A 45,999-nucleotide genomic window follows, 5' to 3' on the forward strand; every position below is an offset into this window, starting at 1 on the left:
AGCGCCGGCAGGATCACGTGGCGGAACACTTGCCAGCGGCGCGCGCCCAGGCAGGCGGCGGCTTCTTCCAGTTCGGTCTCCAGGTCTTCCAGCACCGGCTGCACGGTGCGCACCACGAAGGGCAGGCCGATGAAGACCAGCGCCACCAGCACGCCCAGCGGGCCGAAGGCCACCTTGACGCCCAGCGGCTCCAGGTATTGCCCCAGCCAGCCGTTGCCGGCGTACAGCGCGGTCAGCGCGATGCCGGCCACTGCGGTGGGCAGCGCGAACGGCAAGTCCACCAGCGCGTCGACCAGCCGCTTGCCGGGAAAGCGGTAGCGCGCCAGCGACCAGGCCAGCAGCAGGCCGAACACGCTGTTGACGGCGGCGGCCAGCAAGGCCATGCCGAAGCTCAGCCGGTAGGACGCCAGCACCCGGGGGGCGGTGGCCGCCTGCCAGAAGCTGTCCCAGGGCTGGCTGCCGGCGCGCAGGATGACGGCGGAAAGCGGAATCAGCACCAGCAGCGACAGGTAGCTCAACGTGAAGCCCAGCGACAGGCCGAAGCCGGGCAAAACGCGCGGCGGCCGGGCGGCGGGAAGAAGGGCGGGACTGGCTGGCATGGCGGATTCCGGTTCATATAACCGGATGAACGATATCTTCGCCAGTCTTATTCTGAAAATAAGTATTTATTCAATGCTTATTCAATATTATGCAAAGAGGAGCGGCGGCCAAACAAAACCGCCCGGCGCGGGCGGCGGGCGGTTGCGGAAGAGCGCGCGGTTTCAGCGGGCGATGATCTGGTCGAACACGCCGCCGTCGGCGAAGTGGACCTTCTGCGCCTTCTGCCAGCCGCCGAAGGTCTGGTCTATGGTGAACAGCTTCACCTTGCTGAACTGGCCGGCGTACTTGGCCGCCACCTGCGGGTCGCGGGGGCGGTAGTAGTGTTTGGCGGCCAGGTTCTGGCCTTCCGGGCTGTACAGGTATTTCAGGTAGGCTTCCGCCGCCTTGCGGGTGCCGCGCTTGTCCACCACCTTGTCCACCACGCTGACCGGCGGCTCGGCCAGGATGGAGAGGGATGGGGTGACGATGTCGAATTTGTCCGGGCCAAGCTCGCGGGTGGCGAGATAGGCCTCGTTTTCCCACGACAGCAGCACGTCGCCGATGCCGCGCTGGGTGAAGGTGATCAGCGAGCCGCGCGCGCCGGAGTCCAGCACCTTGACGTTGCCGTACAGTTTCTTGACGAAGTCCTTGGCCTTGGCGTCGTTGCCGCCCGGTTGCTTCAGCGCGTAGCCCCAGGCCGCCAGGTAGTTCCAGCGCGCGCCGCCGCCGGTTTTCGGGTTCGGCGTCACCACTTCCACGCCGGGCTTCACCAAGTCGTTCCAGTCCTTGATGCGCTTGGGATTGCCCTTGCGCACCAGGAACACGATGGTGGACGAATACGGCGACGCGTTGTTGGGCAGCCGCTGCTGCCAGTTGGGGGCGATGGACTTGGCCTGGCTGGAGATTTCGTCGATGTCGTAGGCCAGCGCCAGCGTCACCACGTCCGCGTCCAGCCCGTCTATCACCGAGCGCGCCTGCTTGCCGGAGCCGCCGTGCGACTGCTTGATGGTGACGGTTTCGCCGGTCTTGGCCTTCCAGTACTTGGCGAACGAGGCGTTGAATTCCTGGTACAGCTCGCGCGTCGGATCGTAGGAGACGTTGAGCAGGGTGACGTCGGCAAAAGCGGAGGCGCTGCCGGCGAACAGCAGGGCAAGGGCGAGTTGGTGCAAGGGGCGCAGGCGCATGGCGGTTCCTGTATGGACTTTTTGAATGATCGCCACACTGTGGGGCCGGGCCGGGCGGGCGGGAACCAAGAAAATCTGCAATGGATATGAGAATTCCAGAAAAGGCGGGCATTTCTGTAAAGCTGATAGCCTTATCAGGAAACAATATATTCCAGCGTCAAGTCCGGGCCTATATTAGCGCCAGTCCAACTCATCCGGGTCCGGCCATGAAACGATTCAAGCCCGCCAAGCAGCTTCCCCCAGGTTTTTCCCCCGCCGTCCTCGCTGCCTGCCAGCAGTTCTTGCAGCAGGAGGGGGTGGAGGCCAGGCTGCAGTGGAACGAGCAGGAAGTGTTCGCCAGCTTCGACGGCTGGTGGTTGAGCAGCAGTTTCTTTCCTCAGGCGCGCCTGCGCGACGATCGCTGTCAATTGCTGCAATATGCCGCCAGGCTGCGTATTTTCGGCCAGTTTGGCCAGGCTTTGCCGGCCAATTGGCTGTTTGCGATGAATTACGCGGAAAGCAAGGCGGTGGCCTTGCTCAAGCTGATCCGCACCCTGCACCTGGTCAACCATCTGGGCCGCAACGGCCGCCACCTGCCGCTGCGCATAGACGTGGACCCGCGCATCTGCCACGCCTACAGCGACCGCATCGTCGATTTCACCGCGCGCCTGCTGGAGGTGCTGGAGTTTCCCGCCCGCCAGGCGCCGCTGCTGCTGTTTCTCAATGACAAGACCAGCGAGTTGGGCTTGTCCTTGCTGCGGCGCTACCGCCAGCTGGGCCATCGGGTGGGCCTGGGCGATTTCGGCGAATGCGGCGAGGACCTGCTGCGGTTGTGGCGGCTGGAGCCGGATTTCCTGTCGCTGGCGCCGCGCTTCATGAGCCGGGCCATCATGTATCCGCAAGTGCGCGACCGCCTGCTGCAACTAGTGCCGCAGCTGGTGGAGCAGGGCTACGCGCTGGCGGTGGAGGACATCGTCTGTCAGAACATGCTGGGCCTGGCGCAGCAGATGGGCGCCGAGCATCTGTCCGGCCCGCTGCTGTCGGAACGGCTGCGGCGGCAGAAAGCCGCGCAGCTGATGGATTTGAATGTCATTAACGCTTAGACTGTCGCGATTCCAAACCAATTTCACGGCGCCCTGGCTGGGCGGCGTGAACCTAGGGGGCAATCGTGGGGAAGTCATTGGCAGGTTTTTTTGCCGCGGCGTGCTTGTCCGGCTGCGTGATCGGCAACACCGACGGCTACCGCGACGCGGCGCAATTGCAAAAAACGGCAGATCAGGCGTTGAAGACGTGCGGCGCGGGCAAGGTCAAGTCGGTCAGCGCTGGCAGCTTCGCCTGCGTGGCCGCTGGCGAGCAGAACTAGCATGGCGGGCGCGACTGACAGCCGCGTGGCGGTGCGTTTGTTGAACGCCGCCGATGCCGAAGCCTACCGCGCGGTGCGCATCGCGGCGGCCACTCACGATCCGGCGGCCATCCATGCCGACGCGGCTGAAATCGCCGCTTTGTCCGATAGCGAGATCGCCGGCCAGATCACGGCTGGCGACACGCAGCGGGCGGTGGGCGCTTTCATCGGCGGCGAGCTGGCCGGCGTCGCCGCCCTGCGGCGCGACGGCCGCGCCAAGATCCGCCACCGCGCCACGGTGCAGGGCGTGTTCACCCTGCCGGCGCATCGCGGCCAGGGCGTCGCGCGCGCGTTGCTGCAGGCGTTGCTGGACGAGGCGGCGACGCTGCCGGGGCTGCTGTCGCTGGAGCTGGCGGTGCATGCGGAAAACGCGCCGGCCAAGGCCTTGTACCAGGCGTTCGGCTTCCGCCGCGTGGGCCTGATTCCCGGCGCGGTCATGCTCGATGGCCGCTGTCTGGACGAAGTGCTGATGCAGCGTCCGCTGGTTTTCTCATCGTCCGCCGCCGCGCCGGCTTCCATTCCGAACCGCGATGATTACGCCTTGATCGAGGCCGCGCCGGATGTCGACACCTATCGCCGCCTGCGCGCCGAGTCCGGCCTCAGCCCCAAGACCGAGGAAGCCGCCCGGCTCGGCCTGGCCGGCACCGCGTATGCGGTGCAAGTGCGGTGTGGCGAGGAGGTGGTTGGCATGGGCCGGCTGATAGGCGACGGCGGCAGCTTCTACCAAGTGGTGGACATCGCGGTGCTGCCGGCGCATCAGGGGCGGGGGCTGGGCAAGCGCATCATGGCGGCCATCCGCGGCCACATCGACCGCGAATTGCCGGTCAGCGCCTACATCAGCCTGATCGCCGACGGCGACGCCAAGCATTTGTATGCGCAGTTCGGGTTTGAGCCGACCGCGCCGCGTTCGGAAGGCATGGCGCTGTTCAAGCGCTGACCCCGCCGCCTGCGGGCGGCATTGTTCTTTGGGAAAGGCCGATTCGATGACGCAATCGAAGTGACGCCGGCGATGTTCGACGCGATGGAGGCGCAGTTCGAGCCGGCCACCGCAGACGAGTTGAACCAGGCTGCGGCGGTCGCCACCTCTTAGTCGGCAGACCGCATGCCCTGGTAGCCCAGGCGCGCCGCCGCTCGGATCCAGCCTTGCAGCGCCGCGTCGACGCCGGGCGCGGCCAGTCCCAGCACTCTTTGCCGCAGCGGCTCGGCAATGGCCATCGCCAGCAGCAGCTCGGCGCAGCTCGCCGGATGATCCACGCGCAGCTGGCCGCGGCGCTGGCGTTCGGCCAGCCAGTCGGCCAGCAGCGCCGCGCTGCGGCGGATGCCGTGTTGAGCGTACGATTCCAGCGCCTGCTCGCGGCCGGGGAAGTCGTTGCTCAGCAGTTTGAACATGCCTACCGCCTCCGCCGACAGCACCCGTTCGGCGATGGCCAGCAGCAGCGCTTCCAGCGCATGCGGCAAATCCTTTCCCTCGTCCTCCGGCGTTTCCACCGCGCGGGCCAGTCCGGCAGTCCAGTCGTCGACGATGGCCGCCAGCAGTTGTTCCCGATTGTCGGCGAAACGGTACACCGTCTTTTTGGCCACCCCGGCGCGTTTGGCCACCGCCTCTATGCTCAATGCCGGATAGCCATCGTTCAGCAGCAGCGCGGTCGCGGCCTGCAATACCTGATGGCGCAGCGTCTCTGCGGACAAGGCGGGGCGGCCGCGCGGACGGGCGGGGGCGCGGGGGGGGGAATCAAGCGGACTTGACATGGGTTCTCATGTTGTTTGAATATGGAAACGTTAACCGTTTCTTAATTGATCGCGCATTCGCGCGGCCAGAACGGTCAAACAGCGAGGAGTGTACTGTGAACGCCCAGAATCGGATATCCAGTCATGACGAACTACTGTCATCGCGGCCGCTGCCTTTGGAAACCGGCATCCGCCGGCTGGACGACGGCCGGCTGCTGGTGGCGGTGAGAACCGAGCTGCCGGGCTGCGCCGGCAGGATGCTGGAGTGGTGGTTCAAGTTTTTCGAGACCACCCAGCATATTCGCTGGTGGCATCCGCACGACCATCTCCGGATGCATGGCTGGGACGGGCGCTGGAAACGAGGCGAGTCCTACATCGGCGCCTGCGTGCGCGCGGAAGAGTCGCTGGGCGACTTTCCGCCGGTCACGGCGACGCTGAAGTTTCACGAGTCGGAAGATTTTTTCTCGCCCGACGCGCTGGCGCAGGCCAGGCGCGAGCAGAGGGTGTCCGGAGTGGTGTGCGCCCGCATCGCCTTCGGCGACGAGCCCCGTTTGGCGGCCGATGGCGACCCGCTGGACGGCGAGATGATCCACCTGGCGCGCGACAAGCCGCAGGGCGCGGTGCTGCGCAGCCGCTTCGTGCTGGGCGGAGAAGCGCCGGTGCCGGACGAGTTGGGCCTGGGGCTGATGCAGCATTGCTACAACGAGTTCAGCAGCCTGGCGCGTTTCCTGCCTTCGCTGTACTACGGCGAGCACGCCAACGGCGAGAAGGGGCCGCTGGCGTGGTGAAGAGGCGTTCTGCCTTGCCGCTGCGGCTCGCTAATCCAAGTGCGATATGGGCGTGGCTGGTTTTTTCTATTCTTGTGGCCATCCGGCATGCCACGGCGTAACCGTGTTTAGGGTGACGGGTGTTGCTCAGATGCCGGCAAGTGGTTTTTTTTTGGATGGTTTGCTCTGGCGGCAGAACATAGAATATCCCCAGGCGATTTTATAGCCGGTTTTTGAATAAAGAGAAGAAACCGAATGGCCGTCGCATGCAGGAATGCCGATGGCCATTTTTATTTGGATAGGCGTGAAATGGAATCGAAAAAATTAGTGTGCGGCGTGATGGCGCTGGTTATCGCGGCGTCCTCGATGAGCGGCTGCTCAAGCGCGAAGAAACCGCGCAAAAATAAATACCTTGCGCAAGCCAGCAGCGCGGCTGCAATCAAGAATATCGACATCTACTACCATAAAGCGGATTACGGCGTAATGGACCTGGGCGGTTCGAGTGGATTGCAAGTGGGAGGTTTGTTCGGCGTAGTAGGCTTGCTGGCGTCTTTGGGAGCCGAGGCAGCCAGCAGGGCGACGGCGAAGGACAGAACCGTCGCGCGCAGCGAGGAGTTTTCCAAACTGATGAACAGTTTGGATGGCGATAACGATATCGATTTGGCGCAGGCGAAAAAACTGGCGGACATGCTCACAGCCTCCGGGCGCACCGTGAGGCTGGTGGAGATCAAGCGGCCGCAGGCCGAAAGATTGTTGCTCGACCAAACGCCGAATCTGCCGGATAGCGATGAGAACGCCGTGTTGGTGTTGCGGACGACTTTGGGCTATGGAGCGGAGTCCGCCACCGCCTCATACAAGTCGATAGTGGTGACCGAGTATGTGTTGCAGAAGATAAACGGCGAAGTGGTGCATCGTGGGAAGCAAACGATTCACGACGATGGCCAGACTTATATGACGTTTTCGGGTTTGAAGGAGGCCTACGTGGAAACCCATCAGGCGCTGGGAAAAGATGCGCAGGCGATCGCCGACAGAATCTTTGCCGCGGTGGTGAAGTAAAGCGTGAAGAAGCCGGCCCGCGGCCGGCTTCCATCCCTGGGTTCTAGCATTGGCTCACGATGATGGCGGGGCGCCGAGGCGGGCTAGGCATGGCCGCCATGCCGGATTTGCGCATGCCTCAGCCATGTGAGGGATCAGAATACTCTTAGGCCGCCGTTCCACACCTTTCGCACCAGCGGCACGTCGCCGCGCACGGTCATCGCCACCAGGTCGGCGCGCTGGCCGACGGCGATGTCGCCGCGATCGTTCAAACCTACCGAGCGCGCCGGGTTGAGGCTGACGGTGGCGACGGCGCGCGGCAGGCCCCAGCCTGCTTGCGAGTGCAGCAGCCAGGCGCCGTGCAGCAGGCTGGTCGGCACGTAGTCGGACGACAGGATATCCAGCAGGCCGGCCCGCGCCAGCTCCAACGCCGCCACATTGCCGGAGTGGGAGCCGCCGCGCACCACATTGGGCGCGCCCATCACCGTTTGCAGTCCATGCGCGCGGGCGGCTTGGGCCGCTTCCAATGTGGTGGGAAATTCCGAGATCGCCACGCCGTCGCGCAGCGCTTCGTCTATGTGGGCGGCGTCGGTGTCGTCATGGCTGGCCAGCGCGATGCCGCGCGCCTTTGCCATTTCCACCACCGCCTGCTTGTGGCGGCTGGCGAACTCGGCCTGCTTGGCCTTGCGCTCTTCCACGGCGGCGAGGAAGGTGTCCTCGTTCCAGCCTACTTTTTTCTTGCCGTAGTACTTCTTGTATTGTTCCAGGTCGCGGTACTGGCGCTGGCCCGGCGTGTGGTCCATCACCGACACCAGCTTCACCGCCGGATGGGCGATCAGCGGTTCCAGTTCGGCCAGCAGGCCCGGATAGGCCAGCTCGCAGCGCAAGTGGAAGAAGTGCTCGGCCCGCAGCGCGCCTTCGTCCATGCCCTGGTTGATGGCGGCGAAGGCGCTGTGCAGCGTGTCCAGCCGCACGCTGTCGCCTTCCAGATCGCCCACCGACAGCGCGTCCAGCACCGTGGTGATGCCGGCGGCCACGCATTGGGCGTCGTGGGTGATGACGGCTGGCAGGGTAGGCCACAGCACGCCGTTGCGCGGCATCAGGTGTTTTTCCAGATTGTCGGTGTGGATCTCCACCAAGCCAGGCAGCAGCAGCGCGCCGGCCAGGTCTTCGCCTTCGGGCAGCGGTTGTTCGTGGATGGCGGCGATCAAACCGTTCTCGATCTCCAGCGCTCCGTTTTCGATCACGCGGTCGGCCAGCACGATGCGGGCGTGGTTCAGTACTTGTTTCATGCTGCGGTTTCCGTTTGTTGCGCCAGCGGTACCTGGAACACGCGGCTGGCGATGGCGTCGCGGGTGGGGGCGTCGTGGAAGATGCCGACCAAGGCCGCGCCGCGGGCCAGCGCCTCGCGCATCAATTGTACGACCACGTCGCGGTTGGCGGCGTCGAGGGATGCCGTCGGCTCGTCCAGCAGCAGTATCGGCCGCGGCGCGATCATGCCGCGCGCGATGTTGACGCGCTGCTGCTCGCCGCCGGAGAAGGTGGCTGGCGGCAGGCTCCACAAGCGCTCTGCGATGTTCAGCCGCGCCAGCCATTCGCCGGCCGCCAGCCGCGCCTCGGCGTCGGCGGCGCCCCATTCGCGCAGCGGCTCGGCGACGATGTCCAGCGCCGATACCCGCGGGATCACCCGCAAAAACTGGCTGACATAGCCCAAGGTGTGGTGGCGCACGGCGGCGATCTCATGTGGCAGCGCGCGGGCCATGTCGACCCATGCGCCCTGGTGGAACACGCCGATGCGGCCGCCATCGACCAGATAGTTGGCGTACAGCGCCTTCAAGAGCGTGCTTTTGCCGGCGCCGGACGGGCCGGCAAGCGCCACGCATTCGCCGGCGGCCGCTTGCAGCGAAACGTCGGTCAGCACCGGCAGCCGCAGCCCGCCTTGCTGGTGCAGCGTGAAGGTCTTGCTCAGGTTTTGCGCGTCTATCAATAGATTCATGATTTCAGGCCTGCAGGATGGAAGACACCAGCAACTGGCTGTACGGGTGCTGCGGGTCGTCGAGTATCTGGTCGGTCAGGCCGGCTTCCACCACGCGCCCCTTTTGCATCACCAGCGTGCGCTGGGCCAAGAGGCGCGCCACGCCCAGATCGTGCGTCACCATGATCACGGCGATGCCGGCATCGCGCACCAGGCGGCGGGTCAGGTCGAGGAAGCGCGCCTGCACCGACACGTCCAGGCCGCCGGTGGGCTCGTCCATGAACACCAGCCGCGGCTGGGTCACCAGATTGCGGGCGATCTGCAGCCGCTGCTGCATGCCGCCGGAGAAGGCCGACGGCTTGTCATCCAGCCGCGCGCGGTCTATCTCCACTTTTTCCAGCCAGTCGCCGGCGGTTTGCCGCAGCCGGCCGTAGTGGCGCTGGCCCAGCGCCATCAGCCGCTCGCTGACATTGGCGCCGGCGGAGACGCCCATGCGCAGGCCGTCGCGGGCGTGCTGGGTGACGAAGCCCCATTCGCTGCGCGCCAGGCGGCGGCGCTCGGCCTCGGGCAGGCAGACCAGTTCGTGTTGGGCGCCGTCGCGGTCGGCGAAGCGCACGCTGCCGGCGTCGGCGGCCAGGCGGCCGGCCAACGTGGACAGCAGCGTCGATTTGCCGGAGCCGGATTCGCCGACGATGCACAGCACCTCGCCCGGATACAGCTCGAAATTGACATCGAAGCAGCCCTGGCCGTTGCCGTAGTCCTTGCTCAGCCCGCTCACGGTAAGAATGGGCGCCATCATGCTTGTGTCTCCCGCTGGCAGTAGTCGGTATCGGAGCAGACGAATAGCCGGCTGCCGGCATCGTCGGTGACGATTTCGTCCAAGTAGCTGTCATGCGAACCGCACAGCGCGCAGCCTTGCTGCCAGCTTTGGGCCGTAAACGGATGGTCGTCGAAGGCCAGGCTTTCCACCTTGGTGTAGGGCGGAATCGCGTACAGGCGCTTTTCGCGGCCGGCGCCGAATAGCAGCAGCGCCGGGCTCCTGTCCAGCTTGGGGTTGTCGAACTTCGGGATCGGCGACGGCGAGGCCAGGTAGCGGCCATTCACCATCACCGGGTAGTCGTAGCTGGTGGCGATGTGGCCGAAGCGGGCGATGTCCTCGTACAGCTTGACGTGCATCAGGCCGTATTCCTGGTGCGCGTGCAGCTTGCGGGTTTCCACCTCGCTGGCCTCCAGCGTGCGCAGCGGCTCCGGCTCCGGTACCTGGAAGATCATGATCTGGCCGGGCTTAAGCGGCGTTTCCGGGATGCGGTGGCGGGTCTGGATCAGCGTCGCGTCGCGAGTGGCCGTAGTGGTGGCCACGCCGGCCACGCGGCCGAAGAAGCGGCGGATGTTGACCGCGTTGGTGGTGTCGTCGGCGCCCTGGTCTATCACCTTGAGCACGTCGTCGCGGCCGATCACGCTGGCCGTCACCTGGATGCCGCCGGTGCCCCAGCCGTAGGGCAGCGGCATTTCGCGGCTGCCGAACGGCACCTGGTAGCCGGGTATCGCCACCGCCTTGAGCAGGCCGCGGCGCAGCATACGCTTGGTGTTCTCGTCGAGGAAGCCGAAGTTGTAGCGGTCGTTGCGGGCGTCAGTCATCGGCCTTCTCCTGATCGGCGGCGGCGCGCAGCTGGCGGATCAGCGCCAGCTCGGCCTGGAAGTCCACGTAATGCGGCAGCTTCAGGTGCTGGACGAAGCCGGAGGCTTCGACATTGTCGCTGTGATACAGCACGAACTCCGGCTGCTGGGCTGGCGCGTGGGCGGTTTCGCCCAACTCTTCCGCGCGCAGGCTGCGGTCTACCAGCGCCATCGCCATCGCCTTGCGTTCGGCCTCGCCGAAGCTCAAGCCGTAGCCGCGAGTGAATTGCGGCGGCGCGCTCTTGCTGCCGGCGAACTGGTTGATCATCTGGCATTCGGTCAGCGTGATTTCGCCGATGTCGATCTCGAAGCCCAGCTCCTCCGGGCAAACCATCACGCTGACTTCGCCCATGCGGATTTCGCCGGCGAAGGGGTGGCTCTCGGCGTAGCCGCGTTGGGTGGAGTAGGCGAGGCCCAATAGCCAGCCTTCGTCGCCGCGGGCCAGGTTCTGCAGCCGCGCCGGACGGCCGGCGGGGAACATCAGCGGCTCGCGGGTCAGGTCCACCGGCTCCGGGTCGCCGTCGGCCGGCAGGTCGGTTTCGATCAGGCCCTCGCTGTCCAGCAGCTGCAGCACGCTGGGCAGCGCGTCCGGCAGCGGCGTGGCGGCCTGTTCCAGTTCGACTTTTTGCGAGGTTTCCATCAGGCCGAAGTCCAGCAGGCGCTGGGTGTAGTCGGCGGTGGGGCCGAGGATCTGCCCGCCCGGCACGTCCTTGAAGGTGCCGGACACGCGGCGGCGCACCCGCATCGCGGCGGTGTTGAGCGGCAGCGTCTGGCCGAAGCGCGGCAGCGTGGTGCGGAAGGCGCGCAGCAGGAACACCGCCTCGATGCTGTCGCCGCTGGCCTGCTTCAACGCCAACGCGGCCAATTCCTCATCGTACAACGAGCCTTCCTGCATCACGCGGGCCACGGCCAGGCGCAGCTGTTGGCGGATTTGGGCGATGCTCAGCTCCGGCGCGGCCTCGTCGCCGCGGCGCGCGGCGGCCAGCAAGTCCCAAGAGCGGGCGATGGCGGTTTCCCCGCCTTTTACGGCTACGTACATCGTGTCAACCCTCGCGGATGCGGGCGCTGCGCGGCAGGCCGGCGATGTGGGTGTCGGAAATCAGCATGGCGTCCACGCCCAGCGGGAAGCGGGCATGGTTGCGTTGCCATTCGGCCCAGAAGCCGGATGGCAAACCGGCGGCGCCGAAACGGCGCGGCATGGCGAAGCCGGGGCCGCTGCCTTCCACCTGATCCTCAGCGAAGCTGGCCACCTCGATCAGCAGCGTGGCGGAGCGGTCCGGGTATTCGGCGCTGCCGGCCTTCAGGCTCATCAGATCCGGCAGCGGCATGCCGGCGGCGATGACGATGAAGTCCGCCTGTTCCGGCAGATCGGTCATGCGCATGCCGGTGTGAAAGCGCAGGCTGGAGACGGTTTCGTCCGGCAGCGCCGGCAGCCAGACGCTCACGTCCTGGTCTGCCAGCGTATAAAGCAAAGCGGCGATGCCGGCCTGGAGACCGGGCAGGGCCGGCGGCAACACCGGCAGCGCGCGCGGTAGCAGCGGCTCCGCCATCGCGCTAAGCAATATGCGGAAAGTTTGCTGGGCGTCATCCACCGGCTGGGCAAAAGCGGTCAACATTTTCATTCCCCCCGCACCATGGTGAAAAACTCCACCTTGCTGGCGGCGGCCTCGCGCGAACGGGCGGCGCGGCGTTCGGCCAGCTCGGCCTCCAGCGGGGCGATCCAGGCTGCCATCAGTTCCGCGTGGCGGGCCGGATTCTGCAGCAGCGCGTCGGCCTGGGCGATCAGCTCGGCATGGCGGCCGTCGCCGCCGCGCACCCAGCCGTGGCCGATATGGCCGTCTATCTCGCAGCTGGCGCGGCTGACGCTGATCTCGCCGAGGTTGAAGCGGGCGCCGCTGCCGCCGCTGCGGCCTTGCAGCATCATCAGGCCGGTTTCGGCGCGGCGCAGCCAGCGCGGCGCGGCGGGCAGGGCCGGCGGCAGCAGGGCCTGCAGCCGTTCCATCGGGCTGTTGGCCAGCGCGCCCAGCCAGCGCTGTCGGGTGGAGGTGTCCATCGTGTGCCTCATGGTTCAATAAAGATTCATATAAACGTATAGACGTATGCATGATAATGGCGAGCAGCGATGGATTAACAGCATGCGGCGATGAAGGTTTTGTGACGTTTTTACGGCGCGACTAGACCTTTGCCGTGGCGAGACAAAGAGGAGCGTGGCAATGATAGAGAGAGGTTCCGGCGTCGCCGTCTGGCGGCAGATAGAAGACAGCCTGGCGGCGCAGATCGCCAGCGGCGCCTTGCAGGCGGGCGCGCAGCTGCCGACCGAGCTGCAATTGGCCGAGCGTTTCGCCGTCAACCGCCACACCATACGCCGCGCGGTGGCTACCTTGGTGGAGCGCGGCCTGCTGCGGGTGGAGCAGGGGCGCGGCACTTTCGTGCAGGATAATGCGATCGACTACGCCATCAGCAAGCGCACCCGCTTCACGCAGAACATGGCGCGGCAGAACCTCAGTTCCGACATCGACATCCTGCTAAGCGACACTGTACCGGCCAATGCCGAGCTGGCCGGCCTGCTGGAAGTCGCGGTCGGCGACGAGGTGTTCCGCATCAAGACCCTCAGCCGGGTGGAGGCGAGGGTGGTGGACTGCGCGACGCTGTTTTTCCCCGCCGCCCGTTTCGCCGGCCTGCCGCAGGTGTACCAGCGCCAGCGCTCGGTGACGCGTGCGTTGCGGGAGTTCGGCATAGACGACTACACCCGCCGCTTCACCCGCGTCACCGCGCGGCTGCCGGACGCGGAGACGGTGGATTATCTGGGCATTCCCAAGAACCGCCCGGTGCTGCATGTGAAGTCGCTGAACGTGGACCTGGACGGCAGGCCGGTGCAATACGGCATCACCTGCTTCAATGGCGACCTGGTGCAACTGGTGATGGAGGACGACTGATGCGTTGCGCGCTGTATTACGCGCCCAGGCCGGACAGCGGCTTGTGGCGAGCCGGCAGCCTCTGGCTGGGCCGGGACGCGGCCAGCGGCCAGAGCCTGGCGCAGCCGGCGCTGGATGGGGTTGACCCGGCCACGCTGGCCGACCTTACCGCGGCAGCCGCCCGCTACGGCTGGCACGCCACCTTGAAGGCGCCGTTCGAGCTGGCGCCCAGCATGGATGCGGCCGGCCTGCTGGCGGCCGCCGCGCGGCTGGCTTCTGGTTTCGAGCCTTTCGCGCTGACGCTGCGGGTGGAGTGGCTGGACGATTTTCTGGCCTTGCGCCCCGCGGCGGCGTCGGCCGAGCTGGAAGAGCTGGCCGCGGCATGCACGACGGCGATGGCGCCCTGGGCCGACCCAGGCCAGGCCCTGAAGCCCCGTCCCGGGCTGGACGCCCGCCAGCAAAGCCTGTATCGGCGCTGGGGCTATCCTTTCGTGTTCGAGCAGTTTCGTTTCCACATGACCCTCAGCGCCGGGCTGGCGCGGGAATCGGCGCTGGCCGCCAGCCTGGAGCGGGGCGCGCGCCGGCATTTCGCCGGGCTGGGGCCGGTGGAGGTGGACGGCATCGCGCTGTTCGCGGAGATGACGGCCGGCGGCCCGTTCCGCTATCTGGCCCACTGCGGCTTCGACGGAAAGGTGGCGCGCTATGGCGGCTGAGACGGGCGCGCTGTGGTATGTGATCGGCCCTTCCGGCGCCGGCAAGGACAGCCTGCTGGCCTATGTGCGGCAGCGGGTGCCGGCCGATGGCGGCTTGATGTTCGCGCATCGCTACATCACCCGGCCGGCCGACGCCGGCGGGGAAAACCATGTCGCGCTCAGCCCGGAAGAGTTCGACCAGCGCGAGCGCGCCGGCTGTTTCGCGCTGGCCTGGCGGCGCAATGGCCTGGCTTACGGCTTGGGGGCGGAGGTGGGTCTATGGCTTGCGCAGGGGCTGGACGTGGTGGTCAACGGCTCGCGCTCGTCGCTGCCGCTGGCCGTCCGGCGTTTTCCCGGCCTGCGGCCGCTGTGGATCACCGCCAGCCCGGAGGTGCTGGCGGCGCGGCTGAGGGCGCGGGGGCGGGAAGGCGAGGAGGCGATTGCGCGCCGGTTGGCGGAGGCTGCGTCCTTCGTGCCTCCCGCCGGCTGCGCGGTGCTGGTCAACGACGGCGCGCTGGAGCTGGCCGGGGAGACCTTGCTGGGCTGGCTGCGGGCGCAGCGGCGCGTTCTATAGGCCAAAAAGGGTGGCGACGCCGGAGTTTGTCGCCTGGCCTGATCCAAAGAATGGGTTTGCCGGCATGGAGCAGCAGCCTTTCAGCGATTCTCTACAGTGGTAGAGGCCGTCCGCGCTGCGGCGCGGCTGACGCGCCAAAGTTGACTCCCTCTGCATAAGGAACCTGTTCATGGCTGAAATCATCTTGTATCAGAACTCGAATTTTGGCGGGCGCAGCATCGATTTGACCAGCAACTCCGCCAATTTGGGGACGGATTACAATTTCAATGATCAGACCTCATCGATTCGCGTCGTCAGCGGCACCTGGCTGCTGTACAAAGATGCCGGTTTTGCCAGCACCTGCTGGATTCTGACGCAGGGCGAATATCCCAGCCCGGGCACCTGGGGCGGCAGCAACGATTCCATTTCCTCGGTGCGCGCCTTGCCGGGCAATTACGGCGACCACTACGCGATTCTGTTCCGCGACAGCGATTACGGCGGCCAGATGGTGTCGTTCACTCAATCCCAGGCCAATTTCAACGATATCGGCTTCAACGATGCGGCATCTTCCGCGATCGTCCTGGGCGGCAGCTGGTCCATGTACAAGGACATCAATTTTTCCGGACAGAGCTGGATCATCGCCTCCAATAAAGGCCCCGGCAACGATGGCCGTTATCCCAGCTACTCCGGCTTCTGGGACAACGACGCCGTGTCTTCGATCCAGCCCCTGTAAGCCGCTTCCCGCGGCGCGGACCTGAGCCGCAAGCAGGGCGGAAGCCATTCGGTTTCCGCCCTGCGTCGTTTCCGCTATGGCGGATATCTGCTGGGGGCGGTTCAGCTGTCCAGCACGAAGCGCCGCATCTGCTCCTGCAGCGCGCCGCTCACGGTCAGCAGCCGGGCGCTGTTCTGTCTGGCGCTGTGGGTGGCATGCAGGCTTTCGTCGGCGGACTGGGCGATGGCGGCGACGCTGCGCGCGATGGATTGGCTTTCGCGCACCTGCTCGGCGATATTGACGGCCAACCGGTCCAGTTCGCTGGAGGTGGCGGTGGCGCCGTCTTTCAGCTCGGTCAGCGGGTCGACGATGCCGCGGATCATGTCGACGCCGCGGGCCATTTCCGTCTGCCCCTGTTCGATCTGCCGCATCGCCTGGGTGGTCTGGTCGTCTATCGCCGAGATCACTTCGCTGATTTCGCGGGTGGCCTGGGCGGTGCGGTCGGCCAGCCGGCGCACCTCGTCGGCCACCACCGCGAAGCCGCGGCCCATTTCGCCGGCGCGCGCCGCCTCGATCGCGGCGTTGAGCGCCAGCATATTGGTTTGCTCGGCGATGTCGGTGACGGACTCTATCATGCCGCGCATCGAATTGGCGCGCTGGCGCAGCGCGTCCACCGCCGCCGCGCTGCCCTGGATCTGCCCGGCGATCAGCGTGATTTCGCCGGAGGCGGTCTGGATCAGGCTCTGGCCGCGCAGCGCCAGCGCGGCCGCGCTTTTGGCGCGCTCCTGCGCCTGGGAGGCGGTTTGCGCCGCGCTGCGCAGCTTGCCGGCGAAGTCCTCCACCACCGCGTTGATCTGGTGAATTTCCGCCTGCTGGCGCTCGACGCCGCCGGCGACTTCGGCCGCGCCGGACTGGGTGGAGGCGGCGGTGGCGGCGACGATGTCGGCGGAGCCGCGCAATTCCCGCACCAGCGTCGCCAGGTGCGACTGCATCTGCGCCATCCGGCCCAGCATCAGCGCGGTTTCATCGCTGCCGACTATCTGCACCTCGCCGCGCAGATCCCCCTGGGCCATCGCACCCATCCGCGCCACGCTGTGCTCCAGCGGACGGGTGATGCTGCGGGTGACGCGCCAGGACAGCAGCACTCCGGCCACAGCAGCGGCGGCGCTGAAAGCCAGCAATAACAGCCGGGTATTGCCCATCAGCGCCAGCACGTCGGCCAGTTCCCGGTTCATGTCGTTTTGCTGGGCGGAGGCGAGGGCGGTGGTGGCGGCGAGCAGTTGCTGCAGCGCCGGCTGGGTCTGGCCGGCGTACTGGCGCGCCAGCGCCGCCGGGTCGTCCGATTCCACAAGGTCGACCGTGTTGCTGAAGGCGGCGGTGTAGCGGGCGCGCAATTCGGATAGCTGGCGCAGGACGTCGGACTGTTCCGGCGTCCAGGGCAAGTCTTTCAGGCGTTGGAAAGTCTGGTTGGCGCGGCGGTTGGCCTCGTCCATCGCGGCATATAGGGGGACGCGCTGCGGTCGGTCGGGGGTGGAGATGATCTGCAGCAGCAGCAGGGCGGCGTTTTGCGAATGGCGGTCCAGCTCCGCCGCCAATTGCAGCTTGCCGGCGTCGTCGCCGACGATGCGATGAGTGCTGGTTTCTATGCTGGAGAGGCCGTTCCAGACGCTGGCGCTGACCGCCAGCAGAATGGCCAGCAACAGCATGAAGGATGCGGCCAGGCGCGGGCCGACTTTGATGTTTTGCAACAAGCTCATGGCGGCAGGGTCCTGCGAAGGCGAAACCGGTTGGTCGGAGCAGCGCTGCGGATATGTCAGCATAGCTCGCCGCGGCCGGCCTGTCCGCTTGCTGCCGCGTTAGTCATTCATCCAGCGCTTGTCCATTCCATTCGATATCGGCGGTGGAGGCCGCGAGCAAGCCGCGGCCCCGGAGCAGCCCGCGGCCGGCGATTTCCAGCAGGCCCAGGCACTGCGCCGGCAGCAGCCAGGGTTCGTCCCGCCGGGCCAGCACATCGTCGGCGCGGCCGAAGTCGGTCCAGAATTCGCGGCGCCAGCCATGGCGCCGCGCGGCGAACAGCAGCATCGCCGCGGCCACCATCTTGGGGCTGGCGGCCGGACGCAGCACTTCTCCGGGCGGAATGTCGTCCAGCAGGGCGGCGACCAGTTGTTGCGGCTGGTCGCTGAACAGATGGACGCCGCTGGTGGCGCGGGGATTGCACTCCAGTACGTGACAGGCGCCGTCGGCGGTTTCGATGAAGTCGAAGCCTACCTGGCCGCTGTAGCCGGTTTCGGCGCCGAATCGTTCGATGAACGCCCGGATGGGTGCCGGGTCGGTGGGTTCGAACCAGACACCCGCGGCTTTGCCTGCCCGGTAGCGCGGGTGGTAGCAGGCATGAGCGGTCACGCGTCCCGCCGCCAGCACGCTATAACTGCAGTGCTCGCGGCCCGGCATGTAGCGCTGGGCAACCCAAGGCCGGCTGGCGCTGGGCCGCGCGCGCGCCAGTTGGGCGGGAGAGGGGCGCAGCAGCGCGCGGCTGGCAAAGCGGGAATAGGCAGGCTTGAACACCCAGCCCGGCGCGGCGTGGCGCATGCGCATGACGGCGTCCGGCGATTCCAACAGCCGGGTTTCCGGCGCCTGGGCCGTCCAGCCGCGGGTCATCAGAGCGAAACGGTGCTTGTGGTGCAACTGGCGCATCAGGTCGAAGCGCTCAGTCAGAACCCGGCAAGGCAGGGTGTCGCGGCCGCTGGACAGGTAGAAGGTTTCTTCACAGGTGGGCAGCACCAGGTCCACCCCATGGCGCGTGATCGCCTGGCGCAGCGCGTCCAGCCAGCGCGCCGGATTGGCGCGCGGCGATGGAAGGCGATGGTAGGCATCGACCGCGCGGCTGAAGCGGCTTATCGGCCAGTGCAGCGAATCCGCCGCGCTCACCCGCCAGCCGGCGGCGCGAAAGGCGCGAGCCCATTCCAGGCAGGCGGGAGAGCGCGCGCCCAGTATCAGGATGTGTCGCGGTTTTTCGGGGAAAGCAGGGGAGGGGCCGGCTTGAGTCGGTAAAGGCATGGACGAGCGTGGATTTTATTTTGGCGATTATTTTATCAGCGACAATTCTAATTGAATTTCCCGGCCGGCGTCCGATTATTCGCCGCAGGCGTTTGCGCCGGATTCGGCGCGGATCGCGCGGCGGATGATGTTTCTTCAGGGGCGAATGTCCCGCCGCGTCATATCCGTATGGTTTCGCTGCCGCTGCGGCCGGTTTTCTTGACGAGGTACATGGCCTGGTCGGCCGCCTGCAACAGGCTGTCCGAGGTGCTCAGGCCGTCTCCCAGCGCGATGCCGATCGAAATGCCCAGCTTGCAGGAGGCGCCGGCGGTCTGGAACGGGGCGTCGAACGCCTCTATGCATTTCTGCGCCACCGTGTTGGCGATGCCTTCCGCGCCGTCGTCCAGATCGCTGAGCAGCAGCACGAACTCATCGCCGCCTATCCGCGCCAGCGTGTCGGTCTGGCGGACGATGTTGGACAGGCGCTGCGCCACCTGCCACAGCACCTTGTCGCCGGCCTTGTGGCCTAGCGTATCGTTGATCAGCTTGAAGCCGTCCAGGTCCATGAACAGCAGCGCCACCGCGCTGCGTTTGCGCTGCGCCTGCGCCAGCGCCATGTGCAGGCGATCGGACAGCAGCGAGCGGTTGGGCAGGCCGGTCAGCGAGTCGTGATGGGCCATGCGGGCCAGTTCGGCTTTCTGGTCGTTCAGTTTGTGCAGCAGGCGGTTGAACGCCGCGATCAGGTGGCCGACTTCATCGTTGCGGCGGATCGGCATCGGCTCCAGCGGCAGCTCGCCGCGCGTCATGCGGTCGGCGTGGCGCGCGGCCTGGAACAGCGGCCGCAGCACGATGTACAGGCCGCCGCAGCAGATCAGCGCGAAAACGACCATCGCGGCGATGGTGTTGCGCAGCGTGAAGCCCTTTACCCTCTCCACGGTGGCGAAGGCCTCGCTGCTGGGCAGCCGGGCCACCACGAACCAGCCGGCGCGCGGGACCGACGCGATGGCGCTGACTTCTTCCACCCCTTTGGCGTTGACGGTGATGCCGGCGCCGCGAAAGCCCGCCATCGCCCTGTCGTGCAGCGGGTTGACGCCGGGGCGGGGCAGCGGCTTCAGTACCATGTCCGGTTGCGAGGAGGAGACGAACTGCTTGTCGCGCGGCGAGACTAGCAGAAAACTGTCGATGTGGCCGCCGATATGGGTGTGTTGCAGCAGATCGAGAAAGTTTGGCGCGTCCAGCGCGGTGACGCCAACCAGAACCGCCTTCACTTTGCGATCGGCGCCGTATATCGGCGCGCCCATCGGCAGCACCGGTATTTTCGAAGTGAGGCCGACTACGGCGCGGCCGATGTAGGGGTCCCCTTGCAGCGCTGCCCGGATATAGTCGCGGTCGCGGTAATTGACTGTCATCCGTCTGGGATTGAGAGGATAGTCGGCGATGGCGCTGCCATCCGGCCTCACTACGAACAAGCCGATGGAAAACAGCGGCTGGTACTGGTAGTGCTCCTTGAGCCAGTCCCGCAGCTGGGGCGGGCGCTTCAGCAGCTGCGGCGGCAGCACCGCGGCCAGGTGGATGAGCAGGTCTTCCCTTTGCGCGACTTTGCCGTTGATGTCGTGCGCGACATAGGTGGCCAGCGTCAACTGCTGGTTTTCCACCACCTTGCTCAGGTCTTCATATAGAAAATTGCTCAGCGTGTAATAACGCGATATGGAGCCGGTGAGCACGATCAGCAGCGCCAGCGCCAGCAGGCGGGTAACTATGCTGTCAAAGAGGTACCGCAGGCCCTTTGAATACAGGATGTATTGAGACGGATCGCCTTGGTGGCTTTTCCGCTCAGCCATGGCTTAACTCGTGCGGTGCGCGGCGCTTCGTCAGCCATTGCTCCACCTCCAGGCAGGCGGCTTCCAGTTGCAGTACCAACCTGGGGATCGTCTCTTTCTGCTCGGCCTCTGCGGCTTGCTCTAGGTGTCTGGCTGCCTCGGCGATATTGTGCGCACCTATTGGGGTCGCGTCGGTCTGGATGTCCCGCGTGGTGAGGGCGATTAGCGGCAGGTTGTCGCTGATTATGGCGTTGCGGATGTATGAGGTGTGTCGGCGGGTGTTCTTCAGGAACTCGCCCAGCAGTTGACTTTCGGATTTTCCGCTCTCGCCGCAGCGTGTTCGCAGCATTAACAGGTCGAGCGGCGCGGGGCCTTCCGGTTGAGCCCCCGCTGCCGGGGGGCTAACGCTAGGAGGTGCGCCCTGCAACCATTTTTCCAGCGCCGCGGACAGGGTTTCCAGCGCGAAGGGCTTGATGAGGTAGTCATTCATGCCGGCATCACGGGTCTTTTGCAGCTCTTCTGGCGCGGCATTGGCTGTGCAAGCGATGATGGCGGAACGGGGGCGGACGGGGTGTTCCGCCTCGTAGCTTCGGATCAGCCTGGCGAGTTCGAAGCCTCCGATATTGGGCATCAGGCAGTCGGTCATCACCAGATGGTAATGATCGCGCCGCCATTTTTCAAAAGCCTGCGCGCCATCCTCCGCTGTATCGGGCCGATAACCGAGCTTTTCCAGCTGCTTGGTGGCTAGCTTCAGATTGGTGGGGTTGTCCTCCACGAGCAATATGCGCTTTTCCGCATTGGGCGCTGCGGAGGGCAGAAGTGCGAGGGGGGGAGGAGCTTTGCGTTCAGCCACTTCCACGCACAGATGCAGTGAAACCCGTGTGCCATGCCCCAGTTCGCTGTCTATTGCCACCTCGCCGCCCATGAGCTCTGCCAGGCGGCGGCTGATAGCCAAGCCCAGTCCGGTGCCGCCATAGCGGCGGGAGGTGGCGGAATCGCCTTGGCTGAATGGCTGGAACAGCGTTTGCAATTGTTCGGGCGGGATGCCGATACCGGTATCGATGACGTCGAAAATCAGGTTTTGCCAGCCGGTGGCCTCTTTTTCCACTTGGACGCGCAAGGTGATGGCGCCGGTGGCGGTGAACTTTATCGCGTTGCTGAGAAAGTTTTGTAAGATCTGCCGCAGCCGCAGCGGGTCAAGCAGCAGGGTGGGGGCGAGCAGAGGATCGATCTGCAGGTCGAAATTCAGATCCTTTTGCTCGGCGGTATGGGCGTAGCGGCTTAGCACTCTTTGTAGCAGTGGCCAGATATCGGTGGGTGTCTTAACCAGCTCCAGCTGGTTGGCCTCGATTTTGGTGAAGTCCAACACATCGTCGATCAGCAGCAGCAAGGTGTGCGCGGAGTCGCGCGCAGTGTCCACCATGTCTTGCTGCCCAGAGTCCAATTGGCTCAACTTCAGCAACTCCAGCATCCCGAGCACCCCGTTCAGCGGGGTGCGGATTTCGTGGCTGATGGTGGCCAAGAAGGAGCTCTTGGCCTGGTTGGCCGCATCGGCCTTATCCTTGGCGCGCCGCAACTCACTCTCTGCTGTCTTTAGCTCCGTGATGTCGCGGATGTTCAGGTTGTAGTAATCTTTGCCTGTGTCCGGCATGTGGGTGATCGCCAGCTCTATCGGAAACGGCGTACCGTCGGCGCGTTTGGCGGTGAGTTGCAGCAAACTGCTCAATTTGATGTCGTCGCCGAGCAGTAGCGGCTGCAGCGCGCGCCGGCTGGACGGTTCCAGGCAGTCCAGCAAGGCGGTGCCGATCAGGCTGCCGCGCGGTAGGCCGAACATGTATTCGGTCACCTTGTTGGCGCTGGTGAACAGGCCTAGCCTGTCTAAGGTGGCGATGCCGTCTATCGAGGTGTCGATGACAGCGGATAACAGTATTTGTTGCCGCGAAAGTTGAAGCTGTGTTTGTTCTAGCTTGCGTTGGGCCTGGCTTGCCTGCATCAGTTGTCCCAATGTTTTCATCAATGGCGCCGGGAGCTTGTTGCCATGGTCCGGGTCGACCGGGCGAGGGAAGAACAGGGTAAACGAGCCAATTACGCTGGAGGCCAGAATGATGGGGATGCTCAGGAAATAGTAGCCTTGGGATAAGGCGCCGGACGAACTCTGTTGCAGGCCCAGCAGCTGTTCCTGTTCTTGATAGAGACAGCATTGCAACAGCTCGTCTGTGTCCATCTGCGGCGGGGGGCTCAGAGCAGGCGTGATGGGGAGAAACTGGGGCTGGCTTGCCTGGTTGTTCAATTCGCATATAAAGCCGTGTTCGGCATTGAACCACAGCAGTAGGATGTCGCGGGCGTAGCTGAACAATGTTTCGGGATGCACCTTGCCAATGAACAGGCTTTGCATGTAATTGATTGCATCCAGCAGATCTTCTTGCCGCTGTAAATCCTTTCGGCTTTCTTCAGCGCGGTTCAGCGCGGTTTCCAGCTGGCTGCGGTCCAAGGCCAGCTGGGTCGACATCCGGTTGAACATCTCTGCCGTGCGCGCCAGCTCATCTTTGCCTTGCACTTCCACTTGGTAGCCCAGCTCGCCGGCAGCCATTTTTTGGGAGGCCTGTTGCAGCGACTCGAGCTGGCGGGTCAGATAGGTACCCAGTAGCAGAGAGAACAGCGCGGATAAGGCGAGTTCGGACAGGGCGAGCATAAGGCCATTTTGTAGGGCTTTCTGCATCAATTGCCGGTGGTTAGCCACCGAGGTGCCGAGTTCCACTCGACCGTAATGGATGCCGCCGATCTCGATGTTTCGGGTGATGGTGAGCGGTTGGTCGGGCGAGAGCTGGTCTATGTTCTGCGTGGCTGAGTCCTGTTTGGCTGAGTCATGCAGGGCCAAGCTTCGAGGATCGCCGGCCTCGGCGAGAAGCCTGTCATGGCCGTCGAACACGCGAGCATAGAGGATGTCGGAAGATTTCACCATCTGCTCCGCTGCGCTCTGCAGCGTTGCCAGGTCGGTGCTTAGCACAGCGTTTTGATTGGCTTGGGCGAACTGCTCGGCTATGATCTGCCGCCGTTTGATCATTTCTCGAACGCTGGTATCGCGCAGCAGGCCCAAACCAAAATACAGCAGGATACACAGCATCATCAATTCGATCAGCGCTATGCCGAGTATGGTCTTAAGCCGGAACGACATGTGCTATTGCTCTCCCGGCGCTTGGTAATGTATGCCCAGGCGGCGGATATCGTCCCAGTCTTCATCCCGAGCCGCCGTCAGCGGTTTCAGTTGCACTTGCTGTAGCAAGGCGAGTCCCTCCGGTGTGTCTTGCAGATGGGTCAATGTCCGAAGCAGGCATTGGCGCTGCGTCGAAGGCAAGCCGGGCCGCGTGGCGAACGGGTGCGGCGTGTGCGGCGGCGTTTGCCACAAGATGCGCAGCGCATTGCGCACAGCATCAGGTTGCTGGCTCCAGGTGCGGTTGATACCGCCGCCTGCCGAATAAAGACCTTGCCTGACGGCGAGATAGACCGAGTCGTGTGAGCCGACATAACTGACATTGACATGTACGCCCATGGACTCCAGCTCCGCTTGGGGCAGTACGCTCGCGGCGAACGACTCTGGCGCGGGAAGGGCCAGGGTTTTGCCTTCCAGTTGACGAACGTTCTGGATGGGGCTGTCTTTGCGCACCACAATCAGCCCAACCAACCGGGTATCTTTTTCCCTCGCCAGCGCCTGATAGCCCGCGCTGTCGTGAAAGACCACGTAGTGCAGCGGGTTGAAGTACACGATGTCGTACTGGCCCTTGGCCACCCGACGCTCAAAAGTGGGAATGTCCGGGGCCGTTTCAAATTGCAGATCCAGTGTGCATGATTTGCCCAGATATTGCAGTAAGCTCCCCCAGTTCCGCGCTAGGTGGAGAGCGGATTGCTGCGGAACAATGCCGAAGTGGAGGATAGGCGCTCCAGCATTTGCCGTGGATGCCAATAGCGCGGCAGGTAGCAGCAGATTGGCGAGGATGAGGTGGGTCTTGCCCGATCGGGGGGGGCGTAATGCCTTCATGCTTTCGTCTCTCCTGCGCGAAACAATGTGGCGAGATGGTGCCTGTCTTTAGCGTCAATATAGATAAAACTCAGTAGATCGCTTGCGTTGCGGATGGCGTGCGGGCAGTGGTCTAGAGGGGCAAAACAAGCTTCATGTTCTTTTCACTGGCTTGTCATCGCCTAGCGGCATAGTGGCAGCAGTTTTCCAGATGGGTCGGTTTGTGGATGAATTTGTCTATACGTCTAAACAAAGGAGCATCGTCGATGAAGAAGCAGCTAGCTGTCGCAATCGGTCTGGCCGTGTCCGGACTTTTGTCCCCGCTGGCATACGCCAAAACCACGCTGACGGTGTACACCGCGCTGGAGGCCGATCAGGTCAAGGATTACAAGGAGGCTTTCGAGAAAGCCAATCCGGATATCGATATCCGCTGGGTGCGCGAATCCACCGGCATCATCACCGCCAAGCTGCTGTCGGAGAAGAATCATCCGCAAGCCGACGCGGTGTGGGGCTTGGCCGCCACCAGTCTGATGATCCTGGACCAGCAAGGCATGCTGCAGGCTTACGCGCCCAAGGGCGTGGACAAGCTCAGCCCGCAATTCGTCGACAAGGCCAAGCCGCCCAAGTGGACCGGCATGGACGTGTGGGCCGCCACCATCTGCTTCAACACCGTGGAAGCCGCCAAGAAGAACCTGCCCAAGCCGGAAAGCTGGGCCGATTTGACCAAGCCGGTCTACAAGGGCCAGATCGTGATGCCGCATCCGGCCTCGTCCGGCACCGGCTACCTCGATGTGTCCGCCTGGCTGCAGATGATGGGCGAGAAGCCGGGTTGGGACTATATGGACAAGCTGCACCTCAATATGGCGCAGTACGTCCACTCCGGCTCCAAGCCGTGAAAGATGGCCGCCACCGGCGAATTCCCGATCGGCATTTCGTTTGAATACCGCGGCGCGGAACTGAAGGCGCAGGGCGCGCCGATAGACCTGATCTACCCGAAAGAAGGCCTTGGCTGGGATTTGGAAGCCACCGCCATCGTCAAAGGCACCAAGAATCTGGAAGCCGCCAAGAAACTGGCGGACTTCTCCGCCAGCCTGCCGGCGATGCGGCTGTACGAAAAGAACTACGCGGTGCTGGCGATGCCCGGCGTGGCCAAGCAGAATCCGTACATCCCGGCGGATTACGCCAAGCGCCTGTCGAAAAATAATTTCGCCTGGGCGGCGAAAAACCGCGACGCCATCCTGCAGGAATGGTCGCGCCGCTATGAAAGCAAGGCCGCGGCCAAGAACTGAGGCCGGAGCCGGCGCTAGCCGCCCGCTTGCGGGCGGCTTTTCGAGATTCAAGCAAGATGGAGTTGCCGATGAAACCGGTCGATAGCCTGCAGGGCTTGTCCGAACACCTGTCCGTCCACGGCCTGAGCCGCCGCTTCGGCGGCTTCGCCGCGCTGGACGCGGTGTCCCTGTCCATACGCAAGGGCGAGTTCGTCTGCCTGCTGGGGCCGTCCGGCTGCGGCAAGACCACGCTGCTCAGATTGATCGCCGGCCTGGACGCGCCCGACGACGGCCGCATTCTGCTGTCCGGCCGCGACATCACCGATGCCGCGCCGGCCAAGCGCGATTACGGCATCGTGTTCCAGAGCTACGCGCTGTTTCCCAATCTGACCGTCGCCGACAATATCGCCTACGGCCTGACCCCGCGGCGCGACAAGGCGCGGCATGAACCGCGGGTGCGCGAGCTGCTGGATGTGGTCGGTCTGCCGGGCGCTGAGCGCAAATATCCGTCGCAGCTGTCCGGCGGCCAGCAGCAGCGGGTGGCGCTGGCGCGGGCGCTGGCCACCGCGCCGGGCCTGCTGCTGCTGGACGAGCCCTTGTCGGCGCTGGACGCGCGGGTGCGCGAGCGGCTGCGCGACGAATTGAAAAGTCTGCAGAAGCGGCTGGGCGTCACCACGCTGATGGTGACGCATGATCAGGAAGAGGCGCTGGCCATCGCCGACCGGGTGGTGGTGATGAACGCCGGCCGCGTCGAGCAGGTGGGCACGCCGGCGCAAATCTACCGCCAGCCGGCCAGCCGTTTCGTCGCCCAGTTCGTCGGCGCGGCCAACTGGCTGCCGGCGCAGCGCCAGGGCAGCCGCGAGGCCAGGGTGGGCGCATGCGCGCTGCGGCTGGAGACGCCATTGCCGGAAGGCGGGCCGCTGACCCTGTTTCTGCGGCCGGAGGACATCCTCGTCAAGGACCGCTGGGAGCCGCGGCCCAATACCCTGCTGGCGCGGGTGGAGGATGTCAGCTTCGGCGGCGCGATGACCCGCGTCCGGCTGCGCCCGGAGGGCATGCCGGGTCAGACGCTGCTCGCCGAGCTGTGCCCTTCCATGCTGCGGCGCCAGCCGCTGGCGCCGGGCGAGATCGTGCCGGTGGAGCTGCCGGCCGCGCTGCTGCGCGCCTATGCCGGGGAGGCCGCATGCTGAGCCTGGCGCTGCGATCGGTCCGCCTGGCCGCTGGCCGCGCCGACGGCGAAAAACTGGCGGCGGCTGCGCTGGTGTGGACGCTGGCGGCGTTGCTGGCGTTGGCGCTGGGTTTGCCGCTGCTGTTCATCCTGGGCAAGGCCTTCGTCACCGTGGATGGCGTCTTCGCCGGCCTGGCCAACTTCGCCCAGGTGCTGGACTCTCCCGGCCTGATGCGCGCCGCCTGGCATAGCCTGCTGCTGGCGCTGACGGTGAGCGCGCTGACCTTGCCGCCGGCCTTCGCCTTCGGCTGGTGCCTGAGCCGCAGCCGGGCCTGGGGGCGCGGTCTGTTCCGCCAGATCGCGCTGGCGCCGCTGCTGGCGCCGTCGTTGATGCCGGCCATTTCGCTGGTATACCTGTTCGGCAACCAGGGCTTGCTCAAGGGTTGGCTGGGCGGCGCCGGCATCTACGGTTTTTGGGGCGTGGCGCTGGGCGAGGTGTTCTACACCTTTCCCTACGCGCTGATGATCATCGCCACCGCGCTGGCCGCGGCGGACGCGCGGCTGTACGAGGCGGCTAGGACGCTGGGCGCCGGGCCGTGGCGGCAGTTCTTCACCATTACCCTGCCCGGCGCGCGCTATGGCCTGGTATCGGCGGCGCTGGTGGTGTTCACGCTGGTGGTCACCGATTTCGGCGTGCCCAAGGTGGTGGGCGGCGACTACAACGTGCTGGCGGTGGAGGCGTTCAAGCAAGTGGTCGGCCAGCAGAACTTCCCGCGCGGCGCGGTGGTGGGGCTGATGCTGCTGCTGCCGGCAGTGTTGTCCTTCTTCATCGAGCGCGCGCTGGCGCGGCGGCAACAGGCGGCGCTGACCGCGCGGGCGGTGCTGCTCGTTCCCGCGCCCTCGCTGCCCAGGGATGCCGCGGCGACGGCGCTGCTGGCCGTGGTGTCGGCGTTTTTGCTGGCCTTGCTGGGCGTGGGGGTGGCGGCGTCTTTTCTCAAATACTGGCCGTACGATTTGTCGTTCACGCTGGCGCATTACCGTTTCGACCATGTCGACGGCGGCGGCTGGGACGCCTATTTCAACAGCCTGAAGCTGGGCGGCGCGGTGGCGCTGCTGGGCAGCGCGCTGGTGTTTCTGGGTGCCTACGTCTGCGAGAAACAGCAGGCGGCGCCGCTGGGCCGCGGCCTGCTGCGCTTCTTCGCCATGCTGCCGATGGCGGTGCCAGGCCTGGTGCTGGGCCTGGGTTACGTATTCTTTTTCAACCATCCGGCCAACCCGCTGAACGCGCTGTACGGCGGCATGGCGCTGATGGCGGTTTGCACCATCGCCCACTTCTACACCACCGCGCATCTCACCGTCGCCACCGCGCTGAAGCAGCTGGACGGCGAATTCGAAGCGGTGGCGGCCTCGCTCAAGGTGCCGTTCTGGACCACCTTGCGGCGGGTCACGCTGCCGGTGGCGCTGCCGGCGCTGCTGGACGTGGCGCGTTTCCTGTTCGTATCGGCGATGACCACGCTGTCGGCGCTGGTGTTCATCATCAGTCCGGAAAACAGCCTGGCGGCGGTATCCATCATCACCATGGACGACGCCGGCGACACCGCGGCTGCGGCGGCGATGGCCACCTTGATCGTGCTGACCTCCGGCAGCGTGTCGCTGTTGTCGCTGGGGCTGGAAAAGGCGTTGGCCAGACGCAGCCGGCGCTGGCGCGAGCCGGGTTGAGGCGGCGGCGGGCTTGCCAGATTGGCATGACGGGCTATATCTCAATCTGGATCGTCAATTCTTTCGGCATTGCCGATCGGAATTGCGGCGGGCCGCGCCCGCCGCCCGTCATTTCCGTCCAGCCGGGGAGGTGCCATGACCCGCCCGCTTTCTTGCCTTGTCCGCGCCGCCGCGCTGGCCCTGCCGCTGGCGCTTGCCGCCTGCGCCAGCCTGGACAGCGCCAAGTTCGCCGCGCTGAGCGAGGCGGCGCGCCAGATGGACGACGGCGCCGCGTCCAGCTTCGCCGCGCTGGAGCAATCGGCCCGCGACAGCGCGGTGCTGACCGCGCCCGATCGCAAGGTCGGCCTGCAAGGCTTTCCGCTGCTGAATGCCCAGGGGCAGCCGTATGACCTGTCCGGCCAACTGGACAAAGTGAAGGCGTCGCTGGACCTGCTGGCCTGCTATTCGGCGGCGTTGGCGCAGCTGGCCGCCGCCGGCAACCCCGCCGACATCGACAAATCGTCGCAGGACCTGGCGGCCAGCCTGCGACAGTTGCAGGGCAGCGGCCTGAGCGGGGCGGCGGCCAATGGATTGGCGACCGCGATCGACGCCTTCGGCCAGGCCAAGCTCGCGTCGCAGCGCAAGGACAGTCTGCGCGCGGTGATGGACCGGGCGCAGCCGGGGCTGGAGGCGCTGGCGCAGGAAATGGGCCGCGTGCAGCAGGATTTGCAGCTGTATCTGACCGACATCAGCCTGCGCTACCTAAGCTTTGTCGACCGCGACGGTTTCCGGCCGGCCTTTGGCAGCTGGGCCCGCTATCAGGGCGATCTGCAGGTGGCGGCGCAGCTGGCCGATTTCGACCGCCAGCACCGGGCGCTGGACCTGATAGGCAAGGAGTCGCAGGCTTTTCCCATCCTGCACCGGCAACTGCGGCAAAGCCTGGATGATCCGGGCGCGCGGCAGGACCGGCTGCGCGAATTCGTCGACGAAGCCAAGCGGCTGCGCAGCCTGTACCGGTCGCTGCCCGGTTAGTAAACCAAGGAGCGAGCGATGAATAATCATGATCTGGCCGAGCGGCTCACCGGGCTGGCTTCCCGGTTCAACAACCTGATGATCGCCACCACCGGCGACATCAGCCGGCAATGCGGCGATCTGCAGGCGACGCTGGCGGGCCAGTCTATGGCCGCCATCTCCCGCGATCTGGACGCCGCCGCCGCACAGTACGCCGACGCGGTGGCCGCGCTGCAGGACGCGACGCAAGCGGCGGACAGCGCGGCGCAGCAATTGCAGCAGACCAGCAATTCCATCGCGTTTGTGGCCAAGGCGATACAGCTGGCGGGCAAGGCGTCGGGCCTGGCGGCGCCATTGTTGGCCTGAGAAAGGGCCTCGCCGTCCGAGAAAAGCGCGCGCGCGGCGCTTATGTGGTCCGTCTGCCACCGGCGCCGGCGCCCCTTGCCGCGCGCAAGTTCTTTAACAAGCTTTTCCTTCCTTTACTAAAGCGCGGCGGCTGTCCGATATTGAGGGAAAGCCGGTGGAAAATCTGACGGCCGAGCAGTGGTAACCGGTATAGCCAGCATCTTCTCCAGATCATGCAGCAAGGGGGCGGCCCAAGGGCCGACTGATCATGATAGATACTTCGGAAGCCAAACTCGGATTGGGAAAAGGCAAGCCGTCTTCTTCTGCATGGTGGGCGCTGTTCGGGCTGTTCATCGCATTGTGCGGCCTGGCGGTGTCGCTGTTCCTCAACGAGGTTCATACCTCGCGGTTCCAGGCGATGTTTTTCAGCCGCGCCGCCCGCCATGCCACCTTCCAGGTCGAACCTGGCCGCAGCAAGGACATGCGCTTTCCCGAGCGCGGCGGCCCTTACGACCTGCGCATGGGCTATTCCGACCTGCCGCGCTACCTGGATCGCTTGCAAAACCGCGGCTTCGCCATTATCGGCCAGGCTCGCCAGTCGCCGGACATGATACGGCTGGTGGACAGCGGCGTGACCGGGCCCTTGCTGCCGCTGGGGCTGTTCCCGCCGTATCGGGAAAAGGACCAGTCCGGCTTGCTGGTTTACGACGGCTATGGCCGCGCTATCTACCAGTCGCTCTATCCGCAGCGGGTGTACCGCGATTTCGATGCGCTGCCGCGCCTCTTGGTTTCCGGGCTGCTGTACATCGAAAACCATTCGTTGCTGGACGACAGCAATCCGCAGCAGAACCCGGCGGTGGAGTGGTCGCGCTTCGGCAAGGCGCTGGCGGACGAGGGCCTGCACCTGCTGCGGCCCGGCTACCATTCGGCCGGCGCCAGCACCCTGGCCACCCAGATCGAGAAATTCCGCCACTCGCCCGGCGGCCGCACCGGCACCCCCAAAGAGAAGCTGCGCCAGATGCTGTCCGCCTCGGTGCGGGCCTATCATGGCGGCGAGGATACCAGCGCCGTGCGCCGCCAGCTGGTGGTGGAGTACCTGAACACGGTGCCGCTGGCAGCGCGCGCCGGCTTCGGCGAAATCTCCGGCATCGGCGACGGCATGTGGGCCTGGTACGGCCGCTCGTTCGACGAGGTGAACCGCACGCTGGCCAGCGACGCGCCGCTGTCGGTGGGCGAGCAGGCCACCGTGTTCAAGGAGGCGTTCAGCCTGATGATCTCGCAGCGCAGCCCGTCCTACTTCCTCAACGGCGACATGAAGGTGCTGGAGGCGCTGACGGACTCCTACCTGCGGCTGATGGCGCGCGACAAGGTGATCACGCCGGAACTGCGCGACGCCGCCTTGCGGGTGTCGCTGCGGCAGCAGCGGGAAAAGGCCAGCTTCGTCAGCAAGTCGCTGGTGGAGCGCAAGGGCGCCAACGCGGTGCGGGTGAAGCTGGCCGGCATGCTGGGCATGCCGCGCATGTACGATCTGGACCACCTGGACCTGACGGTCAACAGCACGCTGGATTCGCAATTGCAGCAGGAGGTGACCGACAAGCTGCTGAAGCTGCGCGACCCGGATTACGCCAAATCGGTGGGGCTGGGCGACAAATTCCTGCTGCAGCAAGGCTCGCCCGGCGGCGTCACCTACAGCTTCACGCTGATTGAGCGCACGCCGGTCGGCAACCAGGTCAGGGTGCAGGCCGACAATTTCGACCAGCCCTTCGACATCAACGAAGGCACCAAGCTGGATCTGGGCTCCACCGCCAAGCTGCGCACCCTGGTCACCTATCTGGAAGTCATCGCCGATCTGCACCGGCAGTACGCGGGCCTGGACAAGGCGGAGCTGGCCGCCATCCGGCCGACCGAGCATGAGTCGGTGCTGCGGCGCTGGGCGATAGACTACCTGAAGCAAAACGACGACCGCAGCCTGTCGGCGATGCTGGCGGCGTCGATGGAGCGCAAGTACAGCGCCAACCCGGGCGAAAGCTTCTTCACCGGCGGCGGCCGCCATACCTTCGAAAACTTCGAGAAGAGCGACAACAGCCGCATCCTGACGCTGCGGGAAGCGACCCAGCACTCGGTCAACCTGGTGTACATCCGGCTGATGCGCGACGTCGCCCACTACTACATGTACCCGGCTGGCTATGACCGCGAGGTGATGGGCGACAAAGACGACCCGCGCCGGCTCGCCTATCTGCAGCGCTTCGCCGACCGCGAGGGGAAAACCTTCATGGCCGGCTTCTACCGCAAATACCACGGCAAGAGCGCCAGCGAGATCGACGCCGCCCTGGTTGAAAAGGCGCGCCGCAGCGCCAAGCGGCTGGCGGTGATCTTCCGCAGCGTGCATCCAACCGAGGGCCAGGCTGCAATGGCGGCCTTCATCGCCCGCTACCAGACGCCGCCGTCCAAGATGGACCCCAAAAACCTGGCCAAGCTGTACGACGAACTGGGGCCGGATCGCTTCAACCTGGCCGACCGCGGTTATCTGGCCGGCGTCCATCCGCTGGAATTGTGGATGGTGGCTTATCTGCATGCCCATCCCAAAGCGGGGTGGTCGGACATGGTGCAGGCCAGCGCAGCGCAGCGCCAGGAAGTCTACCAATGGCTGTTCAACAGCAAGCACAAGGGCGGCCAGGACAACCGCATCCGCCAGATCCAGGAGATCGACGCTTTCCGCCAGATCCACGCGGCCTGGAAGCGCATGGGTTATCCGTTCGATTCCTTGGTGCCGTCCTACGCCACCGCGCTGGGCGCGTCGGCCGACCGGCCGGCGGCGCTGGCCGAGCTGATGGGCATCATTTCCAACGACGGAGTGCGGCTGCCGACTGTTTACATCGACAAACTGCATTTCGCTTCCGCCACGCCGTACGACACCACGCTTGCGCAGGCGCCGGCGCGCGGTGTGCGGGTGCTGCCGCCGGAAATCCCGCAACTGGTGCGCCAGGTGCTGTCCGAGGTGGTGGACAAGGGCACCGCCCACCGCGCCGCCGGCGCGTTCGACCGCAAGGGCGAGCACGTGCTGATAGGCGGCAAGACCGGCACCGGCGACAACCGTTTCAAGACCTTCTCCCGCGGCGGCGGCCTCACCTCCGCGCGGGTGGTCAGCCGTTCCGGCGCCTTCGTGTTCTACATCGGCGACCACTACTTCGGCACCATCATCGCCTATGTGGCCGGCCCCAAGGCGGCCGACTACAAATTCACCAGCGCCTTGCCGGTGCAGGTGCTGAAGGTGCTGGCGCCCACGCTGGCGCCGCGGCTGGATCTGACGCCGCGCGGCACCAGCCAGGGCGCCGACAGCGTGGCGGAAGGCACCCCGGACTTGGGCTTGCCGCCGGGCACTCCGTTATGCCTGGTGCCCAGCCTGGGCGGCATGTGCCAGTTGCTGAAGCAGCCGCAGATGGATGCGCTGCCGCAACGGCGGCGCGAGGCGGACTGGCGGGCGGACGGCCGGGAAGGTTAGGGCGGAAGAGGGTGGCAAAGCCCCGCGCGGCATGGCCGGCGCGGGGCTTGGTGTTCGTGGCGCGGGCGAAGGGCGCTTTCCGCCGCCGCGCTGGCTTATTCCGCTCCGCTGCCATGGCCCAGCTCTTGCCGATACTGGCGCGGCGTCAGACCAGTCAAGGCTTTGAACTGGCGGCTGAAGGCGCTGTGGTCGGTATAGCCGCAGCTCAGGGCCACTTCGGTGATGGCCATGTCCTCATGCAGCAGCCGGTGCGCATGTTCCAGCCTGGCTTTGAGTATCATTTGCCGCGGCGACAGGTGGAACACTTTCTTGCAGTAGCGCTCCAGCTGGGCGATGGACAAGCCGGCGATGGCGGTGAGCTCCGCCATTGAAATCGGCTGGCTGAAATGGCGGCGGATGAATTCGTCCACCGCCGCCAGGCGCGTATAAGCCGGGTGCGTCTTGCTGGCCGACTGCAAATCCAGCGAGATGCCGATCAGCCCGATGATTTCTTCCTGCCGGTTGTACAAGGGCCACTTGTAGGTCAGACACCAGCCTGGCTCCCGGCTTTTGAACAGATGCAGTTCCAGCTGGCTTTCCAGCACCTGGCCGTCCTGCAGCACCTTGATATCCTGCGCCGTGTAGACCTGCCCCAGCTGGATGGGAAACACTTCGGCGCTGGTTTTTCCCAGCAGCGGCGGCAAATCCTTCAAGCCGCAGCGCTGCGCCAGCGTTTGGTTGGCGCAGAGATAACGCGCCTGCCTGTCCTTGATGAAGATGGCCGCGTTGGGGATCAGGTCCAGCACCGGCATCAGCGGGGCGATGCCCGCCAGCAAGTCGTCCATCGTCGCCGGGCGGATTTCGTCTCGCCAGCGGGCGATTTTTTCCACGGTTTCGTTCGTCACTCCCCCCACCTTTCTAGGCGAGCTTAGCCGTTGGCATCCATCGCCACCTCGCCATCCCGAATGCTCTGCCGCCCGGTCAAGCATCAAGCCTATCCCATTCTGCAGGTTCGCTGAAACGCGAACTATGCCGATTTCGTCATTGCTGCTGATGATAGCCATCAAGATTGTCGGCGACAACGCGGCCATGCTAGCAGGGTGGAAGCGAATGCCGGCTAGGCGCAGAGATTCAATGGAATCAAAGGCCTGCGAGACGATGGCGGGGCGGCCGGACTGAATGGAGCTGGAGAATGGACAAGCGAATCAAGCAGATTGAAGTCATAGATTCCCACACTGGGGGCGAACCCACCCGGCTGGTGCTGAGCGGGTTTCCCGCGCTGGCGGGGGCCACCATGGCGGACCAGCGCGATGAATTGCGCGAGCGGCACGACCCATGGCGCCGCGCCTGCCTGCTGGAGCCGCGCGGCAGCGACGTGCTAGTGGGCGCGTTGTACTGCGAGCCGGTTTCGCCCGGCGCCACATGCGGCGTGATCTTCTTCAACAACGCCGGCTACCTGGGCATGTGCGGCCACGGCACCATAGGTCTGATCGCCTCCTTGCATTACCTGGGGCGCATCGCGCCCGGCACCCACCAGATCGACACCCCGGTGGGGCCGGTGGACGCCGTCTTGCATGAGAACGGCGCGGTGACGCTGCGCAATGTGCCGGCTTACCGTTACCGCCGGCGGGCGTCGGTGCAGGTGCCCGGCCATGGCACGGTGATCGGAGACATCGCCTGGGGCGGCAACTGGTTTTTCCTGGTGGCCGAGCATGGCCTGAGCATGCGGCTGGACAATGTCGAGGCGCTGAGCGCGTTCAGCTGCGCCACGATGCAGGCGCTGGAGGAGCAGGGCGTCACCGGCGCCGACGGCGCGCGCATCGATCATGTGGAGCTGTTCGCCGACGACGAGCACGCCGACAGCCGCAACTTCGTCATGTGCCCGGGCAAGGCCTACGACCGTTCCCCCTGCGGCACCGGCACCAGTGCCAAGCTGGCCTGCCTGGCCGCCGACGGCAAGCTGGCCGAAGGCGAAGAGTGGGTGCAGGCCGGCATCACCGGCAGCCGCTTCATCGGCCGTTACCAGCGCGAAAGCGATTTCATCCGCCCCTACATCACCGGCCGCGCCCACGTCACGGCGCGCGCGACATTGCTGATAGACGAAGAAGACCCCTTCGCGTGGGGCATCTGAGCCCACGCCTCTCATTACCTCTACCACCTGAATGAATGCCGCAAGGAGCAAGACAATGAGCGATAACATTTTCACCGGTTGCATTCCGGCGCTGATGACCCCGTGCACCGCTGATCGCCAGCCGGATTTCGACGCGCTGGTGGCCAAGGGCAAGGAGCTGGTGTCTCTGGGCATGAGCGCGGTGGTGTACTGCGGCTCGATGGGCGATTGGCCGCTGCTGAGCGAAGCTCAGCGCCAGGAGGGCGTGGCGCGGCTGGTGGCCGCCGGCGTGCCGACCATAGTCGGCACCGGCGCCGTCAACACCCGCGAGGCGGTTTTCCATGCCGCCCACGCCGCCCAGGTGGGGGCGCATGGCTTGATGGTGATCCCGCGCGTGCTGTCGCGCGGCGCGTCGCCGGCCGCGCAAAAGGCGCATTTCTCGGCCATTCTGGCCGCCGCGCCCAAGCTGCCGGCGGTGATCTACAACAGCCCCTATTATGGCTTCGCCACCCGCGCCGACCTGTTCTTCGAGCTGCGCCGCGCCTATCCCAATCTGATCGGCTTCAAGGAGTTCGGCGGCGCCGCCGACATGCGCTACGCCGCCGAGCACATCACCTCCCAGGATGACGAAGTCACGCTGATGGTGGGGGTGGACACCCAGGTGGTGCACGGCTTCGTCAATTGCAACGCCACCGGCGCGATCACCGGCATCGGCAACGCGTTGCCGCGCGAGGTGCTGCACCTGGTGGCATTGAGCCGGGCGGCGGCCAGAGGCGATGCCGTCGCCCGCCGCCGCGCCGGCGAGCTGGAATCGGCGCTGGCCGTGCTGTCCTCCTTCGACGAGGGCTGCGACCTGGTGCTGTATTACAAGCACCTGATGGTACTGAACGGCGACAAGGAATACGCGCTGCATTTCAACGAGAGCGACGCGCTGAGCGCCGCTCAGCGCCGCTATGCCGAAACCCAGTACGCGCTGTTCCGCGAGTGGTACCGCAACTGGTCGGCCGAGCAGAACGTCGCCTGATATTCAATCCCCGCCGCGCCCTTGGCGGCGCGGCTGTTTACTTGTGGCCATCAACAAATCCTCGCAAAGCACCTGAGCCAACGCAGGATCAGGGGTTTTGTTCGCGGCCTTCACGCAGGAAACATGATGAATCTGACAGGCATGATGCTCATCGGTGGGCGGGCGGTCGCCGGCCGCCGCGAGACGATCCGGGCGATAGACCCATCCACCGATCAAGCTCTGGAGCCGGGCTACCCCGGTGCAGACCGCGAACAGGTGGAGCAGGCCTGCGCATTGGCCTGGGAGGCGTTTGACGCCTACCGCGACACCGCGCCGGAAACGCGGGCGCGTTTTCTCGAAACCATCGCCGACGAAATGGAAGCGCTGGGCGATGCGCTGATAGAACGCGCGATGGCCGAAACCGGCCTGCCGCGCGCCCGGCTGCAGGGCGAGCGCGGCCGCACTTGCGGCCAGCTGCGGCTGTTCGCCTGCACGCTGCGGGCCGGCGAGTGGCTGGACGCGCGGGTAGACCCGGCCATGCCGCAGCGCCAGCCGCTGCCGCGCGCTGATCTGCGTCAGCGCCAGGTGGCTTTGGGGCCGGTGGCGGTGTTCGGCGCCAGCAATTTTCCCTTGGCCTTCTCGGTGGCCGGCGGCGACACCGCTTCCGCGCTGGCGGCCGGCTGCCCGGTCATCGTCAAGGCGCATAGCGCCCATCCCGGCGTCAGCGAACTGGCGGGGCGGGCCATCGCGCGGGCTGCGGAGAAATGCGGGCTGCCGGCCGGGGTGTTCGCGCTGCTGTTCGGCGCAGGCCGCGAAGCGGGGCAGGCGCTGGTGGCCGATCCGCGCGTCAAGGCGGTGGGTTTCACCGGCTCGCGCGGCGGCGGCCTGGCCTTGTGCCGGCTGGCGCAAAGCCGGCCGGAGCCGATTCCGGTGTATGCGGAAATGAGCTCCACCAATCCGGTGTTTCTGCTACCGGCGGCGCTGCGGGCGCGCGGCGAGGCGCTGGCGCAGGGCTTCGTCGCCTCGCTGACGCTGGGCGCGGGGCAGTTCTGCACCAATCCCGGCTTGATCATCGCCGAGCAAGGCCCGGCGCTGGACGGCTTCATCGCCGCCGCGTCCGCCCTGCTGCGGCAGAGTCCGGCGCAGACCATGCTGACGCCCGGCATCTTCCGCGCTTACCAGGCCGGTGTGGACGCGCTGTCCGGCCATGCCCGGCTGGCGGCCGCCGGCTTGCCGGCCACTGGGCCCAACCAGTGCCAGGCCCAGCTGTGGCTGACTGATGCGCAGGCGTATCTGGCCAATCCTGCATTGCGGGCCGAGGTGTTCGGCGCCGCCGCCTTGATCGTGCAATGCCATGACGCGCGGGAGTTTCGCCAACTTGCCGAGCAGCTGGAAGGCCAGCTCACCGCCACGCTGCAGCTGGACGAGGGCGATCTGGACCTGGCCCACGCGCTGCTGCCCACGCTGGAGCGCAAGGCCGGCCGCATTCTGGCGAACGGCTGGCCCACCGGCGTGGAAGTGTGCGACGCCATGGTGCATGGCGGGCCGTACCCGGCCACCTCGGACGCGCGGGCCACCTCGGTGGGCACGGCCGCCATCCAGCGCTTCCTGCGGCCGGTCTGCTACCAGGACTTGCCGGACGCGCTGCTGCCGCAGGCCTTGAAACAGGCCAACCCGCTGGCGCTGCGCCGCCTGCTGGATGGCGGGCGGGAGGGCTGAGCGATGGCGCCCGCTCTTGCGCCCGGCGCGGCCGTCATCGTGGTGGGCGCTGGCATAGTTGGCATTGCTACGGCTTTGCAGCTGCGCCTGGCCGGTTTCGAGGTGACGCTGCTGGACCGCGGCGAGCCGGCGATGGAAACCAGCTACGGCAACGCCGGCGCCTTCGCCGTCAGCGACGTGATCCCGCTGGCCGAGCCCGGCGTGCTGCGCAAGGTGCCCGGCTGGATGTTGGATCCGCTGGGGCCGCTGGCCCTGCGTTGGCGCTACCTGCCCACGCTGGCCCCCTGGCTGCTGCGCTTTCTGGCCGCCAGCCGGCCGCGCCGCGTGGCCGAACTGACCCAGGCGCTGGCCGCGCTGCTGGGGCGGGTCAATGACGACTACGCCGCGTTGATAGCGCGGGCCGGCCTCGGCCATCTGTGGCGGCGGCACGGCAACCTGACGCTGTATCGCAGCCGGGAGGAGTTCGACGCCGCCGCGCCGGCCTGGGATGCCAAGCGCCGCCATGGCGTGCGATGGCAGGTGCTGGACCGCGAGGCGCTGGAGGAAGAAGAGGGCGTTGTGGGCGAGGAATGGCGCTACGCGGTCAAGGTGCCGGCGTGGTCCCATGTGGACGACCCCTATGTCTTCAGCCGCGGCCTGTTCGACGCCTTCCTCCGCGAGGGCGGCCGCTTTGTGCGGGACGAGGCGCTGGCCACAGCGACGGAAGCCGGCCGCGTGGCCGGCGTGGAAACGGCGGGCAACGGCCGCCTGCGCGCCGACGCGGTGGTGATCGCCTGCGGCGTGTGGAGCGACCGCTTCGTCAAACAACATCAATACCGCGTGCCGCTGGAAAGCGAGCGCGGCTATCACGTCAACCTGCCCAAGGCCGGGGTGGCGCTGCGCCACTTCATCCAGTGCGCCAGCGAGAGCTTCGTCATCCTGCCGATGGCCAACGGCGGCTTGCGCCTGGCCGGCACGGTGGAGCTGGCGCACCGCGACGCCCCGCCGGACTGGCGCCGCGCCCGCATCCTGCTGGACAAGGCCAGGCGCATCGTCGGCGATTTCTCCACCGAAGACATGACGGTGTGGATGGGCAACCGCCCGTCGCTGCCGGACACCCTGCCCATCATCGGCCCGGCGCCGCAGCCGGGGCTGTGGTTCGCCACCGGCCACGGCCATCTGGGCCTGACCCTGGCGGCCACCACCGGCGCGCTGCTGCGCGACATGTTGCAGGGGCGGACTCCGGCGCTGGACATGCAGCCGTATCGGCTATCTCGTTTTTGACCCCGTCCCAGGCTGGCAGAGACCGGCCGCGGCGGGGGAGCGGTAGCAGGGCGGGCCGGGTGGCTTGCCCTGATCCATGCAGCAATAAAGGAGACATCTCATGGCTTGGAACAAACTGTTTGCGGACGTGAATTGGGTGGTGGCGCTGGGCGGCATGATGGCGCCGTTCGCCATGGCGGCGGCCCATGCCGATACCGTGGTCAAGATAGGCTTCGCCTCGCCGCTGTCCGGCCCGCAGGCCCACTATGGCAAGGACAATGAAAACGCCGCCAAAATGGCGGTGGACGATGTCAACGCCAAGGGCCTGGTGGTGGGCGGGCAGAAGATTCAGTTCGAACTGGTGTCCGAGGACGACCAGGCCGACCCGCGCATCGGCACCCAGGCGGCGCAGCGGCTGGTGGATGCCGGGGTGAAGGCCGTCATCGGCCATTTCAACTCCGGCGTGTCCATCCCAGCCTCGCGCATTTACTCAGAAGCCGGTATCCCGCAATTGTCGGTGGCCACCAACCCGGCTTATACCCAGCAAGGCTACAAAACCACCTTCCGCCTGGTGGGCAGCGACAGCCAGATAGGCGGCGCGCTGGGGCAGTTCGCCGTCAAGACGATGAAGGTCAAGACCATCGTCGCCATCGACGACCGCACCGCCTACGGCCAGGGCATCGCCGACGAATTCGTCAAGGCGGTGGCGGCCAACGGCGGCAAGGTGACGCGCCGCGAATTCACCACCGACAAAGCCACCGACTTCACCGCCATCCTCACCTCGCTGAAGGCCGTCAATCCGGACGTGGTGTTTTACGGCGGCGCCGACGCCCAGGCCGCGCCGATGGTCAAGCAGATGAAACGGCTGGGCCTCAAGGCCAAGCTGATGGGCGGGGACATGCTCAACACCCCCACCTTCATCCAGCTGGCCGGCGCGGACGCGGCCGGCCATTACTCGGCGGTGGCCGGCGGCGTGCTCAGCGCCCGCCCGGCGGGCAAGGCGTTTGAGCGTCGCTACAAGGCACGCTTCCATCAGGACGTGGTGCTGCTGGGGCCGCAGTTCTACGACGGCGTGATGCTGGTGGCCGCGGCCATGAAGCAGGCGGGCTCGGTGGAGCCGGCCAAATACCTGCCCAAGCTGGCCGCCATCCGCTACAGCGGCGTCACCGCCGACTTCGCCTTCGCGCCCAATGGCAATCTGTTGAAAGCGCCGGTCACGCTGTCCACGGTGAAAAACAACGCCTGGGCGGTGGAGACGGTGGTCCGCTGAGCGCGGCAGACAAAAAACGAATCTACCCCGGCGACTCCTCCGCCCCTGAGCCGGCTCGCTTCATGCGGAGCCGGCTTCTTTTTCGGTGTTTGCCGGCGGGTCTGTTGACACTCCGGCGCTGAACTGCCACCCTTCCGGCTTCGTTTTATTTGCCATTGCCCGCCATGAAAATCACTGCCAACACCGCCGTTACCCTGCGCATGAAAGTCACCGACAGCCAGGGCCTGGTCTACGACGACGGCAAGCACCCGATCGCCTACCTGCACGGCGACTACGACAACCTGTTCCCCAAGCTGGAAGCCGCGCTGGAGGGCCAGGAACCGGGCTTCCAGATCACGGTGGATCTCGCCGCCGAAGACGCCTTCGGCGAGCGCGACGAAGCGCTGGCCACCACCATGGCCAAGGCGGACTTCCCGCCCGGCATCAAGGTGGGCGGCCAGATCCAGCGCCCCGGCCCGGACGGCCAGCCGCGCTACTACTTCGTCACCAAGATCAAAGGCCCGACCGTCTTGTTGGACGGCAACCACCCGCTGTGCGGCAAAAACCTGCGCTTCGCCCTCAAAGTGGTGGATGTGCGCGAGGCGACGGCCGAAGAAATCGCTCACCAGCATGTGCACGGCGAGCACGGGCATCAGCACTGATCCCGGCCTCTCCCCGCACAAACAAAACCCTCCCGAATCGGGAGGGTTTTGTTTTGGCTGAGCGGTGCTTGGGGTTTGGTGTGGGTGGGGCCGGTTGCGATGGGCGGCGTCAAGCTGTTGGTCATGCTGGGATTGGTAGTTTGTTAGCTAGTCGGCTTTGGTGAATAGAAGTTGTGGCCTTAAATCAGTTACGGAGTATCACCGTATCGCCATCTATTTCTATTTTTCTTCCAAGGCGATAAATTGCTAGGCACTTTTTAATTCGCGTTTCAGATTCACTTGTTGTTCTAGAGATGTGCAAAAGTCGGCATATGACTCGAGCAAGCTCGCTTAAGCTGGTGGCTCCATGTTGAGTCAGCACATAAACCGCTAGATTGCACAGTTCTTCGAGACAAACCTCACTGGACTGACCCGGCTCCTGTAGGCATTCCTGCCTTACATCTGGGGCCGCTTAGAGTGAAAAGAAGTCTGTTGGATGCGGTCAGAAAATCGGGCGGCTATTCTCCTATGCCGACCTAAGCTAACTCTTCAATCAAGCTGACGTGACCTGGATGTATCTTGAATTTCATCTTAGGTCCACTCTCGTATCTGGCTGCACTCGATGCGAGTGAAGTTAAGTCAATTTCGGCCTGGTTGAGCAAGTCCTTCAAGTATTCCTTAGGGATCTGGTTTTGCACAAGCAGGGGCAGCAGGCTTATGAATGAACAGGGATTGCTGGCGACTAAGGCCAATATCTCCCGTGACGTCGGGTAGGCGGTCTTATCCAGCCATATACTGTAATGGTCATCATTCGCGTTTTTTGCTTTTACTGTCCACTGTAGCCGACGAATGACTAGGTGTTGCTGCATGATTGGCCAGAAGTCGTTACCATAGAAGTCAATACTTAACATCTCAGTGGTAGCTTCCCACAGCGCTTGAAATAGCGCGGCGGATTGGTTAAGTATTTCGGGATTGTGAGTTTCCTGTGAGTTAGCAGTACAGTCCAGAATCCCTAGGCCTACGTCAACCAATGTGCGCATCAGTCTTGAAGCATCTGAGGGTTGCCATTCTGCGGAAATTTTATAAATGGGACGGAATTCGAGAATTTCCCTCAGCGCAACGCTAGAGTTCCACATATTCAGCCAGTGACTGGTGAAGTTATCGTTCAATGCGACGGAATACCCGAGCACCCGGCAAGCATAGTTGTTGGGCTGAGTAGCGTGATATTCACTAACATGGCTTCTAATCGACTGACCTTTGGAGGAGTTCCACTCGGTAGGTGTCAAGCTCCATTCGTTGATGAAATCTCTGACGTCCGGTGCCGGGAACCTGTCGGGCTGATTCGAATGTAGAAGTGCTAGCATGGATTGATAAACCCATGGCTCCCAAGAAAAATTCAATTGCTCGGAAATGGTTGGGGAGCAAGGATGTGGGAGTTTATCGGCTAATGCCCATAATATATCTTGGCTACTCAGAGATCGTTTTTGACCCGAGTTGTTATCAGGGAAGTTAAGGTACTGGCAAGTGAGCCATGTGCCCCAACGCTTAAACAGGCCCTCGACATCGGATCTTTTGGCGATAGTATCAACGAAAGAAGCGAGCAGAGATTCGACGTGCGGCTCTAACACAGAGTGAGGATGTCCATGCCCATCAGCAATGTGAATGAGTTGCATGCTTCCGTGCCTGAGCAAGCTAGGTAGCAATAGGGCACCATCCCACGAGCCATCGCTTTGGAAACTTGTTGGAGACCTGTATGTGAACTGTTCCCATAAATCGTAGTTACGGTAAAACTCAGGGCTGTCGAGTACTCGATTGATCAAGACTAGGCTTTGTGTGGAGTTCATCCATTTAAACAATGTGTTGAGATCAAGCTTTGCTAGTAATTTAACCCATGGCCAACTGGAGTCATCGGTCCGACTTTCCCTGGCATGTCCGTACCAAATTTCATCGAGGGTGATTGGATGGGATGGATCAACCCCATATTTCTGAAGTAGCTTTTTTTCAGCATCGGCGAAATGTTGTTCGGCTAAATTTAAGAGTGCCTCTTTGAAAGCATCATTTTTCAGAGCTACGACCAGTGCCACTTCCGTCCACAAATGCTCGACCCACCATGAGTTTTTGGCGAGAGCCCTGAAAGCTGTGTACCGGTTTTCAGTTTCTGAAGAGGCCCAGGCTGCTACAATTCCGATCACCAAAATCGCCTGAATTCTCGGATCGTCCGACGCATCGAAGTCCTCGTGAGAACCGTTCAAGTGAGTGGTAAACCTCTTAAGAGCATTCTCGGCATCATCCTGGATGCAGAAGTATTCTGTTACAGACGTGATCAATAAATCGGGAGGTGAAAATCTACCTTCTGCGAAGTTTCCAATTAACGACTCGGCGATTGTGTATGAATTCTGCATTTCAGACTCATAAGCAGGTGGCAATTGCCATTCTTTGTTCATGACTATTTTTTCCTGTTGGCGTTGGCCATCTTCCAAGCTGTATCAAAAAACTGGACAGCTTTATGGGCATTGGCACTCCAGCCTCTACTCGCTGCGTTTACATCTCGGTGGAAGCCACCTACAGTAGCGCCAAAATGCCATAGCTCTTCATCAATGATTGCAAAGCGATCGTGAATATAATCGAAGTCTTTGAGGGCAAATGAGATTTCCACTTTTAAGGGGGCGTCGACCTTTGCGCGATCATTTGTTACGAAGTCTTCTAATTCCTTAAATTCTTTCTCGATTTCCGCATGGTCATCATGATGGCCTGTCAAAATTCTTATAGTTTGAATATGGTTTGTGAGGAACCAATGCACAACTTTCTTTATTCTTCGACCGTGGCTAGGATTTTTGCCGTCTTCAGAAAATAGATGCTTATCAATTATCCACACCCGTTGCGCGGTGCTGATAGCTTTCTCAAATTCTCTTGCTATACGTACGTCATCAACTCCATACCGAGCCATAATGGCATCATACTCTGGGAAATGATGGTGGCTTTCGCCACTCTGATTTGCCTCGCAAGGTATGAGTAATTGTGGAGAGAATTTCTTCTCTACCACCAGTGGGGTCGTATTGACACTATTTCGTAAAGTTAGCTTAGCCATTATTCACATCCTGCGTTCCTTGCATCGTCTGCGCTTCAGTTCCGCTGCACCTCATGCACTTATTTCGCGTCCTTCACGTCACGCCCACAGTGAACGCATGGCTTCTCAAGTGCCTTCCGCGGGACTTTGAAATCCTCAAGAGGAAGAGCGTTGTTGTAGAGGCGCAGAAGATGGTCGAGGATTTTCTCGCCATGGGGTATACGCATGATAAGCGTTGGCCGTATACCGATAGAGTTTAGAGAACTTCCGATCATCCATACACGACTATCGATCGCGATGAATCGATCATGAAACAGACTGTTTTCTGTATTCGCGACTTTTATTTCAATATTGTTCTTGTGACTATTTTGGAAGATAGCTAGATTTTCTAGCAATTTTTGGTGTGTGTCCTGTGTCGCCTCTCTATCAATTTCGGTACCCGTTGTCGCTTCGTTGATCTGTTTGAAAGCACTGCTTGAAGTTAGGATTTGTATCTTGATCTCGTCTCGTTCAATAGCAAATAGATATTGGGGAATCTGGTTTGCGCTGAAGTATGGATCAGCGATGAAGATGCTTGAGTGAGCGTGCTTGAACTTTTTCCTGATGTGTTCGAGCGCTTCCTTGCGTTGGTTAGCCGTAAACCACGTTTGCTCATATACTGTGGCACTGTGATTAAGGAGTCGCTCATTTTTTGCGTCTAGCAAACGCTGGAAAGCATTTGTTGTATTCGGTGCTTTCCCCAATGTTTGTGAGGACGCTAAGGTTTTTTTATCGGTGACGTACTCATTTACTGCGCTCTTCTTTTTATCCGTCTCGGGAACCGAAACTTTAATGCGTTGCTCGACCACTTCAATACTCGTTTTCATTTGTCGAATGAACTGTCGCATGGGAGTTTGCAATAAGACTCCGCGTTCTGTGTGTGTCAGGATAAGACCGGAGCCATGGATAGATGACGGTCTTTCAATCACAACCAAACCATCTTCCGGTACCGGAACTGTATCAAAGGAGGTGAGTATCCCTTCTTGCCCTTCCATTGAGGTCAGGCTCAAACCTTCAAGTTTCCTGCCTGGGTGGGGCTTCAAATGGATATACAACGATTCGGAACCGTCTTCTTTAGGATCAACGAATTGCCGGACTGAATGAACATCGCAGTCAGGCACAGCGAGCGCCATCCCACCTAGATATTCAGGGTACTCCCTAAAATCGACATGCATGTGGTGCTCTAGGAATTTGAAGGCTTCTTGGCAATTTTTGCTTTGTCCGTCTTGGTCAAGGAAACTCGGCCATTCTTGACTGTCTGAAATTCGACGTGAGTACCTGATGATACCAAGGTTACGGAAGGGGATTGAAGGACGTTCAGATTTAAGCGTGATGTCGTCACTTTCCAAGGGCACGCCCAATACAGGCCATGTTGGAAAGTCACTTAGCCTGCCAGCGGAGAGGGGCACTCCATCAGAGTCCTTCCTGGCATCACGAAGGGGAATGGGTGTACCAAGTTCATCAGATGCGGTTCGGTACCACCGGATGGCTTCTTCTGCGGTCATGACGATACGGTCGACCGCAATAGCGCCTTCTTCCTTGAATTTTTTTAAGTAAGGCTTGGCAGGTCTCAAAGGGGCTTGCCTACCTGATGCCAGCAACCATACCGATGCGAACAGCAAACGTAGAGGAGGTCGCTCAGATGTAGATCGTGGTGGTACAACCACAGCGACATGCACGACCGCATGTTCGAAGCCGTCAGTCAATTTACTGTAGGGGTTACTGCTTTCGTTACTTTCCATGTAGTGCTCGCTATCAGTCGAAAATGCTGGCTTAAGATATTTCTGTAAACTATCGCTAATAAGTTTTACTTAGCTGGCGACGTCCCCCAGCATTGAGTAGCACGTAGCTTTTTTGTCCAATTACCTTGACCTCCACCCGACTAACCG

At 63.8% G+C, this 45,999-nt stretch carries 42 protein-coding genes (1 of these 42 cut by a window edge); 23 read left to right on the forward strand and 19 right to left on the reverse strand.

The annotated features are described in order from the left end of the window. Together cysT and MY55_RS05560 are read right to left on the reverse strand one after the other, a co-directional pair. Window positions 1–599, reverse strand: the 5' portion of a protein-coding gene (gene cysT, locus MY55_RS05555) for a sulfate ABC transporter permease subunit CysT (RefSeq protein WP_047243576.1). The gene continues 268 nt to the left of window position 1, outside the view; only the first 599 of its 867 coding nucleotides appear in the window; its start codon is at window positions 597–599; its stop codon lies off the left edge, out of view. Window positions 600–761: 162 nt separating this feature from the next. Then, a complete protein-coding gene (locus MY55_RS05560) occupies window positions 762–1,763 on the reverse strand; it encodes a sulfate ABC transporter substrate-binding protein (RefSeq protein ID WP_047236813.1) in 1,002 nt (333 codons plus the stop codon). 206 nt (window positions 1,764–1,969) lie between these two features. Here MY55_RS05560 and MY55_RS05565 point away from each other — a divergent pair, with 206 nt between their 5' ends. From MY55_RS05565 to MY55_RS24420, 4 genes are all read left to right on the forward strand, one after another. Then, window positions 1,970–2,845, forward strand: coding sequence for an EAL domain-containing protein (locus MY55_RS05565; RefSeq protein WP_157889266.1), 876 nt, complete (start codon window positions 1,970–1,972; stop codon window positions 2,843–2,845). A 77-nt stretch (window positions 2,846–2,922) separates the two neighbouring features. After that, window positions 2,923–3,105, forward strand: a complete 183-nt coding sequence (locus tag MY55_RS23315; RefSeq protein ID WP_146008472.1) for a hypothetical protein — start codon at window positions 2,923–2,925, stop codon at window positions 3,103–3,105. 1 nt (window position 3,106) lies between these two features. Beyond that, entirely contained in the window at window positions 3,107–4,081 is a 975-nt protein-coding gene (locus tag MY55_RS22550) for a GNAT family N-acetyltransferase (protein ID WP_080770276.1), read from the forward strand. A gap of 21 nt (window positions 4,082–4,102) precedes the next feature. Then, the gene (locus MY55_RS24420; RefSeq protein WP_255361891.1) at window positions 4,103–4,234 is read left to right on the forward strand and encodes a hypothetical protein; all 132 of its coding nucleotides are present in this window, start codon (window positions 4,103–4,105) and stop codon (window positions 4,232–4,234) included. Here MY55_RS24420 and MY55_RS05575 read toward each other — a convergent pair. After that, window positions 4,231–4,893: a TetR/AcrR family transcriptional regulator gene (locus tag MY55_RS05575; RefSeq protein ID WP_047236815.1), complete on the reverse strand. Its 663-nt coding sequence runs from the start codon at window positions 4,891–4,893 to the stop codon at window positions 4,231–4,233. The genes MY55_RS24420 and MY55_RS05575 overlap by 4 nt on opposite strands. A 95-nt stretch (window positions 4,894–4,988) precedes the next feature. Between MY55_RS05575 and MY55_RS05580 the strand changes: the two genes are divergently transcribed. Together MY55_RS05580 and MY55_RS05585 are read left to right on the forward strand one after the other, a co-directional pair. Further along, a complete protein-coding gene (locus tag MY55_RS05580) occupies window positions 4,989–5,660 on the forward strand; it encodes a DAPG hydrolase family protein (protein WP_065202074.1) in 672 nt (223 codons plus the stop codon). Between the two features lie 234 nt (window positions 5,661–5,894). After that, window positions 5,895–6,695 (forward strand): hypothetical protein, encoded by an 801-nt coding sequence (locus MY55_RS05585; protein WP_155419290.1) that lies wholly within the window; start codon window positions 5,895–5,897, stop codon window positions 6,693–6,695. 134 nt (window positions 6,696–6,829) lie between these two features. On the opposite strand, the gene MY55_RS05590 is transcribed toward MY55_RS05585, so the two are convergent. Genes MY55_RS05590 through phnG form a run of 7 tightly spaced genes read right to left on the reverse strand, consistent with a single transcriptional unit; the run spans window position 6,830 to window position 12,379 of the window. Continuing rightward, entirely contained in the window at window positions 6,830–7,966 is a 1,137-nt protein-coding gene (locus tag MY55_RS05590) for an alpha-D-ribose 1-methylphosphonate 5-triphosphate diphosphatase (RefSeq protein ID WP_065202075.1), read from the reverse strand. After that, window positions 7,963–8,670 (reverse strand): phosphonate C-P lyase system protein PhnL, encoded by a 708-nt coding sequence (gene phnL / locus MY55_RS05595; RefSeq protein WP_065202076.1) that lies wholly within the window; start codon window positions 8,668–8,670, stop codon window positions 7,963–7,965. The genes MY55_RS05590 and phnL overlap by 4 nt, the downstream gene beginning before the upstream one ends. Window positions 8,671–8,674: 4 nt before the next feature. After that, window positions 8,675–9,448, reverse strand: coding sequence for a phosphonate C-P lyase system protein PhnK (gene phnK, locus MY55_RS05600; RefSeq protein ID WP_043577621.1), 774 nt, complete (start codon window positions 9,446–9,448; stop codon window positions 8,675–8,677). After that, complete coding sequence (locus tag MY55_RS05605) at window positions 9,445–10,287, reverse strand: alpha-D-ribose 1-methylphosphonate 5-phosphate C-P-lyase PhnJ (protein ID WP_047238833.1); 843 nt, start codon at window positions 10,285–10,287, stop codon at window positions 9,445–9,447. Before MY55_RS05605 ends, phnK begins: the two co-directional genes overlap by 4 nt. Next, complete coding sequence (locus tag MY55_RS05610) at window positions 10,280–11,365, reverse strand: carbon-phosphorus lyase complex subunit (RefSeq protein WP_065202077.1); 1,086 nt, start codon at window positions 11,363–11,365, stop codon at window positions 10,280–10,282. Before MY55_RS05610 ends, MY55_RS05605 begins: the two co-directional genes overlap by 8 nt. A 4-nt stretch (window positions 11,366–11,369) precedes the next feature. Further along, entirely contained in the window at window positions 11,370–11,948 is a 579-nt protein-coding gene (gene phnH, locus MY55_RS05615) for a phosphonate C-P lyase system protein PhnH (protein ID WP_047237797.1), read from the reverse strand. Beyond that, window positions 11,945–12,379, reverse strand: coding sequence for a phosphonate C-P lyase system protein PhnG (gene phnG, locus MY55_RS05620; RefSeq protein WP_043577614.1), 435 nt, complete (start codon window positions 12,377–12,379; stop codon window positions 11,945–11,947). Before phnG ends, phnH begins: the two co-directional genes overlap by 4 nt. A gap of 160 nt (window positions 12,380–12,539) precedes the next feature. On the opposite strand from phnG, the gene phnF reads away from it, so the two are divergent. The 4 genes from phnF (at window position 12,540) to MY55_RS05640 (ending at window position 15,219) form a co-directional block, all read left to right on the forward strand. Further along, window positions 12,540–13,262: a phosphonate metabolism transcriptional regulator PhnF gene (gene phnF / locus MY55_RS05625; RefSeq protein WP_043577611.1), complete on the forward strand. Its 723-nt coding sequence runs from the start codon at window positions 12,540–12,542 to the stop codon at window positions 13,260–13,262. Beyond that, on the forward strand, window positions 13,262–13,954 hold the full coding sequence (locus MY55_RS05630) for a DUF1045 domain-containing protein (RefSeq protein ID WP_047237798.1): 693 nt from the start codon (window positions 13,262–13,264) through the stop codon (window positions 13,952–13,954). Before phnF ends, MY55_RS05630 begins: the two co-directional genes overlap by 1 nt. Beyond that, window positions 13,944–14,507, forward strand: coding sequence for a phosphonate metabolism protein/1,5-bisphosphokinase (PRPP-forming) PhnN (phnN, locus tag MY55_RS05635; RefSeq protein WP_043577609.1), 564 nt, complete (start codon window positions 13,944–13,946; stop codon window positions 14,505–14,507). Before MY55_RS05630 ends, phnN begins: the two co-directional genes overlap by 11 nt. A gap of 169 nt (window positions 14,508–14,676) precedes the next feature. Then, window positions 14,677–15,219 (forward strand): beta/gamma crystallin-related protein, encoded by a 543-nt coding sequence (locus MY55_RS05640; protein ID WP_043577607.1) that lies wholly within the window; start codon window positions 14,677–14,679, stop codon window positions 15,217–15,219. Window positions 15,220–15,320: 101 nt separating this feature from the next. Here the strand turns inward: MY55_RS05640 and MY55_RS05645 are convergent, their stop codons facing one another. The 5 genes from MY55_RS05645 to MY55_RS05665 form a co-directional block, all read right to left on the reverse strand. Continuing rightward, window positions 15,321–16,955: a methyl-accepting chemotaxis protein gene (locus tag MY55_RS05645; protein WP_167595287.1), complete on the reverse strand. Its 1,635-nt coding sequence runs from the start codon at window positions 16,953–16,955 to the stop codon at window positions 15,321–15,323. A gap of 103 nt (window positions 16,956–17,058) precedes the next feature. Then, complete coding sequence (locus tag MY55_RS05650) at window positions 17,059–18,255, reverse strand: ATP-grasp domain-containing protein (protein ID WP_047237800.1); 1,197 nt, start codon at window positions 18,253–18,255, stop codon at window positions 17,059–17,061. A gap of 158 nt (window positions 18,256–18,413) precedes the next feature. Beyond that, window positions 18,414–20,075: a GGDEF domain-containing protein gene (locus MY55_RS05655; protein ID WP_047237801.1), complete on the reverse strand. Its 1,662-nt coding sequence runs from the start codon at window positions 20,073–20,075 to the stop codon at window positions 18,414–18,416. Then, a complete protein-coding gene (locus tag MY55_RS05660; RefSeq protein WP_065202078.1) occupies window positions 20,068–23,229 on the reverse strand; it encodes an ATP-binding protein in 3,162 nt (1,053 codons plus the stop codon). Before MY55_RS05660 ends, MY55_RS05655 begins: the two co-directional genes overlap by 8 nt. A 3-nt stretch (window positions 23,230–23,232) precedes the next feature. After that, the gene (locus tag MY55_RS05665) at window positions 23,233–24,090 is read right to left on the reverse strand and encodes a phosphate/phosphite/phosphonate ABC transporter substrate-binding protein (RefSeq protein WP_052258165.1); all 858 of its coding nucleotides are present in this window, start codon (window positions 24,088–24,090) and stop codon (window positions 23,233–23,235) included. Window positions 24,091–24,335: 245 nt separating this feature from the next. On the opposite strand from MY55_RS05665, the gene MY55_RS24230 reads away from it, so the two are divergent. The 7 genes from MY55_RS24230 to MY55_RS05695 all read left to right on the forward strand — a co-directional run bounded on the left by MY55_RS24230 (window position 24,336) and on the right by MY55_RS05695 (window position 33,061). Continuing rightward, complete coding sequence (locus MY55_RS24230; RefSeq protein ID WP_244270652.1) at window positions 24,336–24,965, forward strand: extracellular solute-binding protein; 630 nt, start codon at window positions 24,336–24,338, stop codon at window positions 24,963–24,965. A gap of 3 nt (window positions 24,966–24,968) precedes the next feature. Then, window positions 24,969–25,358 (forward strand): type 2 periplasmic-binding domain-containing protein, encoded by a 390-nt coding sequence (locus tag MY55_RS24235; RefSeq protein ID WP_244270653.1) that lies wholly within the window; start codon window positions 24,969–24,971, stop codon window positions 25,356–25,358. 68 nt (window positions 25,359–25,426) lie between these two features. Further along, a complete protein-coding gene (locus MY55_RS05675) occupies window positions 25,427–26,527 on the forward strand; it encodes a putative 2-aminoethylphosphonate ABC transporter ATP-binding protein (protein WP_043577598.1) in 1,101 nt (366 codons plus the stop codon). After that, the gene (locus tag MY55_RS05680) at window positions 26,521–28,224 is read left to right on the forward strand and encodes a putative 2-aminoethylphosphonate ABC transporter permease subunit (protein ID WP_065202079.1); all 1,704 of its coding nucleotides are present in this window, start codon (window positions 26,521–26,523) and stop codon (window positions 28,222–28,224) included. Before MY55_RS05675 ends, MY55_RS05680 begins: the two co-directional genes overlap by 7 nt. 135 nt (window positions 28,225–28,359) lie before the next feature. Further along, window positions 28,360–29,235: a hypothetical protein gene (locus MY55_RS05685; protein WP_047243591.1), complete on the forward strand. Its 876-nt coding sequence runs from the start codon at window positions 28,360–28,362 to the stop codon at window positions 29,233–29,235. Between the two features lie 18 nt (window positions 29,236–29,253). Further along, entirely contained in the window at window positions 29,254–29,580 is a 327-nt protein-coding gene (locus MY55_RS05690) for a hypothetical protein (protein ID WP_047243592.1), read from the forward strand. Between the two features lie 247 nt (window positions 29,581–29,827). Next, window positions 29,828–33,061: a transglycosylase domain-containing protein gene (locus tag MY55_RS05695; RefSeq protein WP_065202080.1), complete on the forward strand. Its 3,234-nt coding sequence runs from the start codon at window positions 29,828–29,830 to the stop codon at window positions 33,059–33,061. A gap of 95 nt (window positions 33,062–33,156) precedes the next feature. Here MY55_RS05695 and MY55_RS05700 read toward each other — a convergent pair whose 3' ends face one another. Further along, window positions 33,157–33,945, reverse strand: a complete 789-nt coding sequence (locus tag MY55_RS05700; protein WP_230623406.1) for an AraC family transcriptional regulator — start codon at window positions 33,943–33,945, stop codon at window positions 33,157–33,159. 299 nt (window positions 33,946–34,244) lie between these two features. Here MY55_RS05700 and MY55_RS05705 point away from each other — a divergent pair, with 299 nt between their 5' ends. The 6 genes from MY55_RS05705 to MY55_RS05730 all read left to right on the forward strand — a co-directional run bounded on the left by MY55_RS05705 (window position 34,245) and on the right by MY55_RS05730 (window position 41,025). Next, window positions 34,245–35,171, forward strand: coding sequence for a 4-hydroxyproline epimerase (locus MY55_RS05705; RefSeq protein WP_065202097.1), 927 nt, complete (start codon window positions 34,245–34,247; stop codon window positions 35,169–35,171). A gap of 55 nt (window positions 35,172–35,226) precedes the next feature. Then, window positions 35,227–36,174, forward strand: a complete 948-nt coding sequence (locus MY55_RS05710; protein ID WP_065202081.1) for a dihydrodipicolinate synthase family protein — start codon at window positions 35,227–35,229, stop codon at window positions 36,172–36,174. A 123-nt stretch (window positions 36,175–36,297) separates the two neighbouring features. Next, the gene (locus tag MY55_RS05715) at window positions 36,298–37,872 is read left to right on the forward strand and encodes an aldehyde dehydrogenase (NADP(+)) (RefSeq protein ID WP_244270655.1); all 1,575 of its coding nucleotides are present in this window, start codon (window positions 36,298–36,300) and stop codon (window positions 37,870–37,872) included. Window positions 37,873–37,875: 3 nt separating this feature from the next. Beyond that, window positions 37,876–39,135 carry an NAD(P)/FAD-dependent oxidoreductase gene (locus MY55_RS05720; protein WP_043577576.1) on the forward strand — a complete coding sequence of 420 codons (1,260 nt, stop codon included), beginning with the start codon at window positions 37,876–37,878 and terminating at the stop codon, window positions 39,133–39,135. Window positions 39,136–39,235: 100 nt separating this feature from the next. Further along, a complete protein-coding gene (locus tag MY55_RS05725; protein WP_047236449.1) occupies window positions 39,236–40,384 on the forward strand; it encodes a branched-chain amino acid ABC transporter substrate-binding protein in 1,149 nt (382 codons plus the stop codon). A 164-nt stretch (window positions 40,385–40,548) separates the two neighbouring features. Beyond that, complete coding sequence (locus tag MY55_RS05730; RefSeq protein WP_043577574.1) at window positions 40,549–41,025, forward strand: FKBP-type peptidyl-prolyl cis-trans isomerase; 477 nt, start codon at window positions 40,549–40,551, stop codon at window positions 41,023–41,025. Between the two features lie 515 nt (window positions 41,026–41,540). Here MY55_RS05730 and MY55_RS05735 read toward each other — a convergent pair. Genes MY55_RS05735 through MY55_RS05740 form a run of 3 tightly spaced genes read right to left on the reverse strand, consistent with a single transcriptional unit; the run spans window position 41,541 to window position 45,852 of the window. Then, window positions 41,541–43,448 (reverse strand): hypothetical protein, encoded by a 1,908-nt coding sequence (locus tag MY55_RS05735; RefSeq protein WP_065202083.1) that lies wholly within the window; start codon window positions 43,446–43,448, stop codon window positions 41,541–41,543. A gap of 2 nt (window positions 43,449–43,450) precedes the next feature. Then, complete coding sequence (locus MY55_RS22555; RefSeq protein WP_081284632.1) at window positions 43,451–44,092, reverse strand: hypothetical protein; 642 nt, start codon at window positions 44,090–44,092, stop codon at window positions 43,451–43,453. 59 nt (window positions 44,093–44,151) lie between these two features. Next, window positions 44,152–45,852, reverse strand: coding sequence for a VPA1262 family N-terminal domain-containing protein (locus MY55_RS05740; protein WP_065202084.1), 1,701 nt, complete (start codon window positions 45,850–45,852; stop codon window positions 44,152–44,154). Between the last annotated feature and the right edge of the window lie 147 nt (window positions 45,853–45,999).

The organism is Chromobacterium subtsugae (assembly GCF_001676875.1).
Lineage (GTDB): Bacteria > Pseudomonadota > Gammaproteobacteria > Burkholderiales > Chromobacteriaceae > Chromobacterium > Chromobacterium subtsugae.

Coding starts and splice junctions, on each gene's coding strand:
- MY55_RS22555 (WP_081284632.1), bottom strand. CDS start 44,092: ATGGCTAAGCTAACTTTACGAAATAGTGTCAATACGACCCCACTGGTG.
- MY55_RS05740 (WP_065202084.1), bottom strand. CDS start 45,852: ATGGAAAGTAACGAAAGCAGTAACCCCTACAGTAAATTGACTGACGGC.
- phnL (WP_065202076.1), bottom strand. CDS start 8,670: ATGAATCTATTGATAGACGCGCAAAACCTGAGCAAGACCTTCACGCTG.
- MY55_RS05660 (WP_065202078.1), bottom strand. CDS start 23,229: ATGTCGTTCCGGCTTAAGACCATACTCGGCATAGCGCTGATCGAATTG.
- MY55_RS05610 (WP_065202077.1), bottom strand. CDS start 11,365: ATGTACGTAGCCGTAAAAGGCGGGGAAACCGCCATCGCCCGCTCTTGG.
- phnN (WP_043577609.1), top strand. CDS start 13,944: ATGGCGGCTGAGACGGGCGCGCTGTGGTATGTGATCGGCCCTTCCGGC.
- MY55_RS05640 (WP_043577607.1), top strand. CDS start 14,677: ATGGCTGAAATCATCTTGTATCAGAACTCGAATTTTGGCGGGCGCAGC.
- MY55_RS24230 (WP_244270652.1), top strand. CDS start 24,336: ATGAAGAAGCAGCTAGCTGTCGCAATCGGTCTGGCCGTGTCCGGACTT.
- MY55_RS05585 (WP_155419290.1), top strand. CDS start 5,895: ATGGCCGTCGCATGCAGGAATGCCGATGGCCATTTTTATTTGGATAGG.
- phnG (WP_043577614.1), bottom strand. CDS start 12,379: ATGGACACCTCCACCCGACAGCGCTGGCTGGGCGCGCTGGCCAACAGC.
- MY55_RS05645 (WP_167595287.1), bottom strand. CDS start 16,955: ATGAGCTTGTTGCAAAACATCAAAGTCGGCCCGCGCCTGGCCGCATCC.
- MY55_RS24235 (WP_244270653.1), top strand. CDS start 24,969: ATGGCCGCCACCGGCGAATTCCCGATCGGCATTTCGTTTGAATACCGC.
- MY55_RS05655 (WP_047237801.1), bottom strand. CDS start 20,075: ATGGCTGAGCGGAAAAGCCACCAAGGCGATCCGTCTCAATACATCCTG.
- phnK (WP_043577621.1), bottom strand. CDS start 9,448: ATGATGGCGCCCATTCTTACCGTGAGCGGGCTGAGCAAGGACTACGGC.
- MY55_RS05665 (WP_052258165.1), bottom strand. CDS start 24,090: ATGAAGGCATTACGCCCCCCCCGATCGGGCAAGACCCACCTCATCCTC.
- MY55_RS05565 (WP_157889266.1), top strand. CDS start 1,970: ATGAAACGATTCAAGCCCGCCAAGCAGCTTCCCCCAGGTTTTTCCCCC.
- MY55_RS05730 (WP_043577574.1), top strand. CDS start 40,549: ATGAAAATCACTGCCAACACCGCCGTTACCCTGCGCATGAAAGTCACC.
- MY55_RS05735 (WP_065202083.1), bottom strand. CDS start 43,448: ATGAACAAAGAATGGCAATTGCCACCTGCTTATGAGTCTGAAATGCAG.
- MY55_RS05720 (WP_043577576.1), top strand. CDS start 37,876: ATGGCGCCCGCTCTTGCGCCCGGCGCGGCCGTCATCGTGGTGGGCGCT.
- MY55_RS05690 (WP_047243592.1), top strand. CDS start 29,254: ATGAATAATCATGATCTGGCCGAGCGGCTCACCGGGCTGGCTTCCCGG.
- MY55_RS05685 (WP_047243591.1), top strand. CDS start 28,360: ATGACCCGCCCGCTTTCTTGCCTTGTCCGCGCCGCCGCGCTGGCCCTG.
- MY55_RS05715 (WP_244270655.1), top strand. CDS start 36,298: ATGATGAATCTGACAGGCATGATGCTCATCGGTGGGCGGGCGGTCGCC.
- MY55_RS05605 (WP_047238833.1), bottom strand. CDS start 10,287: ATGACTGACGCCCGCAACGACCGCTACAACTTCGGCTTCCTCGACGAG.
- MY55_RS05695 (WP_065202080.1), top strand. CDS start 29,828: ATGATAGATACTTCGGAAGCCAAACTCGGATTGGGAAAAGGCAAGCCG.
- MY55_RS05590 (WP_065202075.1), bottom strand. CDS start 7,966: ATGAAACAAGTACTGAACCACGCCCGCATCGTGCTGGCCGACCGCGTG.
- MY55_RS05680 (WP_065202079.1), top strand. CDS start 26,521: ATGCTGAGCCTGGCGCTGCGATCGGTCCGCCTGGCCGCTGGCCGCGCC.
- MY55_RS05710 (WP_065202081.1), top strand. CDS start 35,227: ATGAGCGATAACATTTTCACCGGTTGCATTCCGGCGCTGATGACCCCG.
- phnH (WP_047237797.1), bottom strand. CDS start 11,948: ATGAAAATGTTGACCGCTTTTGCCCAGCCGGTGGATGACGCCCAGCAA.
- phnF (WP_043577611.1), top strand. CDS start 12,540: ATGATAGAGAGAGGTTCCGGCGTCGCCGTCTGGCGGCAGATAGAAGAC.
- MY55_RS05650 (WP_047237800.1), bottom strand. CDS start 18,255: ATGCCTTTACCGACTCAAGCCGGCCCCTCCCCTGCTTTCCCCGAAAAA.
- MY55_RS05675 (WP_043577598.1), top strand. CDS start 25,427: ATGAAACCGGTCGATAGCCTGCAGGGCTTGTCCGAACACCTGTCCGTC.
- MY55_RS05575 (WP_047236815.1), bottom strand. CDS start 4,893: ATGTCAAGTCCGCTTGATTCCCCCCCCCGCGCCCCCGCCCGTCCGCGC.
- MY55_RS05725 (WP_047236449.1), top strand. CDS start 39,236: ATGGCTTGGAACAAACTGTTTGCGGACGTGAATTGGGTGGTGGCGCTG.
- MY55_RS05630 (WP_047237798.1), top strand. CDS start 13,262: ATGCGTTGCGCGCTGTATTACGCGCCCAGGCCGGACAGCGGCTTGTGG.
- MY55_RS05560 (WP_047236813.1), bottom strand. CDS start 1,763: ATGCGCCTGCGCCCCTTGCACCAACTCGCCCTTGCCCTGCTGTTCGCC.
- MY55_RS22550 (WP_080770276.1), top strand. CDS start 3,107: ATGGCGGGCGCGACTGACAGCCGCGTGGCGGTGCGTTTGTTGAACGCC.